Below are 55478 nucleotides of genomic sequence, written 5' to 3'. Positions count from 1 at the left end.
CGCTGATCGAATCTGCGGATGTCTTCATCGAGAACTTCCGCCCGGGCGCGCTTGTCCGGGCCGGGCTCGGCTATGAGCAACTCCAGGCGCGCAACCCGCGCTTGGTCTACTGTTCCATCACCGGCTACGGCCAGTCCGGTCCCTATGCCCAGAAAGGGGCGTTCGACGTCACCGTGCAGGCCATGAGCGGGGTAATGAGCGTGACCGGCGAGCCGGACGGCCCGCCCGTGAAGTGCGGGGTTCCGGTGGGAGATTTCTCCACCGGCCTCTACGCCGCCTTCGTCACGCTCGCCGCGGTGATGCGGGCGCGCGAGACGGGGCGGGGCGCCTATGTGGACTGCTCCATCCTGGGGGCGCTGCTGGGCATATCCGCGCTGCAGACGAGCGAATATTTCGGCACGGGCGTGCCGCCGCGCCGGCTCGGCTCGGCCCACCCGCGCAATGCGCCCTATGCCGGGTTCGACGCGGCGGACAAGCCGTTCACCATCGCCGCCGGCAATGACAAGCTCTGGCGCGACACCTGCGACATCGTCGGGCGGCCCGATCTCGCCGATGATCCGCGCTTTGCCACCCAGTCCCTGCGGGCGCGCAACCAGCAGGAGCTGGCGGCGATCCTCCAGCCCATCTTCGCCACTCGGACGGCGGCGGAATGGCTGGCGGCGTTCGATGCGTTGGGCGTGCCCTGTGCGCCCATCAACGACTTCGCTGAGATCCTGTCTGATCCGCATGTGCAGGACAGGGGATGGGTGCTGCCCATCACCATGCCCAATGGTGCGGTGGCGGACACCGTAGGCTTTCCGGTGGGACTGTCGGACTTTGCGTTCGAGATCAGCCGGCGGCCGCCTTTGCTTGGCGAGCACAATGACGAGGTGTTCGAGGAATGGACCGCGCGACCCCTGAAAGCAGCGCAGTGATCGACCTCAGCGAGGCCGGAGTGCTCAGGATCGCCACGCTGGCGCGTCCCGAGCAGGCCAATGCCCTCGATCCGTCGCTGGTGGCCGGCCTGAGCGCGTTCGTCCAGCAGGCTACGGAGGACGGGCGGCCGTTCGCGCTGGCGGGCGGCCGTGTGTTCTGCGGCGGCTTCGATCTCGCCGGCGTCGAGCAGCAAAGCGAAGGCGACTTGCTGCTGCGCTTCGTGCGGCTCGAACTGCTGCTGCAGTCCGTGAGCCGGGCGCCGGTGCCATCCTTCGCCCTCATCGGGGGGGCGGCCATCGGGGCGGGTGCGGACCTGGCTGTGGCCTGCACCTACAGGATCGGCACCCGCCGGGCGCGCTTCCGCTTTCCCGGCTTCCGCTTCGGCGTGGCGCTGGGCACGCGGCGACTTGCGGCCATCGTCGGAACGGATCGCGCCCGCGCCATCCTGCTGGCAGACGCGACCGTCGGCGCCGAGGAGGCGCTGGCGATCGGCCTGCTCACGCACCTCGTGGAAGAGGACGACCTGCTGCCGAGCGCGGAACGCCTCGTCGCAGCGCAGAGCGGCCTGACGCCACCGGCCACCGCCCGCATCCTCGGCCTGACCGGACCTGACACCGGCGATGCCGACCTCGCCGACCTCGTCCGCTCGTTGGCGGTGCCGGGGCTGCGGGGGCGCATTGCGTCCTATCTCGCGGGCAAGACGCGCTGAGTGCACCTGCGCCGTAGCACAGGCCTGACGCCCGATCTGTCTTGCGGGGACGGCTCAGTCTGCCGCGACCGCGCGCGGATTGAGGCGGATGCGACGGCTGGTCGAGGCGCGGCTCTGCTGCTTCTGCTGGGCTTTCAGCCGCGCGACGAACACGTCCGCCGCACGCAGGATGTGTTCGCGGCCCAGGCGCTCGGCCTTTTCCCCGTCGCCCGCGACGACCGCGGCCATGATGGCGGAGTGCTCATCCCAGATGTTGCTGGGCATGCCCACGTCCTCTCTCAGCACTTCGCCCATCACGCGGCGCAGCGCCGGCCAGTGGGGTGACGTCGTCTCGTTGAGGAGCGGATTGCCGGATATCTCGCCGAGAAAGGCGTGGAAGGCGATGTCCGCCTCGATCTGCTTGTCGAGCGAGCCGCTCTTCACCGCCTCGAGTCCCATCTCGATGAAGCGCGTGCCTTCCGCTTTCGCCCGGGCGCTGCCGTTGCGTGCGGCGAGGCTTGCGGCGAGCCCTTCGATGGCGGCGCGGATCTGGTAGAGGTTGCGGATGAAGTCCACGTCGAGCGGCGCGACGATCAGGCCCCTGCCTTCCGCCTCCTTCACCAGCCCACGACTGCGCAGCAGAAGCAGCGCCTGCTGGACCGGCTGGCGCGACACGCCATAGGCGCGGGCCAGCTCGTCCTGGATCAGGCGCGAATTCGACGGGAGATCACCGCGGACGATCTCCGCGGTGATGGCCTCGACAACCTGGTCGACAAGGCTGGGCTGGCTGGCAAGCGCGCGCATCTGTCCCCTCTCTAAGCCCCAAATATACCCCCTGCCGGCCGCGTCTGGATAGGGCTTGCATTTGATTTTCGAATTCGTATTCTGAATTCGAATTCAGACTGGACATTCAGTCCGGCACGCCTGCCCCGGGAGAAACGCCAGATGACCACCTTCAATCGACGCTCGTTCCTTCAGTTCACTGCCGCCTGCGGTGCTGCCGTGGGCGGCGTTTCGCTCGCGGCGCCGGCCGTGTTCGCCAAGCCCGAGCCGCTGAAGCTGAAGTTCGGCAACGACCTGCCGGACAGCCATTCCGTGAACGTGCGCCTGCGCGAGGCCATCGCCGCCATCTCGGCGGAAACCGGCGGGGCGCTCGACATCTCGCTGTTCCCCAACAATCAGCTGGGCAGCGATCCGGACATGATGAGCCAGCTGCGCTCCGGCGCCCTTGAGCTCGCGACCATGCCGGGCACGGTGCTCTCCACCATCCTGCCCATCACGGCCCTCACCGGCGTCGGCTTCGCCTTCACCAGCTATGACAAGGTGTGGGCGGCCATGGACGGGGCGGTGGGCGACCTCATCCGCTCCAACCTCGTGAAGGCCAACCTCGTCGGCTTCGACAAGGTGTGGGACAACGGCTTCCGCCAGATCACCAGTTCCACCCGGCCGATCCGGGAGCCGGGCGACCTCGCCGGCTTCAAGATCCGCGTGCCGCTGGTTCCGCTGTGGGTCTCCATGTTCTCGGCCTTCGGCGCATCGCCGGTATCGATCCCGCTCGCCGAAGCCTATTCGGCGCTCCAGACGAAGATCGCCGATGGGCAGGAAAACCCGCTGGCGCTCATCTACACCGCCAAGTTCTTCGAGGTGCAGAAGTATTGCTCGCTCACCAACCATGCGTGGGACGGCTTCTGGCTGCTGGCTAGCGGCAAGGTCTGGAAGAGTGTGCCGGATGACCTGAAGCAGGTGATGGCAAAGCACTTCAACGCCGCTGCCATCAAGCAGCGGTCGGATATCGTGAAGGCCAACCAGACCCTGCAGGCCGATCTGGAGGCGAAGGGCCTCGTCTTCAACACCACCAATGCGGAAGTCTTCCAGCAGGCGCTCGCCAAGACGTCCTTCTACAAGGATGCCCGCGCGAAGTTCGGCGACGAAGCCTGGAACCTGCTTCAGAAATTCGCCGGCCCCGTCGGCTGAACGGGAGGCCGACGTGCAGCTCGAGATGGGCATCGTCCCCGCACGGGCCGTTGCCGCGACCGGAATTCCGGCGCGCATCGGCACCTTGATCCGCAACGTGACGGGGGCCGCCGTGGCGGTCCTCGTCGTGGCCGAAATTCTCGTGCTGTTCGCCGGCGTTCTGGCGCGCTACGTGTTCCACGCGCCGCTGATCTGGTCGGACGAGCTGGCGAGCATCCTGTTCCTGTGGCTTGCCATGCTCGGGGCCGTCGTCGCGTTCGAGCGCGGCGAGCATATGAGGATGAGCGCCTTCGTGGGCGGCCTGCGCCAGCCGTTCCGCGGCTTCTTCGATGCGCTGGCCATCGCGGTTCCGCTGCTCTTCCTCTCGCTCGCCCTCGGCGCAGCCTACGAGTTCGCGGTGGACGAGATCATCGTCGCGACCCCCGCCCTCGACATCTCCGCCGGCTGGCGCGTGGCGGCGCTGCCCGTGGGCTTCGCGCTCATGCTCGTCCTCGCGGTGCTGCGGCTCATCGAACGGACGGATTGGCGGGTGACGCTCGCCGCCGTGGCGCTCGTGGTGGTGGCGGCGGCGGTCTTCGCCGCCTTGCGCCCGTCCTTCACCGGGCTCGGCAACCTCAATCTGCTCATCTTCTTCGTGGGGCTGGTGGGGGCGATGGTTCTGGCCGGCATTCCCATCGCGTTCGCCTTCGCCACGGCCACCTTCGGCTACATCGCGCTCACCACGCGCCTGCCGCATTCGGTGGTGATCGGACGGATGGACGAGGGCATGAGCCACTTCGTCCTGCTCTCGGTGCCGCTGTTCGTCTTCCTCGGCGTGCTCATCGAGATGACCGGGATGGCGCGGGCCATGCTGGCCTTCCTTGCCAGCCTGCTCGGCCATGTGCGCGGCGGCCTGCAATATGTGCTGGTCGGGGCGATGTATCTCGTCTCCGGCATCTCCGGCTCCAAGGCCGCGGACATGGCCGCCATCGCCCCCGTGCTGCTGCCGGAGATGGAGAAGCGCGGGGCGGATCGCGGCGAGCTGCTCGCCCTGCTCGCCGCCACCGGTGCGCAGACCGAGACCATTCCGCCCTCCCTCGTGCTGATCACCATCGGCTCGGTCACCGGCGTTTCCATCGCCGCGCTGTTCGCGGGCGGCCTCATGCCGGCTTTGGTGGTGGGCGCGCTGCTGTGCTGCGTGGTGTGGCTGCGCAGCCGCAAGGATGACCTCTCCGGCGTGCGCCGGGCGAGCTTCGGTGAGATCGCCAAGGCCCTTGTGGTGGCGCTGCCGGCTATTGCGCTGCCGTTCATCATTCGGGCGGCGGTGATCGAGGGCGTCGCAACCGCCACCGAGGTGTCCACCATCGGCATCGCCTACGCGGTGCTGGCCGGGCTCCTCATCTATCGCCGGTTCGACTGGCGGCGGCTCTATCCCATGCTGGTGGATACGGCGGCGCTGTCCGGCGCCATCCTCCTCATCATCGGCGCCGCCACGGGCATGGCCTGGGCGCTCACCCAGTCCGGCTTCTCCGCAGCGCTGGCTCACATGATGACGAGCCTGCCGGGCGGTGCCGTGGGCTTCATGCTGGTGTCCCTCGTCGCCTTCATCGTGCTCGGCAGCCTGCTGGAAGGCATCCCGGCCATCGTGCTCTTCGGGCCGCTCCTGTTTCCCATCGCCCGGCAGGTGGGGGTGAACGAGGTGCACTATTCCATGGTGGTGATCCTCGCCATGGGCATCGGCCTCTTCGCCCCTCCGTTCGGCGTCGGATACTACGCGGCCTCCGCCATCAGCCGCATCCGGCCGGACGAGGGCATGCGGCCCATGATCGGGTACATCGCGGCGCTCTTCATCGGCACGCTCATCGTCGCCGCCGTGCCGTGGATCTCGACCGGCTTCATCCGTTGATCGCGCGGCCCCGAGCGCCGCATTCGGAGATCGCATCATGACTGACGTGCTGAATTTCGGGCAGATGCTCGCCGCCCACGCGCGCCTATCTCCCGAGCGGATCGGGGCCCGCGACCTGGAGCGGGAGATGAGCTTCGCGCTGTGGAATGCGCGAGCCTGCCGCCTCGCCAATGCGCTGCTCGGGCTTGGCCTCGTCAAGGGCGACCGGGTCGCGGTGCTCGCCTACAACTGCATCGAATGGGTGGAAATCTACGCCGCCACCGCCAAGGCCGGCCTGGTGGCGGTGCCCATCAACTTCCGCCTCACCGGACGGGAAGTGCGCTTCATCGCCGAGAACGCCGATGTCGCCGCCCTCATCGTGCAGGATGCGCTGGCGGGCGTGGTGGAAGAGGTGCGCGCCGACCTGCCCATCGGCGACGAACGCATCATTCATTTCGGCTCTCGCCCGGCGCCTGCGGGCTTTCGCGATTACGAGGCGCTGCTCGCCGCCGCCTCCGCGCGCGAACCCGGGCAGGTAGTGCTGGAGCATGATCCCTGGACGCTCATGTACACGTCCGGCACCACCGGCAACCCGAAGGGGGCCATCCGCAGCCATCGCGGCAGCGCGCTGCTCGCGCTCACCACCGAGATCGAGCTCGGCATCCACCGCAAGGACGGCGCCCTGCTGGTGATGCCCATGTGCCATGCCAATTCGCTCTACTTCTTCGGTGCCTTCGCCTATTGCGGCGGCACAATCAACATCTACTCGCGGGCGAACTTCGATCCCGAGCATTGCGTGCGCACTTTGGCGGAAAGCGGGGCGAGCTTCACTTCGCTGGTGCCCACCCATTACGTGCTGATGCTCGGCCTGTCCGGTGCCGAGCGGGCGCGCTACGACCTCGGCTCGGTGACCAAGCTCATGGTCTCGTCCGCCCCCGCGCGGCCGGACACCAAGCGCGCGGTGATGGAGATGTTCCCCAATTCCGGCCTGTTCGAGCTCTACGGCGCAACAGAGACCGGCTGGGTGACTTTCCTGCATCCCCATGAGCAGTTCTCCAAGCTCGGCTCGGTGGGGCGCGAATGCATCGGCTCGGCACCGATCCGCCTGCTGGATGAGGACGGCAACGAGGTGCCGGACGGCGGCGTCGGCGAACTCTTCTCGCGCACGCCCTACACCTTCGACGGCTACTGGCGGCTACCGGAAAAGACCCGCGAGGCCTTCCGCGGCGATTATTGCTCGGTGGGCGACATGGCCCGGCGGGATGCGGACGGATACATCCATCTCGTCGACCGCAAGAGCAACATGATCATCTCCGGCGGGGAGAACGTCTATCCCTCCGAGGTGGAGCAGGTGCTCGCGGCCCATCCGCAGGTACGCGACGTGGCGGTCATCGGCGTGCCGGACGGCAAATGGGGCGAGCGCGTCCACGCCGTCATCGTCACCGAGAACGGTGCCTCGCTCTCCGAAGCGGCGCTCGCGGAATGGGTGAAGGATGGCCTCGCCGGCTACAAGCGCCCGCGCTCCTTCGATTTCGTCCGCCACGAGGACATCCCGCGCAACGCCACCGGCAAGATCCTCTATCGCGAGCTGAAGACCCGCTTCGCCCGCGAGAAGGTCTGACCCCCAAGGTTCGCCGCATCAGAACAGCGCCGCGCGGCTGCGCAGGCGCCAGGGAGAACGTCCATGAAGGTCTCTGCCGACAGCGTCGCCGCCATGGTGGCGAAGGTGTTGAAGCAACGCGGCGTGAAGCGCGTGTTCGCCTTGTGCGGCGGGCACATCATGCCGCTGTGGATGCACCTCGACGCCGAGGGCATCGCCATCATCGATGTCCGCGACGAGCGCGCGGCGGTGCACATGGCGCAGGCGCATGCGGAACTGACGGGCGACCTCGGCGTCGCCCTCGTGACGGCCGGGCCGGGCGTGACCAATGCCATCACCGGCATCGCCAATGCCAATGTCTCGCGCGCGCCGGTCCTGATCCTGTCCGGCGCCTCGCCCCGTCCGCAGGAGAACCGCGGCGGCCTTCAGGACATGGACCAGAGCCAGCTGCTGCGGCCCATCACCCGCTATGCCCGCACCGTGCGCGAGCCCTCGCTGGCGCTTGCCGAGCTGGACGAGGCGATCTCCTGCGCGCTGGGGGAGGGTGGCGTGCCCGGCCCGGCCTTCATCGATTTTCCGGTGGATACCCTGCGCGCTCCTGTCCCCGAGGCGCTCCGGATGGCGGAGCACATGACCGCCAAGCCGCGCGTACGCGCGCTGCCTGACCCGGACCGTGTCGCCGCGGCGGTCGATCTCCTGTGGAGCGCGCGGCGCGTTCTCGTCATTTCCGGCCGCGGCGCGCGGCAGGCGGGGCCCGAACTCTCCGCATTCCTCGATCGGCTCGGCGCCGTCTATCTCGACACCGGCGAGAGCCGCGGCGTGATCCCCGATGACCACCCCGCCGTCGTCGGCGCCATGCGCGGCGCGGCCATGGGCGATGCGGACGTGGTGCTGACCGTGGGGCGCAAGCTTGATTTCCAGCTCGGCTTCGGTTCGCCCGCCGTGTTCGGTGCCGCGCAGTTCGTGCGCATCAGCGATGCCGCCGCTGAGGTGCGCGACAACCGGCGCGGGGCGGTGGAGATCGTCGCGGACGTGGCGGCGACCCTTAACGCCATGGTCGAGGCCGCCGGCAATCGCGCGTCCGCCATCGATCCGGACTGGGCGGGCAAGCTGCGCGACGGGCACCGGGCACGCGCGGCAAAGCTGCGCCAGTCCATGGCTGCCGCTCCCGCCGGCGCCGATGGACGGCTCCACCCCAATCGCCTGCTCGCCGCCTTGCAGGATGCGGTCGGCCGGGACGCGGTGGTCATCAATGACGGCGGCGATTTCCTCGCCTTCGGGCGCGTCGGCCTCAGCGCCGATGCCATGCTCGATCCCGGACCGTTCGGCTGCATCGGCGTCGGGGTGCCCTACGGCATCGCCGCCAGCCTCGAATATCCCGACAAGCCGGTGCTGGTGGCCACCGGCGATGGCGCCTTCGGCTTCAATGCCATCGAGATCGACACGGCGGTGCGCCACAATGCGCCGGTGCTCATTGTCGTCGCCAATAACGGGGCGTGGCAGATCGAGGTTCGTGACCAGGAGGAGACCCACGGCAAGGTGGTGGGCACGCGCCTCCAGCATTCCGATCATGCCATGATGGCGCGGGCCTTCGGCATGCATGCCGAGCGCGTGGAGCGCGAGGAGGACCTTGCCCCCGCCATCGCCCGCGCGCTGGCCAACCGGCCGGCGCTGCTGGATGTGGTCGTCACGTCGGACGCGGTGTCCTCCGATGGCAAGTCGGGCCTCGCCTGGGTGCCCGATCTCCAGCCGCTCGCGGCATGGGATGAGGCCGAGCGGGCGTGGCGGCAGGGCTGAACCCCGCGCACGTCTCGCCGCTCACCGCAGGGCGGCGGCATCGCCAGTATGGCTCTCTGTCGTCAGAGTAGGCCGGCTTCCAATTCGCTGATATTTCGATTCCGCATCGAATGACCGCACACCGAAGGACGTTCCCATGAGTGGCGCCGAAGTCTTTTTCGTTTCAGCAGCGCGTACGGCCATCGGCGATTTTGGGGGAAGTCTGAAGGACGTGCCGGCAACGACGCTCGGCGCGCACGCGGCCCGCGCCGCCATCTCCCGGTCCGGCCTTGCGGCCGAGGAGATCGGTCAGAGCGTGGTCGGCAATGTCATCCATGGCGAGCCGCGCGACATGTACATCTCCCGCGTCGTCGCCATGGAGGCGGGCGTGCCGAAGGAGGCGCCGGCGCTCACGGTGAACCGCCTGTGCGGCTCCGGCCTCCAGGCGATCCTTACCGCCGCCCATGGGATCATGCTGGGCGATGCGGAGACCGCGCTCGCGGGCGGTGCCGAGAGCATGAGCCGTGCCGGCTACCTGCTGCCCGGCGCCCGCTGGGGCCAGCGCATGGGCAATGCGCAGGCAGCGGACATGATGGTGGGTGTGCTGACCGATCCGTTCGGCCACGGCCACATGGGCGTGACCGCAGAAACCGTCTCGCAGCGCTACGATGTCAGCCGGGAAGCCCAGGACGCCGCCGCGCTCGAAAGCCATCGGCGGGCCGCGCACGCCATCTCGGCGGGATACTTCAAGGACGAGATCGCCCCGTTCGAACTCTCCGGCCGGAAGGGCACCGTCATTTTCGACACCGATGAGCATGTCCGGCGGGAGGCGAGCCTTGAGGATTTCACGCGGTTGCGCCCGGTCTTCGCCAAGGGCGGAACCGTCACCGCCGGCAATTCATCGGGCATCAATGACGGCGCGGGCGCAGTCGTCCTCGCCTCGCGGGAGGCGGTCGCCAAGCGTGGCCTGACGCCGCTGGCGCGCCTCGTCTCTTGGGGGCTTGCGGGCGTCGATCCCGCCGAGATGGGGATGGGCCCGGTTCCGGCCGTGCGCACCGCGCTTGCCCGTGCCGGCATTGGCGTGGACGATCTCGACGTGATCGAGTCCAACGAGGCGTTCGCCGCTCAGTCCTGCGCGGTGGGCGCGGCGCTCGGTTTCGACCCGGCCAAGGTCAATCCCAATGGTGGGGCCATCGCCCTCGGCCATCCCGTCGGGGCAACGGGAGCGATCCTGACCGTCAAGATCCTCCATGAGCTCAAGCGCATCGGCGGCAAGTACGGGCTCGTCACCATGTGCATCGGCGGCGGGCAGGGCATCGCCATGGTCATCGAGGCGGTCTGAGGCACCCTCGTCACCCTTCGCGTGTGGGCGCTGGCTAGGCCGCGCGCCCATCCGCTCGTCCCTCAGGCGCCGGCCGCGATGGCGTCAAGCCGCTCCTTCAAGGCGGCCGGAATGCGCACCCCCGCTTCCGCCGTCAGCCGACGGGCCGCGGCGCGGCGGGTCCCGGGCAGGCGCGCACCCTCCTGTTCCACGATGGCCGCGAAAAGGTGGGCCAGCCGCGCCGCCGCGTCGGGCCCGGCCAGCGGGCTTGGATCCACCGCGATGAAGAATTGCCCGGTGCGCGGCGCGCCGCCGGCATTGTCGGCGAAGGAGGAAGCGTCGAGGGAAAGGTTCGCCCCCGTGATCCAGGCCGCGAACAGCTCCACGATCAGCGCCAGCCCCGCCCCCTTGTGACCGCCGGAGGGAACCATGGTGCCCCCGTCGAGAGCGGCGGCGGGGTCGTCCGTGGGCTGGCCGTTCCTGTCGAGCGCCCAGCCGAGCGGGATCTTCTCGCCCCGCTGCTGGTGCACCACGATCTCGCTCTTGGCGATGACGCTGGAGGACTGGTCGAGAACCAGCGGGTCTTCACCGGCGCGGGGCACAGCGAAAGCGACGGGATTGGTGCCGAACACCGGCCGCGTGCCGCCCACCGGGGCGATGGAGGCCGGGGCATTCACGAAGCCCAGCGCCATCAGGCCTGCCCTGGCGATGCGCTCCACATGGTAGCCCACGACGCCGCAATTGTAGGAATTGGTCACCGCCAGCGCCGCGATGCCCTGCGCCTTTGCAGCCCCGAGCAGGGCGGGAAGACCGAGATCGATGGCGGGATGGGCGAAGCCGTCTTGTGCGTCCACACGCACGAGGCCGGGCCGCGGGCGGCTCAGGTCCGGCGCGGCATGGCCGTCGATCTTCCCCACCTTGGCGTGGGCGCAATAGGTGGGCAGGCGGGCGAGGCCGTGGCTGTGCACGCCCTCGGCCTCTGCGGCCACCACCGACGCGGTGACCGAGAGGGCGTTGGCCGGGCTGACACGGCAGGCGATCAGCGCGCGGAAGGTCAGATCCTCAACCTGCTTGAGGCTGAGGGAGACCATGGGCACGGAAGGTTTGGCGCTCACGCCGCCTCTCCCTTTTCCGCCTCGCTGGCGTAGCCATACAAGGTGCGCGCGGCCTCCTCCGTCACGAGGCCCTCGGCGATGTCCTCGGCGAGCCGTGCCGGGTCACGGTCCGCGGGGTTGCCGAAGCCGCCGCCGCCGGAGGTCTTGATGGTCACCGTGTCGCCGGCCTGCAGCGGAATGCCCGAGACCTTGGAATTGAGGCTCACGGCTGAGCCATCTGCCCGCGTGACGGTGGTGGAGGAGAGGGAGCCGGGCTTTCCGCCCTTGATGCCGTAGGGCGGAAAGCGGAAGCGCTCGAAATTGGTGGAGAGGGAGCCCTCCGGCGCCTCAAGCCGGAACTCGCGCACGAGGCCGAGCCCGCCGCGGTTCTCGCCTGCGCCGCCGCTGTCCGGCAGGAGGCCGTAGCGGGTGAAGACCACGGGATATTTGGCCTCCACCATCTCGATGGGCGCGTTGGTGTTGTTGTGGAGCCCGCAGGACAGGGCGCTCGCCCCATCCCCGCCGGCATGGCCGCCCCAGCCGCCCACCTCGATGTCGAAATAGACCTGCCGCTTGGCATTCGGCCGCACCAGCGAGACCGCATAGACGTAGGAGATGGCGTAATAAGCCGCCGGAATCCGCTCCGGCGCGATCTGGGCGAGGGCCCCGAACACGGCGGTGGCGATGCGGTGGTTCACCACCATGCGCCCGGCCACGGGGGCGGGGAATTGCGCGTTCACTACGCTGCCTTCGGGCAGGACGACACTCACCGGCCGGTAGCAGCCGGAATTGGCGGGGATGTCCGAGCCGAGGGCGGCGAGCAGCGCGTAATAGACCGCCGAGCAGGTCATGGCCGGCGTGTTGTTCACCGGGCCGCGCACCTGCGGGCTGGAGCCGGCGAAGTCGAGTGTTATGGAATCCCCCGCCTTGGTGATCGTCACCTCAAGGCGGATGGGCTCCTCCGACTGGCCGTCATCGTCCACCGTCTCCACGAAGGAGGCGGTCCCGTCCGGCAGCGCGGCGATGGCCGCACGCATCATGCGCTCGGAGCCATCGAGGATGGCGGACATGGCGGCGGAGAGCGTATCGCTGCCATATTTGCGGGCGATGCGCGCCACCGCCTTGGCGCCGATGCCCAGCGCCGCGATCTGGGCGTTGAGGTCGCCGCGCGTCTCCTCCGCCTGGCGCACATTGTAGAGCAGCATCTCGAACACGCCGGTGTTGAGCGTGCCCTTCTCCACGAGGCGCAGCGGGGGAATGCGGATGCCTTCGTGGAAGATCTCGGTGGCCGCCGCGTAATACGAGCCGGCCGCGCCGCCGCCCACGTCCACATGGTGGCAGAGCGTGCCGACGATGGCGACGCGCTTGCCGTCCACGAACACCGGGCGGAAGGTCTGGATATCCGGCAGATGCTGTCCGCCGGCATAGGGATCGTTGGTGACGATGACGTCGCCCTCGGACCACGCCTCAAGCGGAATGTGGGCCTCCAGAATCCGCTTCAGGCAGTCGGACATGGAATTCAGATGCACCGGGATGCGGGCCGATTGGGCGATGTTGCGGCCCTCGGCATCGAACACGGCGGTGGAGAAATCGAGGATCTCGCGCACCACGGTGGAGCGGCTGGTGCGCCAGATGGTGAGGCTCATTTCCTCGGAGGCGGCGACCAGCGCATTGCGGATCACCTCGAGGCGGACGGGATCGATGGATGTCATGGCGTGAAGGTCCTCAAGGTGTCAGTGGCGCTGCGTGCGCTCGGCCACGAGCGCGCCGGTGGCATGGGAGCGGATGGTCCAGCCGGCCGGCAGGTAGGTGGCGGTGTAGACCTCCTCCACCACGGCGGGGCCGGCGACGCCCTCGGCGGTCACCGCCTCGCGGGCCACCACGCGGGTCTCCACGAACCCGCCCCGGCCATAGACGGAGCGGGACTTGTCTGCGGCGGCGACGCCCGCCACCGCCGGAGCCGGCGTGGGCTTGGCGAGTCGGCCGATGGCGGACAGGCGCAGCGCCACCACCTCCACCGGCACGGCGGGCTCGTCATAGGAGAAGCGCTGGCGGTGCAGCGCATGGAAGGCAGCGGTGGCGCGGGCGATGCCCTGCGCGGAGAAGTCGGCCTCATCGAGCGGCACGCGCAGGTCGAAGGCCTGGCCCTGGTAGCGCAGGTCCAGCGCCCATTCGAAGCCACGGTTCTCGGCCGCGACGCCATCTTCCGCCAAGAGCCGGTCGCCATCCTGCGCCAGCTGGACGGCGCGCTGGGCGAGGCTGTCGCCGAGGTCCGAAAGAAGCCCGATCTGGGTGGAGGAGAGATCGTGGGTGATGTCCGACCATAGGATGCCCCAGGCCGACAGGGTGGAGGCGTGGGCGGGGAAGATCACCTTGTTCATGCCCAGCTCCTCGGCCACCTCGCAGGCATGGACGCCGCCGGCGCCGCCGAAGGAGAGGAGGGCGAAATCCTCCGGGTCCATGCCCTTCTCGAACAAGGACAGGCGGATGGCGGTGGCGAGGCTGGAATTGGTGACGGCGATGACGCCCGCCGCCGTCTCCTCAGCCGAGAGCTTCAGCTTGCCGGACACCTCGTCCGCCGCCCGCGCGGCTGGGGCGCGATCAAGGCCCATGCCGCCGCCCATGAAGCTCGATCCGTCGAGCCGGCCGAGCAGCAGATTGGCATCGGTGACGGTGAGGCGGTTCCCGCCGCGCCCGTAGCATGCGGGGCCGGGCTCGGCGCCCGCGCTGTGGGGGCCGATGCGCAGGCGTCCGCCATCATCCACCCAGGCGATGGAGCCGCCACCGGCGCCGATGGTGCGCATCTCGATCATGGGCAGGCGCACGGGCAGGCCGTCCACCTCGCCTTCATTGACCATGGAGACATTGCCCTCGTGGACCACGGACACGTCGAAGCTGGTGCCGCCCATGTCCACGGCGACGAGGTTCGGTTCGTCGAGCGCCACCGACAGGCGCTTGGCCGCGGCCGCACCGCCGGAGGGGCCGGACAGCAGCAGCCGCGCCGGCTCGCGACCGGCCTTCGCAAGGCCCGCCACGCCGCCGTTGGACTGGACGAGATAGACCTGCGTCTGCGGCACCTCTTCCTTCAGCTTGCCGGCGAGGCGGTCGGTGTAGGTCTTCACCACCGGCACCAGCAGCGCGTTCAGGGTGGTGGTGGACATGCGCTCATATTCGCGCAGCTCGGGGGAGATGTCGGAGGAGAGCGAAATCTCGATGCCCGGCAGGAGATCGCGCAGGATCGCGCCGGCCTGCTGCTCGTGCGCGGGATTGGCATAGGCGTTGAGGAAGCAGACGGCGACGGACTTCACGCCGGCCTGCTTCAGATGGCCGGCCAGCGCCTTCACCTCGGCCGGGTCGAGGGCGGTGATGATGCGGCCGTCGGCGCCGATGCGTTCCTTGAGGCCGTAGCAGAAGCGGCGCTTCACCAGCGCCGGCTGGGGCGAGGCGGTGATGGCATAGACATCGGTGCGGCCGTGGCGGCCGATCTGCATCACGTCCTCGAAGCCGGCGGTGGTCACCACCGCGCCGAGGGGCAGCTTGCGCTCCAGCACCGCATTGGTGGCGATGGTGGTGCCGTGCAGCAGGTATTGCACCTCATCCAGGGCGAAGCCGAAGCGCTGGCTCGCCTGCTTGATGCCGGTGAGCAGGCCGATGGACGGATCGGATGGCGTGCTCGGCGTCTTCATCTGGTGGATCTCGCCGGTCCGCCCGTCGAGGATCTCGATGTCGGTGAAGGTGCCGCCGATGTCCACGGCGATGCGGATGGAAGGGGTGCTCATGGGGTCACTCGATGTCTGAATGAAGGGGCGGGTCAGATGAGGCCTTCGGCGGAAAGGCCATCCACCAGGGACGCGAAGGCGGCGCGCACCATGTAGAACTGCGCGCCCACCACGGTGACGGAGACGCCGTGCGCCTTGGCGAAGGCGCGCTCTGGCTGGGTCCAGCAGGGCATCACCCAGGGCTTGCCGGCCGCCTTCGCGGCGGCGGCGATGCGGGCGATGTCGGCCTTGTCGGCGTCGGAAAAGGTGTAGCGCTCGTTGCTCGCCGCCATGGCAAGGTCGGTGGGGCCGGCGAACAGGCCGTCCACCGTTGGCAGGGCCGCGATGGCCTCCACGTCGGCGAGGGATTCCCGGCTCTCGATCATCGGCCAGCACTTGACCCGGGCGTTCTCGTCCGAGGCGTAGGTGGGCGAGGCGGGGCCGTACATCACCGTGCGGCCACCGGCGTAGGAGCGCACACCGAGCGGGGGATATTTGGCGGCGCCGGTCACCTGCCGCGCATGGTCCACGCCGGCGATGTGGGGAATGATGACCGCATCGGCGCCGAAATCGAGCGCCTGCTGGATCGGCTCGGTGAGCGGGCCGAGCACCTTGGCATAGACCTTGATGCCCAGCGCCCGGCAGAAGGGGATCACCCGGTCGAGGTCGTCGAGGTTGAAGGTGCCGTGCTCGATGTCGAGCACCACGGCGGTGAAGCCGGCATCCCGCGCGATCTCGATGTGCGGGAACACCGGGGCGGTGAGCCAGAAGGCGAAGGAGGCGAGGGAGGAGGTCACGTCAGGGCTCCGAGCGTCAGGCAAGGCTCTCCCGTTCCCGCGCAAGGCGGGTCGGCGGCAAAGCGGTGGGAAGGGGCCGGCGTCAGCCGCCGGCCGATGTCATTTCACGAAGGTCCGGGTGAGGCCGGCGGTGCGGTCCACGACCAGCACGACGGCGAGGGTCAGCACCACGAGCAGCACCGAGATGGCGGCCGCCATGGGGTCCGCCTGCTGATCCACGTGGTTGTACATGGCCACCGGCAGCGTCTGCAGGCGCGGTCCGGTCATGAACAGGGAGAGCACCACCTCGTCGAAGGAAACGAGGAAGCACAAGGCGGTGGTGGAGACGAGCCCCGAGCGCATCATGGGCAGGGTAACGCGGAAGAAGACGGTGAGCGGCCGCGCGCCGAGCATCCCGGCCGCCTCCTCCACCGTGAGCGGCAGGTTGGCCAGCGCCGTCGAGAGCACCCGCACTGCATAGGGCAGCGTGACGATCAGATGGGCGGCCACCAGCCCCTGGAAGGAGCCGATGAGGCCCATGGGCGCGAACACCAGCAGCAGGGCGAGGCCGAGCACGATGGTGGGCAGCAGGAGCGGCGCCGAGAACAGGTTGGAGAGGGCTTCCGCGCCCGGCGGCTTGAGGCGCACCAGCGCATAGGCCGCCGGCAGGCCGATGCCGAGCGACAGCACGGTGACCACGAAGGCCAGCGCGAGGCTGATCCAGAAGGCGTTCATCATCACCGAATTGGCGAAGATGGCGCCATACCACTTCACGCTCCAGCTGGAGGGCGGGAAGGCCATGAAGTCGTCGCCGCTGAAGGAGATGGGCAGTACAACCAGCAGCGGCGCCAGCAGGAACAGGAACATCAGTCCGGCGGCGATCTTCAGGGCCGGGGAGACGGGGCGTTCGTCCATGTCTCTCCTCCTCAGGCGATGCGCCGCAGGGCGCGGGCGTAGAGAGTGAGGGAAATGCCGAACACCACGAGCACGATCATGGAGAGCGCGGCGGCGAGCGGCCAGTTGAGGGTCACGATGGCCTGGTCGTAGATCTCGGTGGCGAGCAGGAACACGCGCCCGCCGCCGAGCAGCTTCGGCGTGACGAAGGAGGAGATGGCGAGCACGAAGCACAGGAGCCCGCCCAGCGCCATGCCGGGCGCAGTGAGGGGCAGCACCACCCGCCAGAAGGTCTTGAGCGGCGAGGCGCCCAGCGTCAGCGCCGCTTCCTCCAGCCGCGGATCGAGCCGGCCGAAGCCGGAGAGCAGCGCGAGGATCATGTAGGGCATCAGGATCTCGGTGAGGCCGATGACGACGCCGGTGAGGTTGAACATCAGGCGCGGCGGCTCCGCCATGCCGAGGGCCATCAGCGCGTTGGCCACCAGTCCCCGGTCGGAGAGGATGGCGATCCAGCCATAGGTGCGCACCACGGCGGAGGTGAGCAGCGGCGCCACCACCAGAACCATCAGCACGGTCCGCCAGGTGCCGGTGGACCGGTGCAGGTAGAGCGCGATGGGGTAGGAGGCGATGAGCGTCAGCACCGTGATGAGGAGGCTGACCCCCACGCTGTTGGTGATGAGCTCCAGCGTGAAGCTGTCGGTGAGGGCGTTGGTCCAGGTGTCCAGATTGTAGCCCGCCCCGAGCGCGCCGGAGGCCTGCGCCTCGCGGAACGACATCTTCAGCAGGTTCACCACCGGCCACAGGAAGCCGATGGCATTCACCACGGCGATGGGCAGCAGCAAGGCGCTGGCCGTGCCGAGGGGGCCGAGCCGTCGCGGCTCCGCGTGGGAGAGAGCGAGGCTCGTCATGATGCGGCGTACACGAACGTGTCCTGGGGGCGCCAGGACAGGGTGACGGGCGTGCCGGGGGCGAGCAGGGCCTCGCCGCCGCGGGTGGAGGCCTCGGTCTTCAGAAGGGTGCCGGCAGCTTCCACCTCATATTCGAGGATGTCGCCGGCGAAGGTGGCGCGGGTCACGGTGCCGGAGAGCTGGTGCAGCCCCGCATCGGCCGGGGCCGTACCGGTAGACAGGACCATGCGGTGAGGCCGCACCATCACGTCCACGTCGCCTTCGAAGCCGGGGGCGGAAACCGTGATCCCCGCCACCTGCGCCACGCCGCCGGACGCCCGGCCGGATAGGCGGTTGATGCGGCCGACGAAGCCGGCCACGAAGGCGGTCTTCGGATGCTCGTAGATCTCATGGGGCGTGCCCACCTGCTCCAGCCGGCCGTGGTTCATCACCACCACCTTGTCGCAAATGGTGAGGGCTTCCATCTGGTCGTGGGTGACGAAGATGGCGGTGATGCCGAGCCGCTTCTGGATGTCACGGATCTCGGTGCGCATCTCGTCGCGCAATTTGGCGTCGAGGTTGGAGAGCGGCTCGTCCAGCAGCAGGATGGACGGCCGCACCACCAGCGCGCGGGCCAGCGCCACGCGCTGCTGCTGGCCGCCGGAAAGCTGGGCCGGGCGATGGTGCTCGCGGCCGGTGAGGCGGACCATGGCGATGGCCTCCTTCACCCTCTGCGCCGCTTCCGCCTTCGGCACCTTCCGCATCTCCAGCCCGAAGGCCACGTTGCGGGCGATGTCCATGTGCGGGAACAGGGCATAGGACTGGAACACCAGCCCCATGTCCCGCTTGTAGGGCGCCACGCCGGTGAGGTCGCGGCCGTCCACGACGATATGGCCGGAAGAGGCGGGGACCAGCCCGGCGATCATGCGCAGCGACGTGGTCTTGCCGCAGCCCGACGGGCCGAGGAAGGCGACGAGCTCGCCCTTGGCCACATCGAGATTGAGGTCGTCCACCGCGGTGAAATGGTCATAGCGGCGGGTGAGGCCCCGCAGGGACAGGAAGCCCTGTCCCTGCGCCAGGCGCGTCATCTCGGCGGGCTCGGCGTGGATCATGGCTGCCCTCACCGGCTGGCCGGCAGGACGCGGCGGCGCCACTGCTCCGCGATCTTGTCGCGCACCTGCGCGAGGGCGATCCAGTCCACCGCCATCACCTTGTCGAGGTTCTTCACCGCGGTGCGGTCGAGCGCGGCACCGGTGATCTCGGCCTTGGAATTGGTGGGGGCGTAGAACATGGTCTCGGTGAAGCTCTTCTGCGCCTCGGGGGAGAGCGCATAGTTCACGAAGGTCTTCGCCGCCTCGGCCGCGGGGGCGCCCGCCACCAGATTGATGGTGTTGATCTGGAAGATGGTGCCTTCCTGCGGGATGGTTGCCTTGATCTTCCCGCCGGACTGCTCGCTGTTCACCTGGGCGCGGGCGTTGTAGCCGACGCCGAGGGTCGCCTGCCCGGTGATGATGGGGGCGTAGACCTCGGGCTTGGGCTCCCACGTCTGCACGTTGGGGGCGATCTCGGCCACGGCGGCGAGGCCCTTGTCCACGTTGGCGAGATAGTCGGTGCCGCCATTGGCCTTGTTGAGGATCAGCACGAGGCCGAGGCCCTGGATGTCCGGCACGCCGGGGATCACCACCTTGCCCTTGTAGGGCGCCTTGGCCATCTCCATCCAGGACCTGGGAGCCTCCTTCACCTGCTCGGCATTGTAGAGCAGCACGAGGTTGTCGAAGGTCACGCCCACACCGGCCACGCTGGGGATGCGGGCATTGGGGTAGAGGTCCTTCACGTTGGGGATGTTGGTCTCGTCGATCTTGGTGAAGAGGCCTTCATCCGTGCCGGCCTTGGAGACCGACACGTCCATGATCACCACGTCCGCCTGCGGCGCGGCCTTCTGGGCGCGCAGGTTGCCCAGCATGGCGGCGGAGGAGGGTAGGGGGAAGAAGGTGACCTTGATGTCCGGATGCGCCTTCATGAAGGGCTCGATGACGGCCTTCGTATAGCGCTCCTGGAAAAGGCCGGAATAGGCCATCACCGTCAGGTTGGTTTCCGCCGCGGCCGGACCAGCCATGAGGCCGGCGGCGAGGAGGCACAGGGTTCCGAACTTGTGTGCTGCGTTCATCTCGTTGTCCCTCTGGAAAGGTGACCGGGCCGGTTGTGCGGCCTCTCGTGAAGTGTTGAATCAGCGGTTTGGCGGGCTCAGGCGGACAGGAGCTTCGCCTCCACCATGGCGCGGGCACCGGAGATGTCGGGAAGCTTCTCGCCGGCCGCGAGGCGCGACAGGAGGACGACCTCCGCCTCCTGCATGGCGATGGCGCGGGCCGCCACTGCCGGCGCCTCGGCCGGCTTCAGCACCACCACGCCGCTCTCGTCGCAGAGCACGGCGTCGCCGGGCGAAACGGTCTGGCCGCCCACGTTCACCGGCACGTTCAGCGCGCCTTCGAGGCCGAGTAGCTTGGTGGTGATGGGCGAGGGGCCACGGCACCACATGGGCATGTCCACGCGCACGATCTCAGAGAAGTCGGTCGCCGGGCCGTCGATGACGCCCGCCTTCACCCCGGCCATCTTCATGGCGTTGGTGATGACCCCGCCCCAGCAGGCGTGCCGCGCGTCGCCGCAGCGCTCGATCACCACAACGTCGCCGGGGCGCACATAGGCGGTGAGATAGTGCAGCAGGGTGGAGTCGGCGTGGGGAATGCGCAGGGTCACCGCGGTGCCGGCCACCCGCTTGCCCGGCAGAACGGCGCGGATGTCGGGGTCCACGAAGCCGGAATGCAGCACGTGGCCGATGGTCGCCACCTCGCACTTCTCCAGCTCGGCGACGAGGTCCGGCGCAATCTGCTCCGGCATGGGGTTGACGATGAACATGGGGCAGGCTCCGCTCAGGCGAGGACGTGGTGGCGGGCAACGGGAACGTTGGCGCGCACCTTGCCGGTGTAGGAAAAGTCGAGGCGCGCGGAGGTGAAGCCCACCCCGTCCGAGCACTGGGCGGCGATGTGGCCCCAGGGGTCGATGACCATGGAATGGCCCCAGCACCACTTCCTGCCACCGGCGTGGGAGCCGGTCTGGCCCACCGCGAGGAACCACGTCTGGGTCTCGATGGCGCGGGCGCGGGCCAGCACTTCCCAATGATCCTTGCCGGTCATCAGGGTGAAGGCGGCGGGTAGCACGATCACGTCGGCGCCCTTGTCGGCCAGCTTGCGGAACAGCTCGGGGAAGCGGATGTCGTAGCAGATGGCGCAGCCGACCGTGGTGTCGCCGACCCTGTACGTTACCACCTCGTCGCCGCGGCTGACCGTGTCGGATTCGCGGTAGACAGTGCCGCCGGTGATCTCCACGTCGAACAGGTGGATCTTGCGGTAGCGGGCGATCTCGCTGCCATCCGGGCCGAACACCAGGGTGGTGTTGTAGAAGGCGTTGCCGTCTTTTTCGGCGACGCTGCCGGCATGGATCGCCACCTTCAGGCGCCGCGCGAGGCCGGACATGAGCTGGTAGGCCTCCCCTTCCGGGAAGGTCTCGGCGGAGGCCTGAGTCTCCTCGGGCGTGTCGCCGAGGCAGGCGTAATATTCCGGCAGGACCACGAGGTCGGGATGTTCGAGAGCGACCGCGTCCTCGATCAGTGCTTTGGCGGCGCTGAGGTTCGCCGCCTTGTCGCCTTGGCTGTTCATCTGGATGAGCGAAACCTTCACGCCCCTGCCTCCTTGCTGGTGAGGCAAGCAGAGCAGAGGCGCCAAGGCCCGACAAACGCGAAATAATTGTCCGCCGTGACAAGCAATGCTTATGAGAACGGCATAGGCGGGTGCTGCTTATTCCGTGTGCAGCGCAGCATGCCCATCGAGAGGGTCGCCGGCGGCGATCGCGGCGGCCATGTGGGCGATCAGGCCGGGCAGGGGGCTGCCGGGTTCGTCGCGGAAAATGGCGTGCAGGTTCAGGGGCGGAATACGCGCATCCACATCCAGCAGCACGAGTTCTTCCCGCTCCAGCATCTCGGCAACGACCACGTCCGGCAGAACCGCGACGCCCATGCCGTCGCGGACGAGGCGGGTGATGGTGGCCAGCGAGTTCGAGTTGAGGATGCGGACGAGGTGCGGGTCGAGTCCGGAGGATTCGATGAGCTTCTGCACGTTCTGGTGCGGCTGCGAGCCGCGCGAGAAGGCGAAGATGGGCTGGGTGGCGATGTCCTCCAGCATCAGGCGGCGGCCGTGGAGCCCGAGGCGCGGGGAGGCGACCCACACGCAGCCATAGCTGCACAGCTCGATGTTGCGGCAGCCCGGCGCCAGCACCGGGCCGGCGATGAGCGCAAGGTCCACTTGGCCCTCGAGCAGCATGCGCGCCACCGTGAGGCTGTTGTCCACGGTGAGGTCCAGGTCCACCTCGGGATAGATGGACTTCACATGCTCCACGAGACGCGGCAGCCACGCATAGACGATGGTGTCGATGGTGCCGATGGCCACGCGCCCGCGCAGCCGGTGCGGATCGCCCACGCCGAGCCTGAGATCGGCCGCGAGCCGCACGATGGTCTCGGCCTGGGCCAGCGCCCGCTCGCCGGCCGGCGTGAGGCTGACATTGCGCAGGTCCCGGTCGAACAGGCGCACGCCGAGGTCTTTCTCCAGCGTCGCGATGCGGTTGGAGACGGCCGCCTGCGTCGTGCAGAGCCGGTCCGCCGCACTGGAGAAGCTGCGCAGCCGGGCAACCCAAAGGAAGGTTTCAAGGAACCTTATGTTCATGCGCCCTGAAGGCTCCCGCCACGACCGAGGGGCGCGATCATGCCCCTTGCGACCAGAACTGCAACCTCCGCCGGGGAGCGAAACGTGGGAGCCGTGGGAAGGCGGCTGTTATGGCTGGCGCAGTCGGCTAGAGCGCGTACGCTCACGGACCAATCAGGGGATTATGGGCTGGAATGGTGCTGCGAGAGAGGATTGAACTCTCGACCTCTCCCTTACCAAGGGAGTGCTCTACCACTGAGCTACCGCAGCGTGCCGGCGGGCCGCACGGAAGCGGGAACCGCGGCGACGGGTGTGCCGTCGTCAGGAGCGCTCCTCTAGTACATGCGGCGCTGCGGTGCAAGGGGCTCGGCATCGATGGCAGTGGATGACGTAGCCGGCCGGCGCGGTTGGGCGCTCGGCAGGCGGCGGTCGCTGAAAAAATGCGCCTGCTTGCGGCTTGAGCGTTTCCTTCCGCACGGCTAGCCTTCGTTCCACGAGGCCTGGATGGGGGAAGTCATGGCAGCGGACAAGGCGCGCAAGGAAACCATCGGCGCCGTCCGGCGCACATTCGCCCCCTGGAAGGATCCAACCCAGACGCCGCTCATCCGCTTCGAGAACGTCGTCAAGCGGTTCGGCGATTTCACCGCGGTCAATAACGTCAGCCTCGATATCTATGAGCGAGAGTTCTTCGCCCTGCTCGGTCCCTCGGGCTGCGGCAAGACCACCCTCATGCGGATGCTCGCCGGCTTCGAGGAGCCGAGCTCCGGCCGCCTGACGCTCGCGGGAGAAGATCTCGCGGGGGTGCCGCCCTACCGGCGGCCGGTGAACATGATGTTCCAGTCCTACGCGCTGTTCCCGCACATGAACGTGGCGGACAACATCGCTTTCGGCCTGAAGCAGGACAAGATGCCGAAAGCCGACATCGACGCCCGCGTCGAGGAGATGCTGACGCTGGTGAAGCTGGAGAAGTTCGCCAAGCGCAAGCCGCACCAGCTCTCCGGCGGCCAGCGCCAGCGCGTCGCGCTCGCCCGCTCCCTCGCGAAGCGCCCGAAAGTGCTTCTGCTGGACGAGCCCCTCGGCGCCCTCGACAAGAAGCTGCGCGAGGAGACCCAGTTCGAGCTGATGGACCTGCAGATGGACCTCGGCATGACCTTCCTGATCGTGACCCACGACCAGGAGGAGGCCATGACGGTGGCCGACCGCATCGCCGTCATGAACCATGGCGTGCTGGTGCAGGTGGACCCTCCGGCGGAGATCTACGAGCAGCCCGCCACGCGCTACATCGCCGACTTCATCGGCGAGGTGAACCTGATCGAATCAACCGTCACCGCCTGCGAAGGCGAGATCACGCGCCTCACCTCCGATGTGACCACCTCACCCCTCACCGTGGCGCATCCCTGCGAGGTGGCGGCGGGCGGCAATGCCTGCATCGCCATCCGGCCCGAGAAGCTGCGCATCTCCCTCGATCCGCCGCCGGAGGGGAGCGAGAATGTCTTTGCCGGGGAAATCTGGGACATCGGCTATCTGGGCGATCTCAACATCTACCATGTGGAGCTCGCCTGCGGTCAGCGCCTCAAGGTGTCCCAGCCGAACCTGTCGCGCCGCGTGGCGCGGCCCATCTCATGGGACGACAAGGTGTGGGTCACGTTTGATCCCGACGCCGGCGTCCTCCTGACCCGTTAGGAGGCAGTCATGGCCATGGCGGGCGAGAAGGGCAGGGGCCGCTGGGTGGTGATCGCGGTCCCGTATCTGTGGCTTCTGGCGCTGTTCCTGGCGCCCTTCCTCATCGTGTTCAAGATCTCGCTGTCGCAGGATGTGGTGGCCCAGCCACCCTATGCGCCCCAGCTCGATCTCTCCAACGGCCTTTCGGGCATCACCGAGTTCCTGTCCGGCCTCTCCTTCGCCAATTATGGCTATGTGCTGGATTTCTCGAACGAGTTCCTGGAGGCCTACGGCTCCAGCCTCGTCATCGCCTCCATCTCCACACTGCTGCTGCTGCTGGTCGGCTATCCCATCGCCTACGGCATGGCGCGGGCGCCGCGCTCCATCCAGCCGACGCTGCTGATGCTCGTGATCCTGCCCTTCTGGACCTCGTTCCTGATCCGCGTCTACGCTTGGATCGGCATCCTCTCACCGGAGGGCCTGCTCAATCAGGGCCTGATGGCGCTGGGAGTGATCGATACGCCGCTGGAGATCCTGAACACCAATCTCGCGGTCTATATCGGCATCGTCTACTCGTACCTGCCATTCATGGTGCTGCCGCTCTATTCGGCGCTGGAGAAGCTGGACCTCACGCTTCTTGAGGCCGCGGCCGATCTCGGCTGTCCGCCGGTGAAGGCGTTCTGGAAGATCACCTTTCCCCTCTCCATCCCCGGCGTCGCGGCCGGTGCGCTCTTGTGCTTCATCCCCGCGGTGGGCGAGTTCGTGATCCCCGATCTGCTCGGCGGCTCCGACACGCTCATGATCGGCAAGTCGCTGTGGACGGAGTTCACCGTGAACCGCTCCTGGACGGTGTCTTCGGCGGTGGCGGTGCTGCTGCTGCTCGTGCTGGTGATCCCCATCGTGATCTACCAGAACATCCAGCAGCGCGAACTGGAGGCGGGCAAATGAGAAAAGGCCTCACCTGGTTCAACGTCACGTCCATCGTGCTGGGCTTCGCCTTCCTCTATATCCCGATCATTCTTCTGGTGATCTACTCCTTCAACGCCTCGCGGCTCGTCACCGTGTGGGCGGGGTTCTCCACCCAGTGGTACTGGTCGCTGCTGGAAAACGAGCAGCTCATCGATGCCGCGTGGGTGACGCTGCGCATCGCCTTCTTCTCCTCGCTGGTGGCCACCGTGCTCGGCACCATGGCGGCGCTCGCCCTCACCCGGTACGGGCGGTTTGGCGGGCGCACGCTGTTCTCGGGCATGATCTATGCGCCCCTCGTCATGCCCGAGGTCATCACCGGCCTGTCGCTGCTGCTGCTGTTCGTGGCGGTGAACTTCGACCGCGGCTTCTGGACGGTGCTGCTCGCCCACATCACCTTCACCATGTGCTTCGTGGCGGTGGTGGTGCAGTCGCGCCTCGTCACCTTCGATCGCACGCTGGAGGAGGCGGCGCTGGATCTCGGCTGCCCGCCCTTCCAGACCTTCTTCAAGATCACCCTGCCGCTCATCCTGCCGGCGGTGGTGTCCGGCTTCATGCTGGCCTTCACCCTGTCGCTGGATGATCTGGTGATCGCCAGCTTCACCACCGGCCCGGGCGCCACCACGCTGCCCATGCGCATCTATTCGCAGGTGCGCCTCGGCGTGACGCCGGAGATCAACGCGGTCTGCACCATCCTCATCGCCATCGTGACGGTGGTGGTGATCGTCGCCTCCATCGTCACCAAGCGCGCGGAGAACCAGCGGCAGGCGGAGGAGCGGGCGGCCCTGCAATAGGCGCCGTGGAACGGGCGCGTCGCGCGCCCTAGATCGCGGCGAACCGCACGATGACGCCGCCGTGGATGACGCTGCCATCGGCGACGGCTTCCGCCGACCATGCTCCGGAGGGCCGGCTGCCCGCGGGAGATGCGGGGGTGGCGAAGGCGCTGAAGGCGGTCACGATCTGGATCATGAGCAGCAGGGCGCCGGCCAGCATCGCCCCGCCCATCAGCAGCGCGAGCCCACGGTTGCGGTCGGCGGATACGGTGGCGGCGGTGGCCATGCAAACTGCTCCCGGTGTTCGAGTGACCGGGAGCGTGGCAGCAAATCGTTAACCATAACCTTAAGTTTCGGCATCCCGGGTCCGCCCCGGAAGGCCGCCTCAGCGGCCCTCGCGCACCCAGGCGGCGGTAATGACACCGAGCAGCAGGAGCAGGCCGGAGAGGCCCGCGAACATCGGGAAAAGGCCGATGCCGCGCACCACCGAGACGTCTCGCGTCTTCAGGCCCATCCAGTCCTCGCCGGCCAGCCGGTCGGAGGCGGAAACCTGAACGAGGCGCGGCACCTGCCCGTTGAGGTCGGCGAGCCGCCACACGCCGCCGCCCGTCGCCGTCGCGATGGGGGCGAGCACGTCGCGGGTGCTGGTCACCTCGGCGAATTCCTTGGGGTTCAGGGGGCCGATATTGGCGAGGGCGTTCAGCGTGCCGTTCTGCGCCCGCCACAGGCCCAGCTCGTCCGCCGGCGTCTTGGCCTGCCACAGGCCGGGCTCGACCTGCGCGAGGGTGAGGGTGCGCAGCGCACCGGAGGGTGTGGTGACGGTGGCGGGCGGCACCTGATCCGCCATGGTCTGGCGCTCCACCACCAGATCGCGGCCGGACACGGTGAGCTTGAGGCGCTCCTCCTCCAGGTCCGGTTCCTTCATCAGCCAGTGTGAGAGGCGGCGCAGCAGGTCTATGTGCGGTCCGCCGCCCTCATAGCCGCGCGCCCACAGCCAGATATGGTCCGAAAGGAGGAGGGCGACGCGGCCCTCGCCCACCCGGTCCACCAGAAGCACCGGCTTGTCGCCGGGCGCGGACATGAGGCTGGTGCCGGAGCGCGCCTGCGCATCGATGACGCGGAAGAAGCGGCTCCAGTGGGGCGGGTCGCTCTCCGAGCCCGGCAGGTTGCGGGTGACGGGATGACGCTTGCCGGGGTCCGTGAGCTTGGCGTGATACGGAGCGTCCGTGGCCTCGCCGCGCGGCACGCCGGGAAGGATCTCCTCCAGCGGCGTGTTGTAGAGCGAGCCGGTGTCGAGGAAGTCCGTGCCCGCTGCCACCAGCACCGCGCCACCGGCCCGCACATAGCGCACGATATTGTCGAAATAGATCTGCGGCAGCACGCCCTGCTGGGCGTAGCGGTCGAAGATGATGAGGTCAAAATCCTTGATCTTGGTCTGGAACAGCTCGCGGGTCGGGAAGGCGATCAGAGAGAGTTCATTGATGGGCGTGCCGTCCTGCTTCTCCGGCGGGCGCAGGATGGTGAAGTGGACGAGGTCCACATTGGCGTCGCTCTTCAAGAGGTTGCGCCAGGTGCGCTCGCCCACGTTCGGCTCGCCGGAGACGAGGAGCACGCGCAGCTTGTCGCGCACGCCGTCGATGGCCACGGCGGTGCGGTTGTTCACCTGCGTCAGCTCGCCCTCGAGCGGGGGCACCTCGAACTCGACGATGTTGGGGCCGGCGTGGGTGATGTCCACGTCGATGCTGGCGCTACGGCCGGTGGTGACGGTGGGCCGGCCGATCACCTCGCCGTCGCGGCGGATGGTGACGGGCACGCGGGCGCCGGCGGGGACGCCTTCGTCCGTCACCTTGAAGGTCACGGTCTGCTTCTGGCCGACGATGCCGAAGCGCGGCGTCTTCTCCAGCGCCACGCGACGGTCCCGCTCGCCGGCGCGGCCGGTGATGAGGGCGTGGACGGGGGCGGAAAAGCCCAGCGCGCCGGCATTTTCCGGCGTGTCGTGGACGCGGCCGTCGGTGATCATGATGGCGCCGGCCACCCGCTCCGGCGGCACATCGGCGAGGCCGGCCGAGAGGGCGGAGAACAGGCGCGTGCCGTCCACCGAGCCGTCGCCCGCATCGGCCTCGATGGTGCGCACCTCGACGCCGGAAAGCTTGCCCAGCCGCTCGGCGAGCTGGGCACGGGCAGCCTCGGTCTGCTGGGTGCGTTCGCCGAAGGATTGCGACTGGCTCTTGTCCACCACCAGCGCCACCACGGAGGACAGCGGCTCGCGCTCCTCACGGGTGAAGGAGGGGTTGGCAAGCGCGAGCAGGCCCACGGCCAGCGCCAGCGCGCGGAACACCGAGCCACGGGTGCGGGAATAGACCAGCAGCCCCGCGAGCAGCGCGGCCGCGACCGCGACCGCGATCAGCGCCGGCAGCGGCAGGAAGGGGGAAAAGGTGAGGCCGTAGCTCATAAGGTCCGTGTCTTCCTCACTGCCCCAGCCGTTCCAGAAGCGCCGGCACGTGCACCTGGTCCGCCTTGTAGTTGCCGGTCAGCACGTACATCACCATGTTGGCGCCGGCCCGGAAGGCGATCTCGCGCTGGCGCGGCTCACCGGGCGTGAGCGGCAGCATCGGCTCGCCCGAGCGCGAGACGGCCCAGGCGCCGGCCAGATCGTTGGAGGTGATGATGACGGGGGACACGCCGTCGCCGGCGCGGGCGGGGCGGTCGGCATCGTCGCGGGCGGCGGGGAGCGCCTCCACCCAGGTGGTGCCGCCGGTGAAGCGGCCGGGGAAATCCTTCAGGAGATAGAAGGCCTTGGTGAGCACGTGGTCGCGCGGCACCGGCTCCAGCTCGGGGATGTCGAGGCGGGAGAGAATCTCCTTCAGCCGCGCCTGCGCCGGGGTGAGCGGCGCGCCGGGTCCGCCGGGGGATTCGATGGCGTCGCGGGTGTCGAAGATCACCGTGCCGCCCTGCTTCATATAGGCGTCGATGCGCGCCAGAACCGGCTGCGCGGGCACCGGTGTGTTGGCGAGGATGGGCCAGTAGAGCACGGGGAAGAAGGCGAGTTCGTCCTTCCCGATATCCACCCCCATGGCCTCGCCGGCCTGCAGCGCGGTGCGCTGGGCGAGGAATGTGGCGAGGCCGTCGAGGCCGGCGCGGGAGATGTCGTCCACCTCGCTGTCGCCCGTCACCACATAGGCGAAGCGGGTCTGCGTGGTGGCCTTCAGCGCGAAGCTGTCGTCGGCCCGCACCGGAGTGGGCAGGAAGGCGCCGGCAGAGGCGCCCAGTATAACGGCCGCGAGCAGGATGGCGGCGGCTCCTGGGCGCGGCCGCGTCCCGCCCATGCGGGAGAGCCCGCCGGCGAGGAACAGCACGGCTAGCGCATCCAGCAGCAGCAGCACCATGGCGCCGATGAGGATCGGCCCGCGCATGTCGCGCGGCGCGCTCTCCTGCAACGGCTCCGTGCGCCCGCCCAGCGCTGACAGATCAAGCGCCTTGGGGCGGTCGGCCGGGAGCAGGGTGTTCACCGCCACGAGGCCATCCGGCGGACCGTAGAAGCCGGGCGGATGGTCGGCGGTGGAGCGGCCGCGATAATCGGCGGGCAAAGCGCGTGCGGTGGGGCCGGCGGGGCGGAAGGCGCCGAAGCCATCGAGCACGCGGGCGGGTGGCAGCGCCGCCACATCCGGCCGTCCGGCGGGCTGGACCGCAGCGCCGGCAGGCGCCGTCTCGGGCGGGGGCGGGGCGTCGGACAGGGCAACCACGTGGCGCAGCATCTCAACAAATGTGCCGGAAAGGGGAAGGTTCGACCAGGACGTGTCGCCGGTGACGTGGAACAGCACCAGCGCGCCCTTGCCCCGGCGGGTGCCGGTGACGAGGGGCGTGCCGTCCGCCAGCGTCGCCCAGGTGCGGTCGCCAAGGGTTCCATCAGGCTCGGCGAGCACCTGCCGGTTCACCGTCACGTCGTCGGCGGGCTTGATGTCGCGGAAGGGGCCTTCCGGCGTCAGGGAGCCGAGCTTCTGCGGCGTCTCCCACGAGAGGGAGCCGCCCAGAACACGGCCGCCCCGGCGCAGGCGCACCGGCAGGAGGTCGTCCTGCGCATTGGCGAGGCGCGGCCCGGCAAAGCGGATGAGCACGCCGCCGTCTTCCACGAACTTGGCGAGGCGGTTGCGGGTGGCGGGCGGGATGGTGCCCACGTCGGTCAGCGCCAGCACGGGCAGGCGCTGGTCGAGGAAGCGGTTGATGTTCTCGGTGGCCGATCCCGTCTCAGCCACGCGCAGGTCGGCAAACGGGCCGAGGGCGCGGGAGAGGTAATAGGTCGGCGCCAGAAGCGGCTGCCCGGTGTCGGTGGAGGTGCCGGAAACGACGCCCACCGAGCGCCGCCGCCAGCGCTTGTCGAGGAGCTGGACGGCGCCGGCCGAGTGCTCGCCGGCAATCTCCAGCCGCGCCACTTCGTTGCGCAGCTCCACCGGCAGGTCGAAGCGGGCATCCACCTCGCTCGTGCCCTCCGGCAGGGTGAACGGGGCTTCGGCGAGCACAAGGCCGCGCATGTCGCGGGCCGTCACCCGGCCGGCGCGCGGGGCGCCGGCGGTGGGGCGCAGCACCTTTACCGTGAGCGCCTCAGCGGCATTCTCTGCGCCGGCCAAGGCCAGCGGCTCGGCAACACCGCCGCCCACCACCAGCAGACGCGCCCCGGCGCCGAGGTCGGCGAAGGCGCGTGCGGTGTCGGGATCGGCGCCGAGGTCCACGCCGTCGGAAATATAGACCACGCCGGCATTGGGCTCGGTGCCGAGGAGGCGCCCGGCCAGAGCCAGCGCCTCCTTGCGGGCCGGCGCATAGGGCACCGGCTCCAGCGAACGCAAGCGGTCGCGGGCGGCGGCGGGAGTGGAAAGGGTCGCCTCACGCGGCACGTCGCCGGTGGGGATGAGCGCGACGCCGCGCCCGTTGGTCTCGGCTTCGTCGATGAGGGCTGCGGCGGCGCTGCGGCGCGCCTCCCAGCTCGCGGCGGCGGGCCAGCCCTGATCGATGACGAGGAGAAGCGGCCCCGAGCCGGAGGGCGCGGCTGCGGGCGGATTCCACATGGGGCCGGCGGCAGCGAGGATCACGAGGGCGGCGAGCAGCATCCGCAAGGCGGTGAGCCACCAGGGCGTGCGCGCCGCGCTCTCCTCCTTGGGGGTGATGCCAAACAGCAGGCGCAGCGGGGGAAAGCTGACCTCGCGCGGCTTCGGCGGCACCACGCGCAGCAGGAACCACAGCAGCGGCAACGCCAGGAAGGCGGTCAGCAGCAGCGGCGCGGAAAAGGCGAGGGGAAGACCGAACATCAGGCCGGCCCTCCGGACACATAGGCATGTCCGCCGCCCTTGGGCATGGCGGACGGGCCACCGCCCACGCTCATGCGCTGGTGCAAAGCGAGCAGCATTTCGCTGGCCGGCCGGTCGGTGCGGTGGATGGCGAAGCTCCAGCCCAGGCGTTCGGCGGCAGCCCGGATGCGGGTGCGGTGCTCCACCAGCTTCAGGTCATAGTCGGCCCGCCAGCTCTCCGCCCGGCCCACGGTGAGGCGCGCGCCGCCCTCCGGCTCGCGGAATTCGATGCGCCCGGAGAAGGGGAATGTCTCTTCGGTCGGGTCCACGATTTGCACCAGATGGCCGTGAGCGCCCGAGGCGGCCAACATGTGAAGCCGCTCCGAAATCTCCTCGGCGGGGCTCCAGAAATCGCTCAGCAGCACGATCTCGGAGAGCGGGGAGGGGCCGAATTCGGGCGGCAGGCTCGTCGGCAGGCGGGGCGCCAGCACCACGGCCTCAGCCATGCGCTCGACGATGCGGCGGTTGGCGGAGGGGCGCATCAGTTCGGGAATGCCCACGCGCTCGCCGCCCTTCACCAGGAGCTCGGCGAGGGCGAAGGCGACCACCAGTGCCCGCTCGCGCTTCGGCGCCTGTCCGCGGGAGGCGTAATCCATCGAGGCGGAGAGATCGGGCCAGATCCACACCGTGTGGCTCGCCTCCCACTCGCGTTCGCGGACATAAAGATGATCGTCGCGGGCGGAGCGGCGCCAGTCCACGCGGTTGGCCGGCTCGCCGTCCACGAAACGGCGATACTGCCAGAAATTCTCACCCGTGCCCGCGCGGCGCCGCCCGTGCAGGCCGTGCTGCACGCTCATGGCGATGCGGCGCGCCTCCAGCACGAGGCGCGGCATGGCCGCCGCGAGGTCTGCGGCGGCGAGGGCGGACGTCTCTACGGCGTGACGCTGCGCGTCCTCGGGCGAGCCTTTTTGCGGGGCGTTGGCCATGGAAGCGGCCATGGGCGCGGGCCGGTCCGCGCTCACCCGAGCCGCTCGGTGAGGCGGCGGATGATGTCGGTGACGCTCTGGCGCTCGGCGCGGGCGGCGAAGGTCAGCGCCATGCGGTGCTTCAGCACCGGCTCGGCGAGGGCCACCACGTCGTCGAGGGACGGAGCATAACGCCCGTCCAGCAGAGCGCGGGCGCGCACCGCCAGCATCAGCGCCTGGCTGGCGCGCGGGCCGGGGCCCCAGGCGATGTAAGCCTGCTCCGGCCCTTCGGCGCCGGGACGGGCCGAGCGGACGAGGGTAAGGATGGCTTCCACCACCGATTCGCCCACCGGAAGGCGGCGGACGAGGCGCTGGGCGGCGATGAGATCGTCCACCGTCATGGCGGCGCGGGGCTTCTGCTCCTCCGCCGAGGTGGTCTCGAACAGGATGCGCCGCTCGGCGTCGCGATCCGGATAATCGACGTCGATCTCCATCAGGAAGCGGTCGAGCTGCGCCTCGGGGAGGGGATACGTGCCTTCCTGCTCCAGCGGGTTCTGGGTGGCGAGCACGTGGAAGGGCTTGGGCAGGTCATGCCGCTCGCCGGCGACGGTGACGTGATATTCCTGCATGGCCTGCAGCAGGGCCGACTGGGTGCGCGGGGAGGCGCGGTTGATCTCGTCCGCCATTAGGAGCTGGGCGAAGATCGGCCCCTTGATGAAGCGGAAGGCCCGGCGGCCGCCGGGCGATTCCTCCAGCACCTCAGCTCCGAGGATATCGGAGGGCATGAGGTCCGGCGTGAACTGCACGCGTCGGGCATCAAGCCCGAGCACGGTGCCCATGGTGTCCACGAGTTTGGTCTTGGCGAGGCCTGGCACGCCCACCAGCAGCGCGTGGCCGCCGGCGAGGATGGTGATGAGCGCGCGCTCCACCACCGTTTCCTGGCCGAAGATGACGTTGGAGATGGCCGCGCGGGCGGCCTTCACATGGGCGGCGGCGGCTTCCGCGTTGCGGATGATCATCTGGTCGAGGTCGAAGGTCTCGCCGGCAGCCGACATATGCTCATCTCCTACACGCCAAATACGAACCGCACGCCAGAATCGCCTGCACGCCCAAATTGCCTGCATGCCGAACACGCACCGCAAGCTTGCTGCCAAAAGCGGCAACAAAACGCCTCCGGCCTTCATCCGCCGGACCGTTTCGCCCTTTGCCTGTTTAAGGGGCAACGGGCGGGCCGGTCCATGCGCCGGCCTGGGACGGATGCCGCACCGCGGGGCCCCTATGCGGTCTCCTCGCGAAAAGGCCCGTCTCGCGAAGTCTTGCAAACGTCGCGCCACCCGGACAGAGAGCTTACGATATGATGCGCGCCCGTCGAGCCCCCGCGGAGACGACGCGGGTGCGCCGCACTCACGTCATCGCGAGCCAGCCCCCTTTCGCAGCGTGACATGGCCAAGGAGACCAGATGCCTGCCCCCGCGCCAGACACGCCAGCGATCCCGCCCCCCACTTCCGATGTGCCGTCGGCCTCGGGCCGGCTGGAGGCGCTGATGGCGGCCGCGCGTGCCGGCGGCGGCAAGGGGCCGGCGCCGGTGGAGCTGTGGAACCCGCCCGATTGCGGCGACATGGACATGGTGATCCGTGCCGACGGCAGCTGGACCTATATGGGCACACCCATCACCCGCCCGGCTCTGGTGAAGCTGTTCGCCTCCGTGCTCGCGCGCGAGGGCGAGCGCTTCGTCCTGAAGACGCCGGTGGAGAAGGTGGGCATCCGGGTCGAGGATGCCCCGTTCCTCGCGGTGGATCTGGCCGTGGAATCGGCGGCGGAGCCGGATGCGGCCGTGGGCCGCACCGCGAATCGCATGCTCGTCTTCCGCACGAATCTGGACGACGTGGTGCGCTGCGGCCCCGGCCACGAACTCCGCTTCGCTCCTGGCTCCGGGGAGGGCGAGGTGGTGCCTTACCTGCATGTCCGGCGGGGGCTTGAGGCGCGGTTGTCGCGCGCCGTCCATCTGGACCTCATGGATCTCGGGGAGGTGCGGGAGGAGGGCGGCGTCCCCATGTTCGGCGTGGCGTCGGGCGGCCTATTCTTCCCCATCCTGCCGGCGGCCGAACTGGGACTGGACTGATGCGGGCGTCCGATGATGCGTTCTCCGAGGCCAACAGCGCAGGCGGCAGCCTCGACGATTTCATGCGCCGCGCGACGGAGCGCCTGTCGCGGGAGCCGCCTCCCTTCTATTCGGAAAGCGCCTTTCTCACCCTGAACGGCGACCACGCCTTGCAGCCGGAGAAGGTCAGCCTCATTCCGCAGGACCGTCCGCGACACGCGGCGGTGCTCGTGCCGGTGATCGCGCGGCCGGAGCCGACCATCCTTCTCACCCTGAGATCGTCCCACCTTTCGCAGCATGCGGGACAGGTGGCCTTTCCCGGCGGGCGCATCGATCCCGGCGACAAGGACGAGGTCGACGCCGCCTTGCGCGAGGCGCGCGAGGAGGTGGGGCTCGATTCGGCGCTGGTGCGTCCCCTCGGCTTTCTCGACGGCTACCTCTCCGGCACCGGCTTCTGGATCGTCCCGGTGGTTGGGCTGGTCGATCCCGCCTATACGCTCACGCTCAATCCCGCCGAGGTGGAGGAGGCGTTCGAGGTTCCGCTCGGCTTTCTCATGAGCCCGCGCAACCACGAGCGCCAGTCTCGGGAGTGGAAAGGCACGCTGCGGCATTTCTACGTGATGCCGTTCGAGGGCCACAACATCTGGGGCGCCACGGCTGGAATGCTGCGCAACCTTTACGAGAAGGTCTATGCCTGATGGCGCGCAGCCTGCTCATCGAACTGGCGCTGTTCCTCACGCCGTTCCTGCTCTACGGCGCCCTGCTGATCGCAACCAAGGGATCGGCTGTGCCGGCCAATTGGTCGCCACGTGCTCTCGCAATCACCGCCGCGGCGGCGGTGGCGTTGGTGGCGCTGGGGCTGTTCTTTTTCGAGCACGGCCGCGTGGCCCCGCCCGGCGCCCATTACGTCCCCGCGCAGACCAAGGACGGCGTGTTCGTGCCGGGACATTTCGAATGACCGCCAGCGTTGCCGGGGCCCCCTTCTGGGCGACGCCGGGCCTCGCGCCGCTCCTTGCCGTGCTGAATGGCAACGGGGAGGAGGCGCGGGTGGTCGGCGGGGCGGTGCGCAACGCTCTCCTCGGCCTGCCTGTGATCGACGTGGACATCGCCACCACGGCCTTGCCGCAAGAGGTCGTCGCCCGTGCCGCCCGCGCTGGCCTCAAGGCGGTGCCGACCGGCATCGAGCATGGGACGGTGACGGTGGTGTCCGGCCATCACGGCTACGAGGTCACCACCCTGCGGGAAGATGTGGAGACCGATGGCCGCCGCGCCGTGGTCCGCTTCGGCCGGAGCTGGCAACACGATGCGGAGCGGCGGGACTTCACCCTGAACGCGCTCTATGCGGCACCGGACGGCGCGGTGTTGGACCTCGTGGGCGGCCTCGCGGACCTTGAGGCGCGGAAAATCCGCTTCATCGGCTCTCCGGAAGCGCGCATCCGCGAGGACTATCTGCGCATCCTGCGCCTGTTCCGCTTCCATGCGGCCTATGGGGCCGGCGCGGTGGACCAAGCGGCCTTTTCCGGTGCCGTGCGCTTGCGGCAGGGCCTGCTGGCCCTCTCCCACGAACGGGTGCGCGCCGAATTGCTGAAGCTGCTCCTCGCCCCCGGGGCGGCGGCGACACTTGCCGTCATGAGCGACGCGGGTCTGATCCAGCCGCTGATCGGCGGCATCGCCGATGCCAACGCGTTCGCACGGCTGGTGGAAATCGAGGCGCTGTGGCGCGCAGAGGGCTGGAAGGTGCCGCCGGACGCCATAAGACGGCTCGCCGTCCTTGCCCTGCGCGTGCCCGACGATGCCGAGCGGCTGCGCGAAAAGCTGCGCCTGTCCAATGCCGAGGCGCGGCGCCTCGCCCTCATGGCCGGCCCTGTGCCGGACATTGCCGACGATGCGGCGGCACAGGCCTTCATCTACCGCACTGGGGCTGAAGCTGCGCGCGACCGCGCCCTTCTGGCGGCGGCTCACGGACGGATGGGCATGGAACGGATCGGCCGGCTCACCGCTCAATGGGCGGTGCCGCGCCCGCCATTCGGCTCAGCGGACCTGATGGCGCTGGGCCTCAAGCCGGGACGGGCGCTCGGAGCCGCCCTGCGACGGGCAGAGGCGGACTGGATCGACGCCGGCTTTCCCGAGGAGCCCGGTCGCATCGCCGCCCTGCTGCGGGCGGCGATCGCCGCGGATGATGGGTCGTCGTAGACCCTAGTCCTCGTCGTCTTCTTCCTCGTCCTCTTCCTCGAAATCGGCGATCTCGAGCTTCTCCACCGCGACGGCGGGCAGGGTCTCCCTGCGGAACTCGCTCACGTCCTCGGCGAACCACACCACCGAAATCTCCGTCTCGGAGGCGGTGACGACGGTGAGGGCGGGGCTGCCGGACTTGAGCTGAACGATGTCTCCGGGGGCGAACGCCATGGCTGTGTCTCCCGCTGTCTTGCACGACCGGCAGCGGATTTTTCCCTGCCGAAGCAATGTGGGAGGCTTAGCCGGGCTGTGTGACGATGCGATCACGGTTACGCAGATAGTAATCAAAGAAAGAGGGGAGCGCGTTGAGCCGGCGGATTTGTTCTATCCGGGTCATGACGAGCATGGACAGACCGTTGATTCGTATGACCTGGTTGTCCATCGCCGCTTCCACCGGCCCTGCGAGCGCCGTCGCGGCGGTCTTGGACGGCTGCCCTGTGCCGGGCGTCGCAGGATCGGTCGCTGCCCAGATGCGTGCGGGCAGGATCGCCTGGTGCAGTTCATCGAAGCAGTGATAGAAGATCACGAGCTGGTGCTTGGCGCTGCGCCAGTCCACGATGATAGGTCCCATCGGAACGGGCTTCAGGTCAGTAAATACCACATAGTCCGGCACTGCTTTCTTGTCGGTGCATTTGAAGCCGGCGCCGTCCAGCTTGGCGTCGCTGAGGGTGTCGGCCTTGGCGCCACTCGGGGCGACGTTTGAGCCCACGGGGGCAAAGCTGTACCGCGTGGATGCCAGTGTCCGGTTGTCATCGAGGTCGCTCGCCCAGTCGATATAAAGCTGGGCCTTGTAGAACAGGCGGTCGATGCCGGTTCGCAGTTCCATGCGTATTTTGGCATATTCGATGGCAACGTTTTGCGCCTGCTTGTGGAAATAGACCGCTTGATCTTGTGGAGCGTTCGCTGCGGCCTTGTACAGGAAGTACACTATCTGCTGAAGGTTCTGCGCCTTGGCCAACGTCCCAATAAGCTCATCGAATGTTTGCGTCGCGAGAGCGTAATCGCTTTTCGCCCGGTCGAGGGTCTTGTCGATCGACCACTGATTGAACTGAAAGAATGCGGTTGCAATCACCGCGACGAGGCTGAACAGGCTCAAATTCTTGATGAATGTCAGCGGTCCATCGAGCTCCGACAGGGCTTTCCGCCAGCCAGTGATCGGCGGCTGTGCATCTTTCGGATCCCTTTTGTCGGTGGATTTCTCGTCGCCAGAACGATGCGCATCGTCCCTTTCACCCTGTGTCATTGCCTGCCCCCTAAAGTTGAGGAAGCATGGTGAAATAGCCCAGGGATTGCATCCCCTAAACTGGGGACCCGATCACGGCCACTTCACCAGCGGGGGCATGGAGGAGAGGATGGAATCCACATTGCCACCCGTCTTGAGGCCGAAGATCGTGCCGCGGTCATACAGCAGGTTGAATTCCACGTAGCGCCCGCGGCGGATGAGCTGCTCCTCCCGGTCCTCCGGCGTCCACGGCGTCGCCATGTTGGCGCGCACGAGGCGGGGATAGACATCGAGGAAGGCGAGGCCCACGTCGCGGGTGAAGGCGAGATCGTCTTCCCAGTGGCCGGTGCCGGCGGCGGCGGAATCGAGATAATCGTAGAAGATGCCGCCGATGCCGCGCATCTCGTTGCGGTGCTTGAGGAAGAAATAGTCGTCGCACCACGCCTTGTAGCGGGTGTAGTCCGCCACCTTGTGGGCGGTGCAGGCGGCTTCCAGGGCCTTGTGGAAGGCGATGGTGTCTGAATCCTCCTGCGTGCGCCGCCGGGCGAGCACGGGGGTGAGGTCCGCCCCGCCGCCGAACCACGCCTTGGTGGTGACGACGAAGCGCGTGTTCATGTGCACGGCCGGCACATGCGGGTTCGCCATGTGGGCGATGAGCGAGATGCCGGAGGCCCAGAAGCGGGGATCCTCGGCTGCCCCGGGGATCTGGGCGCGGAACTCGGGGGCGAACTCGCCGAACACGGTGGAGGTATGCACGCCCACCTTCTCGAACAGCCGACCGCGCATGAGGGCCATGGTGCCGCCGCCGCCCGGCGCACCCGTGTGGTCGGTGCGCGACCAGGGCGTGCGCACGAAGCGGGCGGGGGAGGGGCCGTAAAGCGCGGGATCGGCTGCTTCCTCCAAAGCCTCGAAGGCGGCGATGATGCGGCCCTGGAGTTCCTCGAACCAGGCGCGGGCCTCGGCGCGGCGGGCATCAAGCAGCGCATTGCCGGGCTCGGCGGGGGCGGCAGGCTCTGTGGCGGCAGGCTTGGGGTTTTCCATGGGCGTTCCGCCTTTGGTGTTCTTCTGGCTGGCGGCGCTTCTATCGCCTCCCTGCGGCGGAAGAAAGCTCAGGCCGGCAGCCCGCCGGTCTGCCGCAGCGCCTCGGCGAGGACGATGCCGGCGCTGACAGCGACATTGAGCGAGCGCACACCCGGCCGCATGGGAATGCGTACGCGCGCATCCGCCGCGTCATGCACCTCCGGCGGCACGCCGGCGGACTCCCGGCCGAACAGGATCACGTCTTGGGGCTCGAAGGAGAAGCCGAACAACGGCTCGGCGCCGGCGGTGGTGAGGAGGACAAGGCGCCGGCCCTCGGCGCGCCGCTCCGCATCGAAGGAGGCAAAGGAGGCGTGCCGCCGCCAGACCACCTGGTCGATATAGTCCATCCCCGCGCGGCGGAAACCGGCATCTCCCACCGGGAAGCCTGCCGGCTCGATGATGTGCACTTCCGCCCCCAGGCAGGCGCCGGTGCGCAGAATGGCACCGGCATTCTGCGCGATGTCCGGGCAATAGAGGGCGATGCGCAGGGTCAAGAGAGGGCTCCGGCGGGGACGCCGCCGGAGCGGGTCGTCAGGTCAGTTGCTGCAGGTCATCTTGTTCCAGGTCGAGCTGAGCGGGAACAAGGTGAGCGTCAGCTTGGTCGGCGCGGGGACCGAGTTGTAGCTGCTCTGCTCGCACACGTCGTCATACGGGAAGGTGTAGGCCTTGCCGTTCAGGGACGCCGAGTGGATGTACTGGGAGTAGAGGTTCTGCGGCAGGCCCTGGTACGGCTTCACCGAGCAGTTCGAGATGCTGTTGGTGCTGTTGATGAAGGTCGAGCGGAGGAACGCGGCCTGCATCCACCTCTGCAGGCTGGCGACGGGCCCCGAATCGCCGCTGGCGAACGTGGGGCCATTCTGCCAGAGATCCTTGGACGACGGCTTGTTGAAGACCGTGGCGGCGCCGCCCGTCGTCGGCTTCAGCGTGATCTGGGTGCTAGAGGTCGTTCCGGTATACGGGGTCGTGACGCTCCCGACCTGGTTGTTCAGGGTGAAGCTCTTGCCCGCCTTGGAATAGGTGCTCAGAACCAGAGCGATGTAGCTGTCCCAGTAATTGGTCGGAAATTTATAGCCGGCCTCCATCCCGTGGTTGGGGCTGAGGACCTGGGTCGGACGCCCCTTTTTGTCGGTGATGAGCAGAGTGCTCCACGGAGGCGTCGCGACGAGGGCCTTGACGACAGTCTGGGCCGAGTTGGAGTCGGTAAAGCCTGCCGTCACCGTCTTGGACGCGTTCTGCAGCACCATCTTCATGGGGATGCCGAGTGAATCCACCTGCGTCGTGTTGACGTTGAAGTTGTTGTCCGGCCCCCACGTATATTCAGCGAAGTCGATCACCGAGGTGTGGTTCTTGCTCGACGTGTTCCAGGGCGCCGGTGAATTGGGCGCAAGAGGCCCGCTGCCGTTGCCCGTCGGAGTGACCGTGAGATAGGAAGGCTGGCAGAAGGAAATATAGATCCGCCCGGAATTCAGGCGCGGAACATTAAAAGTATACGTGCTTGTAGAGTCGGTATTGAATCCGTAGTCGGACGGCGTGTTATTCAATGTGTTCAGCGGTTTTGTTTGTCCTGCCGCATTGCTCACCAGATAAGATGTGGGATTAGATGGGTCCTGGCCATAGACGGTGACATACATCTTACCGGTAATGCCGGTGTTGTTGACGATCGTCACTGGAACCGTCTGGGCATGGGCGGCTCCTGCCGCGCCGATGCTGGCCACTGCCGCCAGGCAGGCCAAAGTGCGTTTTGCCATTCGTTTCTCCCCGTTCTGATTGGGCGCGCGGCACACCCGCCCTCGCGGTCCGGGACGGGCGGGGCCGACACCGGCAGGACGGGGCAGACTGCGCCAAAGGAAAGCACGGCCACGCTACCGCTCGACTGGCGGTAGTGCAATGCTTGATCTTAACCATAGGTCGGAGGCGCGGGCCTCGGAGATCCTTGGCGGCTGCCGTTTGGCGGTATCCGTGGGGCACCCCGTCCCGACCTTTCGCTGCGACATGGAATTGTCGCAGTGCAGGACCGCGTGCCGCATCGCCATGATCTGGACAAGATGGGGCTAGGGTGCAATTAGAGGCGCTTGAAATTGGCGGCTCGCATGTCCATGCGGCTGCCCTGTTGCGTGCGGCCTGTTGCCGGCGGTTTCAGAGGCCGGCGGCTGCGGGACGTGCATCGGGACGACAACATTATCGGGGACTGCGCCGTGGCACATACGGAGACGTCGGACACGACGACGCGTCGGGACTTCCTCTACATCGCAACCGGCGCCGTGGGCGCCGTCGGTGCCGCCGCCATGGCGTGGCCCTTCATCTCCCAGCTTCAGCCCGACGCGTCCGTGCTCGCGCTCTCCACCACCGAGGTGGACCTGTCCCCCATCGCCGAGGGGCAGATCGTCACGGTGCAGTGGCGCGGCAAGCCCATCTTCATCTCCCACCGCACCCCGGCGGAGATCAAGTCGGCGGTGGACACCCCCCTCTCCGACCTCAAGGACCCGCAGCCCGACTCGGCGCGTGTGAAAACGGGCAAGGAGCAGTGGCTGGTGGTGATCGGCATCTGCACCCATCTCGGCTGCGTGCCGCTCGGCCATCAGGGCCAGTACAACGGCTGGTTCTGCCCCTGCCACGGCTCGGTGTACGACACCTCCGGCCGCATCCGGCAGGGACCGGCACCGCTCAATCTCGAATTGCCGCCCTACGCCTTCACCACCGACACCAAGATCGTGATCGGCTGACGCGCGCATCGTCGCCGCTTTCAAAAAGGTTGGACTCATGGAAGGACATTCCACCTACCAGCCCAAGGGGAAGGTCGCGCAGTGGTTCGAGAGCCGCTTGCCGATCGTCGGGCTGATCCATTCCTCGGCCATCGCCTATCCGGTGCCGAAGAATCTCAACTACATGTGGACCTTCGGCGCGATCCTGAGCTTCATGCTCGTCTGCCAGATCGTCTCCGGCGTCGTGCTGGCCATGCACTATGTGGCCTATGCCCCGGTGTCGTTCGCCCGCGTCGAGCACATCATGCGCGACGTGAACTACGGCTGGCTGATCCGCTACATCCACGCCAACGGCGCCTCGATGTTCTTCATCGCGGTCTACATCCACATCTTCCGCGGCATGTACTACGGGTCCTACAAGGCCCCGCGCGAGGTGCTGTGGATCCTCGGCGTCATCATCTACCTCCTCATGATGGCCACCGCCTTCATGGGCTACGTGCTCCCCTGGGGCCAGATGTCGTTCTGGGGCGCCACGGTCATCACCAACCTCTTCTCGGCCATTCCCTGGGTCGGCACCACCATCGTGGAGTGGCTTTGGGGCGGTTACTCGGTCGGTGATCCCACGCTCAACCGCTTCTTCTCGCTGCACTATTTGCTGCCCTTCATGATCGCCGGCGTGGTCGGCCTCCACATCTGGGCGCTTCACCATGTGGGTCAGAACAACCCGGACGGCGTGGACATTAAGAACGTGGCGAAGGACTCGGTGCCCTTCACCCCCTACGCGACGATCAAGGACATCTTCGCGATGGTGGTGTTCCTGATCTTCTTCTCCTGGTTCATCTTCTACATCCCGAACTATCTCGGCCACTCGGACAACTACATCCCGGCCAACCCGCTCTCGACGCCGGCGCACATCGTGCCTGAATGGTACTTCCTGCCGTTCTACGCGATCTTGCGCTCCATCCCGGACAAGCTCGGCGGCGTGCTCGCCATGTTCGCGGCGATCGCGGTGCTGGCCTTCCTGCCCTGGCTCGACACCTCCAAGGTGCGCTCGGCCAAGTACCGTCCGCTGTTTCGCCAGTTCTTCTGGGTGTTCGCGGTGGTTGCCGTCCTCCTCGGCTACATGGGCTCCCAGCCCGCCGAGGGCGGCGCGCTCATCATCTCGCGCATCCTGACGGCCTACTACTTCATCCACTTCCTCGTCATCCTGCCGCTGCTCGGCCTGTTCGAGCGCCCCAAGCCCGTGCCGGCCTCCATCGCGGATGCCGTGCTCGCCAAGGCGAAGGGCGGAGCGGTGGTGGTCGCCGGGGCGGCCGGTCCCGAGACCAAGTGATCGGCGCGGAGAGAACAGCAATGACCATTCGTAGCTCTCTCTTCGGTGCCGTCGCGGCGGCACTGCTCCTGACAGCGGGCGCCGCCGGCGCCCGTGCCGAGGACGCCCACGCCCAGCCGCGTCCGCATCGCATGTCGTGGTCCTTCGCGGGTCCCTTCGGCATGTACGATCCGGCGCAGCTGCAGCGCGGCTTCAAGGTGTTCAAGGAAGTCTGCGCCGCCTGCCACTCGGCCAATTACCTGTACTTCCGCAACCTCGCCCAAGAGGGTGGCCCGCACTTCACCGAGGCGCAGGCCAAGCAGGTGGCGAGCGAGTACCAGATCACCGACGGTCCGAACGATGCTGGCGACATGTTCCAGCGTCCGGGCCGCCTGTCCGATCACTGGCCGGCGCCGTTCCCGAACGACAACGCCGCCCGCGCCGCCAACGGCGGTGCCCTGCCGCCGGACTTCTCGGTGCTGGCCAAGGCCCGCTCCTACCATGTCGGCTTCCCCGGCTTCATCACCGACGCCTTCATCCAGTACCAGGAGCATGGCGTGGACTACATCCACGCTCTGCTTACGGGCTATGAGGATGCTCCGGCCGGCGTCCATCTGCAGCCGGGCCTGAACTACAACGTCTATTTCCCCGGTCACCAGATCGCCATGCCGAAGCCCCTCAGCGACGGCCAGGTGGACTACACGGACGGCTCGCCCCAGACGGTCGACCAGTATTCCCAAGACGTGGCGGCCTTCATGATGTGGGTGGCCGAGCCGCACCTCGACCAGCGCAAGCGCATCGGTTTCCAGGTCATGATCTTCCTGATCGTGCTCGGCGGCCTGCTCTACTTCACCAAGAAGAAGGTGTGGTCGAACGTCGCTCACTGATCGGGCGCGCCCGCGCGACGTCCGACCGAACGATCAAGGGCCCCGCGAGGGGCCCTTTTTCGTTTCTGCTCCTCACCGATCACGACTGCGCGGCATGGGCGCTTTTGGCGGCTGCGCTGCTTTCCCCCGTGCCGTCGCCGCCTTAGCTTCTCCGCCAAACCGGAGCCTGTCATGACCCCAGCCGACTTCGCCGCGTCCATCCGCACCATCGAGAATTATCCCAAGCCCGGCATCCTGTTCCGCGACATCACCACCCTGCTCGGCGACGCCCGCGCCTTCCGCCGGGCGGTGGACGAACTGGTCCAGCCCTGGGCGGGCGCGAAGATCGACAAGGTGGCCGGCATCGAGGCCCGTGGTTTCATCCTCGGCGGCGCGGTGGCGCATCAGCTCTCGGCCGGCTTCGTGCCCATCCGCAAGAAGGGCAAGCTGCCCCACCAGACGGTGCGCATGGCCTACGCCCTCGAATATGGCGAGGACGAAATCGAGATGCATGTGGACGCCATCACGCCCGGCCAGAGGGTGCTGCTGGTGGATGACCTGATCGCCACCGGCGGCACCGCCACCGGCGCGGTGAAGCTGCTTCAGACCTGCGGGGCGGTGGTGGAGGCGGCCTGCTTCATCGTCGACCTGCCGGGCCTCGGGGGCGCCGAGAAGCTGCGCGGGATGGGTGTGTCGGTCCGCACACTGGTGGCCTTCGAAGGCCATTGATCCGGCAGCGGCCCCGGGAGCCTCAGATCAGCCGGAGGCCCTTCAGGCTCGCGTGCCCGTCCTTGCCGACGATGATGTGGTCGTGAACCTCGATGCCCAGTGGCTTCGCCACGTCGATGATGCGGCGGGTCATGTCGATGTCGGCCCGCGAGGGCGTGGGGTCGCCCGAGGGGTGGTTGTGGCAGAGGATGAGCGCGGAGGCGGACACTTCCAGTGCCCGCTTCACCACCTCGCGAGGATAGACCGGCGCGTGATCGACGGTGCCGGTCTGTAGCACCTCGTCGGCGATCAGCTGGTTGCGCTTGTCGAGGAAGAGCACCCGCACCTGCTCGCGATCGGCATAGGCCATGGCGGTGCGGCAATAGTCGATCACCGCGCTCCAAGATGACAGCGCCGGCCGCCGCTTCACCTGCCCCTTGGCGAGCCGCTGGGCCGCCGCCTCCACCACCTTCAGCTCGGTGATGATGGCGTCCTTCACGCCGGGCACCTCTGCCAGCAACTGCACGGGTGCAGCCACCACCTCGGCGAAGGAGCCGAAGCGGTCCACGAGCGCCTTGGCGAGGGGCTTCACGTCCCGTCGCGGGACGGCGCGGAACAGCACCAGCTCCAGCAGCTCGTAGTCGGCAAGGGCCTGCGACCCAGCCGAGCGGAAGCGCGCGCGAAGCCGGTCGCGATGCCCGTGGAAGTGGGGCGCCTCGTTCAGGCCGTCTTCCGGAGCTTCGGCCATCCGGCTCCCTCAGGCGGTGATGTAAGGCGGCTTGTGATAGCCCTTGGGGCTCAAGGTGAAGATCTCGACGCCGGTCTCCGTCACGCCAACGGCATGCTCGAACTGGGCGGAGAGCGAGCGGTCCCGCGTCACCGCGGTCCAGCCGTCGGAGAGCACCTTCACATGCGGGCGGCCGAGATTGATCATCGGCTCCACGGTGAAGATCATGCCGGGCACCAGCTTCGGCCCCTCGCCGCGACGGCCCACATGCACGATGTTGGGCTCGTCGTGGAAGACCTGCCCGACGCCGTGGCCGCAGAAGTCGCGCACCACGCTCATGTGCTGCGGCTCCACGAACTCCTGGATGGCCGCGCCGATGTCGCCCACATGCGCGCCCGGACGGATGGCGCGGATGCCCCGCATCATCGACTCATAGGTCACGTCCAGCAGCCGCTCCGCCCGGCGGGGGATGGCGCCCACCGGAAACATGCGGCTCGAATCGCCGTACCAGCCGTCAACCACCAGTGTGACATCCACGTTGACGATGTCGCCGTCGCGCAGCGGGCGGGCGTTGGGCATGCCGTGGCAAACCACGTGGTTCACCGAGGTGCAGACCGAATAACGGTAGCCGCGGTACATCAGGGTGGCAGGGTAGGCGCCATGGTCCATGGCGAAGTCGAAGATGAGCTCGTCGATGGCGGTGGTGGTCACCCCCGGCCCGATCATTTCCGCAACGGCATCGAGCGCCTTGGCGGTCAGCGCGCCGGCCCGCCGCATGCCCTCGAAGCCTTCCGGCCCGTAGAGCTTGATATGGCCGGTCTTGCGCAGCGGCGCATTTGCCGCCTCAACATAGTTCATGGCGCTGCCTTCACGGACGACGCGCGAAGCCGTCCTCAATCTCGGAATTCAGTCTACACAATTAGTCCTTGCCCGCGTCAAAGCAAGCTTGGTCGTCATCTTGGCCTTGCAGAATCTCGGGCCCGGGCGGGTTTCCGGCGATTTCGTGCGGCTGGCGCGACCCGGTAAGATCGCCCGATCCGAATCGTGATGAGCTCCATGTCCATTCGCCGCCTACCCCCCGTCCTCATCGACCGCATCGCCGCCGGCGAGGTGGTGGAGCGGCCGGCTGCGGTGGTGAAGGAGCTGGTGGAGAACGCGCTCGATGCCGGGGCGCGCAGCATCGAGGTGGTGATCCAGGCTGGCGGGCGGCGGCTCGTGCGCGTCACCGACGACGGCTCGGGCATGGGGCCGGACGATCTCGCCTTGTGCGTGGAGCGCCACGCCACCTCCAAGCTCTCCGGCGAGGACCTGCTGGCCATCGCCACCCTCGGCTTCCGCGGAGAGGCGCTGCCCTCCATCGGCGCCGTGGCGCATCTTGCCATCGCCAGCCGCCCGCCGGTTGCCGCCCATGCCTTCGAGGTGCGCGTGGATGGCGGGGTGGTGACGCCGCCCCGTCCGGCGGCCCTGGGCGGCGGCACGCGGGTGGAGGTGCGCGACCTCTTCTATGCGACGCCCGCCCGGCTCAAGTTTCTCAAGTCCGACCGGGCGGAAGGCGTGGCAGCGGCGGACGTGGTGCGGCGCCTGGCGCTGGCTCGGCCCGACGTGGCCTTCACCCTCGCCACCGACGAGCGCGCTCCGGTGACGTTCCCCTCGCGCCCGGACGACGAGGCCGGCCGCGCTCAGCGGCTCGCCGATGTGCTGGGTGCCGATGCGGGGCGCAATGTCATCGCCGTCTCCGGCGTCCGGGAAGGCGTGCGGCTGGACGGCCTTGCCGGCCTGCCCACCTTCTCCAAGGCCAATTCGCTGAGCCAGTATCTGTTCGTCAACGGTCGCCCGGTGCGCGACAAGCTGCTGATGGGCGCGGTGCGCGCGGCCTATGCCGACCTGTTGCCGTCCGATCGCTATCCCGTGCTGGCGTTGTTCTTCACGCTCGATCCGCGTGACGTGGACGTGAACGTCCATCCCGCCAAGACCGAGGTGCGCTTCCGCGACGGGGGCAACGTCCGGGCGCTCATCGTGCGCACGCTTTCCGATGCGCTGGCCGCCCGCATCCCGTCCACCGCCGCCAGCATGGCGGATCGCCTCGTGGCGCTGGCGCAGACGCCCAGCCTTCCGTCCCGTGCCGCTCCGGGCCTTGCGGAGCCGGAGCGCGGCGGCGCCTTCGCGGGCTTCCGGGCGGCACCACGGCTTGATTACGACTGGCGACAGTCGCCGGCGCGTCCCGAGCCCTTCCGGTCCGGCGAGGAGCAGGTGCGCCTCGAGATCGCCGAGCCTTCGGCCGATGCTCGCGCCGATGCCGCGCCGGTCTCGGCCGTCGATCTCGACCGGCCTCTGGGGGCAGCCCGCGCACAGCTGCACGAGACCTATATCGTCGCCCAGACCCGCGAGGGCCTCGTCCTCATCGACCAGCACGCGGCCCACGAGCGTCTCGTCTACGAGAAGCTGAAGGCGGCTATGGAGCGGGACGGAGTGGCGCGGCAGGGGCTGCTGATCCCGGCCGTGGTGGATCTCGACCCGGCTGATGCCGACCGCCTCACCGAGCGCGCCGCCGACCTCGCTGCTTTGGGGCTGGTGCTGGAGTCGTTCGGCCCCGGCGCGGTGCTGGTGCGGGAAGTGCCGGCTTTGCTGAAGGATGCGGACGTCACCCGTCTCGTCACCGACCTCGCCGAGCATGCCGCCGAGTGGGACGATGCGCTGCCGCTGGAGCGGCGCCTGCTGCATGTGGCCGCCACCATGGCCTGCCACGGCTCGGTGCGGGCGGGGCGGCGGCTGAGGGTCGAGGAGATGAACGCGCTGCTGCGCGAGATGGAGCAGACGCCCAATGCCGGCGAGTGCAACCACGGCCGGCCGACCTTCGTCACGCTCTCCCTGAAGGATGTGGAGAAGCTGTTCGCCCGGCGGTAGGTGAGGCTGTTCACACGCGTGGCGCCGTCATCCCCCGGCTGGTCCGGGGGATCCACTCATCCGCTGGTCCTGCTCGGAGAGGATGGACACCGCCCCGGCCCAAAAGGGAATCGCCCGCACAAGGCGGGCGATGACGGCCACGGGATGTTGGACGAGCGCGGGAGCCCGCCCGTCTCAGGCCTTCTTGAGCAGCTTCTGCAGGTCGCGGCGGATCAGTTCGTTGCCGGCGATGATGTGGCCGTTGTCCAGCATCTTGTCGCCGTCATCCATGTCGGAGACATAGCCGCCCGCTTCGCGCACCAGGACGATGCCGGCCGCCATGTCCCACGGCGACAGGTTGCGCTCCCAGAAGGCGTCGAAGCGGCCGGCCGCGGTCCAGGCGAGGTCGATGGCGGCGGAGCCGGTGCGGCGCAGGCCCGAGACCTGCGGCTGCACCAGTTCGAGCTCGCGGTTGAACTGGGCATGGTCGCCCCGGCCCATGTGGGGCACGCCGCAGCACACCACGCAATCGGCCAGCTTGCGCCGCGCGGCGACGCGGATGCGCCGCTCGTTGAGATAGGCGCCCTGGCCGCTCTCGGCCACGTAGAGCTCGTCGCTCACCGGATTGTAGATGACGCCCGCCACCGGCACACCGTTGCGCACCAGCGCCAGCGAGATGGAGAAGATCGGGATGCCGTGCAGGAAGTTGGTGGTGCCGTCGAGGGGGTCCACCACCCAGGTGTTGGCTGGGTCGGTGCCTTCCACTGCGCCGCGCTCTTCCATCAGGAAGCCGTAGTTGGGACGGGCGCGGGAGAGTTCGGCGAAGATGGTGTCCTCGGCCTTGCGGTCGGCGGCGGAAACGAAATCGCCGGGGCCCTTCATGGAGACCTGAAGCTGCTCCACCTCGCCGAAGTCGCGGGCGAGCGTGCGCCCGGCCTTGCGGACGGCCTGGACCATGACAGTGATGAGGGGCGAGCGGATCATGAAAAACCTGACGTGAGGCCGAAAGCCGGCGCGCCCGGCGCCGGGGCAGCGGGCAGGGAAAGCGATTGAACCAGCGTTTGCCCGCCTTAGCTGCCCCCGTCAAGGCGCGTTCGGCCGCGCCCCGGGATCGTTTGGAGGTAGCCGTCTAAGCTCAGGAGCGCAGCGGCGACCAGGCCGGGTCCGAGCCATAGCTCGGGGTGGGCAGGCGCTGCTCGTTATAGCCGGTCACGTCCACGGTATAGAGGGACGGGCCGGAGGCGCCGCCGGGATCGCGGAAGAACATCAGCACGCGGCCGTTGGGGCAGAAGGTCGGACCTTCATTGTGGTAGCCCTCGGTGAGCACGCGCTCGCCGGAGCCGTCGGTGCGCATCACGCCGATGGCGAAGCGGCCTTCCGCCTGCCGCGTATAGGCGATCCAGTCGCCCTTGGGCGACCACACCGGCGTCGAGTAGCGGGCATTGCCGAAGGAAATGCGCTTGGCGCCGGAGCCATCCGCATTCATCACATAGATCTGCGAGGTACCGCCGCGGTCGCTCTCGAAGCAGATTTGCCGGCCGTCCGGCGAATAGCAGGGGGCGGTATCGATGGCCGCCGTATCGGTGAGGCGGGTGGTGGCGCGCGAGCGCAGGTCCATGACGAAGATGTTCGAGTTGCCGCCCTGCTGGAGGCTCATGATCACCTTCTGCCCGTCCGGCGCGAAGCGGGGTGAGAAGCTCATGCCGGGGAAGTTGCCGACGATCTCCCGCTGGCCGGTCTCGATATTGAGCAGGAACACCTTGGGATCACCCTGCCCGTAGGACATGTAGGTGATTTCCTGGCTGGTGGGCGAGAAACGGGGCGTCAGCACCAGGCTGTCGCCTCGGGTGAGATAGCTCACATTGGCGCCGTCCTGGTCCATGATGGCGAGGCGCTTGATGCGGCGCTCCTTCGGCCCGCTCTCGTCCACGAAGACGATGCGCGTGTCGAAATAGCCCTTCTCGCCGGTCATCTTCTCATAAATGGCGTCGGCGACGATGTGGGCGATGCGGCGCCAGTTCTCCGGCTGCGCCACGAACTGCTGGGCGGCGAGCTGCTGGCCGGCGAACACATCCCACAGGCGGAACACCACCTGCACCCGCCCGTCCGCCTGCCGCGTGACGCGGCCGGTGAGCAGGGCCTGGGCGTTGATGACGCGCCAATCCTGGAAGCGGGGCGTATCGGGGTTGGTGATCTGCTCGACGAAGGCCTTCGGATCGATGGGCGCGAACAGGCCGCAGCGGCGCAGGTCCGAGGTGATGACGCCGGAGATGTTGCGCCCCAGCTCCGGCTCGCCCAGCAGGTCGGTGATGGCGATAGGGATCGGCTTGAAGGCGCCGGGCGTGATCTCGATGCGCGCGGCCTGGGCATGGGCCGCGCCGAAGCCGCCATGGAGTATCCCCGCGGCGCAGGCAGCCATGCCCGTCATCAGGAAGGCGCGGCGGCCGAGCCCACGCGCCAGCGTCCCGCCGAGGGGCGAGGCGCCAGCGTGAATATCATCGAGTGGGCGCTGGGAGTTTTCCGGGCGTCCGGACCGCGTCATTTTATCCTCGTTCTCTTCGGGGCCGGGCGGCGCCGCGTGCCGGCGAACCGGGGGCGCCGGCCTCTCTATTGGCTGAACATCTTGTCGCTGAGGGTGATGCCGAGGGTCTTCCACTGGGCATACTTCTCAGGCCGGAACATCTTGTAGGGCTGGCACTGGGTGATGGCGCGCACACCGATGCTCGCCACCGCCTGGAACGTGGGGTTGGACGCGCCCGACTGGCCGGGCACCACGCGGGGCGTCGCCGAAAGCGTGCCGTCCTGGTTGAAGGAAATGTCCACGTCCACCAGCGTCGGTGCGTTGAGGTTGCCGGGAATCTCGGTCCAGCAATCGCGCAACCGGCGCTTGAAGGCGTCGATCTCGCTCACGCTGAGCGTCGCCGCCTGTCCGTTCGGCACGCCGATGGAGGAGGTGTTGGAAATCTCGTTCGCGCTCGCCACCTGGCGGGTGGGCGTGCGCTTGTCGATCAGCTGCTTGATCTGGTCGGTGTTGAACTCGCGCGGCTGGGCGTTGGCCTCGATGGGCTTCGGCGTCTCGCGCGGCGGCGCGGGCTTCTTCGGCGGCAGCGGCGGGGCAGCATCGGCCTTCGCCTGATCTTGCGGCTGCTCCTGCTTCTTCGGCTCGTTCTTCAGCGCCACCTCTGCCGTTTCCTTGGGCGGGGGCGCCTGCTCGGCCTTCTGCTGGGTCTGCTGCTCGGCCTTTTGGGGCGGCGGGGGCGGCGGCGGGGGAGGAGGGGTGGTCGCCTCCACCGGCGGCTTGTCGCTGACCTTCAGCTTGGGGTCTTCCACCGGGGTCGGCGGGGCGACCTTTTCGGCCACCTGCTTGGGCTTTTCGGTCTTCTGTCCGCTGGTGAGGCCGCGGGTGAGCTTGGTGTAGTCGGAGGCCGAGATCACATCCACGGGCACAGTCTCGGTCATCGGCTCAAGCGTCTTCACCCCGGAGAAAGACACCAGGGTCAGAGCGAGCACGCCCACATGGAGCGCCGTCGATGCCGCGAGGCTGCTGCGCATGGGATTGATGGTTCAGCCCCCCTGCTCGACTTCGGTGACCAGGGCCACCTTCTTGAAACCCGCCCCCGAAAGGCGGCCCATGACACGCATGATCTGTCCGTAATTGGCGTTCTTGTCGCCGCGGACGAAGATGCGCTCCTCGAAGCCGCCGCGTGCCTGCGTCACCGCTTGCAACTTCGAGACCAGATCCTCGTACTTGATCTCGCTGTCGCCGAGATAGATCTGCCCGTTGGGCCGCACCGAGAGGGTGATCGGCTCCTTGTTGTCCTGGTTCACCGCGCTCGCCTGCGTCTGCGGCAGGTCGATGGGCACGCCCACCGTGAGCAGCGGCGCCGCCACCATGAAGATGATGAGCAGCACCAGCATGACGTCCACCATGGGCGTCACGTTGATCTCGGCCATGACAGGGGCGGCGCGCCGGCGCGAGCGCCGGCTCTGCCAACCTGCTGCCCCTCCGCCCGACATGCCCATGGTTCAGCCCCGCTCGTCGATCTGGCGCGAGAGGATGGCGGAGAACTCGTCCGCGAAACCCTCTAGCCGCTGGGCCTGGCGCCCGACCTGGGAAATGAACTTGTTGTAGAAAATCGTCGCGGGGATGGCGGCAATGAGGCCCATCGCGGTCGCGAACAGCGCCTCCGCAATGCCCGGCGCCACCACGGCGAGCGAAGTATTCTTGGATGCGGCGATGGACTGGAACGAGGTCATGATGCCCCAGACCGTGCCGAACAGGCCGACGAACGGGCCGGCCGAGCCAACGGTCGCGAGCACCAGCAGGCTGTTCTCCAGCCGCTCCACCTCGCGGGCGATGGTGACGTTCATCACCTTGTCGAGCCGCTGGTTCAGGCCGGCGAGGGAGCGCGCGCCGCCCTCATAGGTGCGCTTCCACTCGCGCATGGCGGCGACGAAGATGGCGGCCATGCCGTGGTTGGAGCGCCCCGCGAGGGTGCGGTAGAGGTCTTCGAGGCTCTGGCCGGACCAGAACACCTGCTCGAAGCGGTCCATCTCCCGCTTGTTGCGCGAGAACAGCATCCACTTGTTGATGATGATGGCCCAGACCCAGATCGAGGAGACGATCAGGCCGATCATCACCAGCTTGACCACGATGTGGGCTTGCAGGAACAGGCCGAGGAAGGAGAAGTCGGCGGCCGGCGGCGGCACGGCGCTGCCGATCGGATCCTGGGCGAGCGCGGGCAGGGTACCGAGAAGGAGGAGGCCCACCGCCGTGGCGATCGCCGGCGTCAGGCGGGAAACGGTGCCGGTGCGGCTCGTCACATCAATCATCCTCGGCTCCGCGGCGCACTCCTCAAGGAGGGGCCGCTTCTGCGCTCGGGAGGGGGCGTACCCGCCCGGAGCATCCGGCTCCCGCCTCGGCTTGAGGCCGCGCGGGTTTCGAGCGCCGGACGTCACATTCAAAGTTCGCGGGCCCTTTGAACGGGCGAAACTGTCCAAACTTTGACGGGCGTGCCGGTCTGCGCTGCGGTGCGAAGGCGCCGCAGCCCGGTGAAGCTGTGCATGAACGCGCTTAATGCGGCGTTAGCGCAGCGCCGTGGCGGTAACGAAAGTCGCGATTTCCCAAGCGTCAGCGGCGGATTTCGCCGAGCGCCTCGGCCTCGCGGGCATCCGCGAGGGTCGCCTGACGCAGGGAATCAGGGATGCGCTTGGCGCGGCCCTCGGAGACGAAGGCCACCCGCACCGTGGCGGAGACCAAGAGTTCCTCCCCGCGCTTCACCTGCTGAAGCAGGGTGATGGAGGCACCCGCGACATCCTTGGAGAGAGTGACGATCTGCAGCACGTCGTCGATGCGCGCGGGCTTCAGGAAGTCGATCTGCATGGCGCGCACGACGAAATGGAAGCCGGGGGCTTCTTCCGCCGCCTGCGCGAAGAGTTCGCCCTGCACCACGCCCAGAAGCCGCATGTAGTCGGAACGGCCGCGCTCCATGAAGCGCAGATAGTTGGCGTGATAGACGATGCCGGAGAAATCCGTGTCCTCGTAATAGACGCGCACGTCCAGCGCATGGCCGCCGGGAATGAGGCGGCCGGCGAGGTGGAGGCTCGTATCGGACGGTGAGGGAGTCGGACGCTCGATCATGGCGCCTCCCATAAACGAGACCGCGCCCCTTGTGAACAAAGGGCGCGGTTCGGCCGGTACGGAACCTGGGGGGCGTTGGCGACCATACCGACGTTCTTGACCGGCAGTCCTGCCGGTATTTCGGTCAGCCGTTGCTGGAGGCGTCCGGCTGCGGCTCGTTGGCGCGGCGGCGGCGCTCGGCCATGAACTGGTCGAACTCGGCCTTGTCCTTGGCCTGACGCAGGCGATCGAGGAAGTCGCGGAACTCCTTCTGCTCCTCTTCGAGGCGGCGCAGCGTGTCCTGGCGATATTCATCGAAGGCGCGGTTGCCGCTGGAGGGAGCCGAACGGGTCCAGCATCCAAAGCCCTTCATCGTCTCTCCTCCCCGTTCCTGCCAGCGGGCGAAGCTGCGTTTGCCGCATCCGAACCGTCCGCTGCCGATGGCAAAGGCGAGGATGGCGAGGCCCAGCGGCCACCAGGCCATGAAGCCCAGCACCGTGAGCGCGATCCACGCCGGTTTACCGTAGCTGTCGAGCTTGTAAGCGAGCTCCATGGCTGTCGTTCCCGGTTAATGTAAATAACATTCACATAGATAGGTCGCAGGGTGCTTCTTGTCAATGGGCGCCTGCCGCGACCTCACTCGGAGGGGGCGCCGAGGCCCTTCAGATAGACGAGGAATCCGGCCTCAAGAAGGTCGTCCGGGTCCATGGGCAGCTTCCGCCGTCCGCCATCGGCGCGACCGAAAAGCGAGGCGATGCCATGAGCGAGGGACCAGGTGTGCAGCGCCACCATCAGCGCCGGCGGACGGCCGGGGCCGGGAATGTGAGAGACCAGAACTTCGGCGGCCTCGCGCAATGCGCCGAAGGCCTTGTCCCCCGCCTGCTTCAAACCCTCGTGACGATCGGGGGAGAGGCCGGATTCAAACATGGCCACATATTCCGCCGGCCGGCTTCGGGCGAAGGCCAGATAGGCGCGGCCGACCCGCTCGAACGCTTCGGAGGCCTTGGGGCGACCGCCTTGCCAGGCCGCCTGCAAGGTCTCGGTCAGCCGCTCGAACCCTGCGGTGGCAACGGCTGCGAGCAGTTCGTCCCGGTCGCGGAAATGGCGGTAGGGGGCGGCGGGGCTCACGCCCGCGCGGCGGGCCGCCTCGGCGAAGGTGAAGCCGGCAACGCCCTTTTCGGCCACGAGGTCGAGCGCGGCCTGCATCAGGGCTTCCCGCAGGTTGCCGTGATGGTAGGAGCGCGTTTCGCCGTTCCGGGTCCAGCTCATGTCAATGTGCTTTACATTCCGCGCGGGCTGCCGTCGACTCGTCCGTCACTCGCCTTCGTCGAACAGCGGCATCTGCTTGACGGACGGCGGCTCCGAAAGCCCGAGGTGCCGGAAGGCGGCGCCGGTGAGCATCCGCCCGCGCGGCGTGCGCTGGATGAAGCCCTGCTGCACGAGGAAGGGCTCGACAATCTCCTCGATGGCGTCGCGCGGCTCCGACAGGGCGGCGGCGAGCGTGTCCACGCCCACCGGGCCGCCGCCGTAGAATTCGGCGATCACCGTGAGATAGCGCCGGTCCATGGCATCGAGGCCGGCGGCGTCCACCTCCAGCGCGAGAAGGGCGCGGTCGGCGATCTTGCGGTCGATGCGCTCCGCTTCCGCCACCAGCGCGAAATCGCGCACGCGCCGGAGCAGCCGGCCGGCGATGCGCGGGGTTCCGCGCGCCCGGCGGGCGATTTCGGTGGCGCCGTCCGGGGCGATGGCGATGCCCATCACCCGCGCCCCGCGCACCACGATCTTCTCCAGTTCCTCCACCGTGTAGAACTGGAGGCGCACGGGAATGCCGAAGCGGTCGCGCAGCGGCGTGGTCAGCAGGCCGGAGCGGGTGGTGGCGCCCACCAGCGTGAATTTCGGCAGCGAGATCTTCACCGAGCGGGCGGCGGGGCCTTCTCCGATCACGAGATCCAGCTCGTAGTCCTCCATGGCCGGATAGAGGATTTCCTCCACGGCGGGGGAGAGGCGGTGAATCTCGTCGATGAAGAGCACGTCGCGCTCTTCGAGATTGGTGAGGATGGCGGCAAGGTCGCCCGCTTT

At 68.2% G+C, this 55478-nt stretch carries 52 protein-coding genes and 1 tRNA gene (2 of these 53 cut by a window edge); 19 read left to right on the top strand and 34 right to left on the bottom strand.

Annotated features, from left to right (window positions below):
• Positions 1 to 914, top strand: partial view of a CaiB/BaiF CoA-transferase family protein gene (locus FHT36_RS05315; RefSeq protein WP_169121403.1) — the 3' portion only. Its footprint begins 289 nt before the window's first position; 914 of the gene's 1203 nt are visible here — the last part of the coding sequence; its start codon lies off the left edge, out of view; its stop codon occupies positions 912 to 914.
• Complete coding sequence (locus FHT36_RS05310; RefSeq protein WP_169121402.1) at positions 881 to 1624, top strand: enoyl-CoA hydratase/isomerase family protein; 744 nt, start codon at positions 881 to 883, stop codon at positions 1622 to 1624. Before FHT36_RS05315 ends, FHT36_RS05310 begins: the two co-directional genes overlap by 34 nt.
• 54 nt (positions 1625 to 1678) lie before the next feature.
• Here FHT36_RS05310 and FHT36_RS05305 read toward each other — a convergent pair whose 3' ends face one another.
• Positions 1679 to 2407 (bottom strand): GntR family transcriptional regulator, encoded by a 729-nt coding sequence (locus FHT36_RS05305; protein ID WP_169121401.1) that lies wholly within the window; start codon positions 2405 to 2407, stop codon positions 1679 to 1681.
• Between the two features lie 141 nt (positions 2408 to 2548).
• On the opposite strand from FHT36_RS05305, the gene FHT36_RS05300 reads away from it, so the two are divergent.
• From FHT36_RS05300 to bktB, 5 genes are all read left to right on the top strand, one after another.
• The gene (locus FHT36_RS05300) at positions 2549 to 3577 is read left to right on the top strand and encodes a TRAP transporter substrate-binding protein (protein WP_169121400.1); all 1029 of its coding nucleotides are present in this window, start codon (positions 2549 to 2551) and stop codon (positions 3575 to 3577) included.
• A 25-nt stretch (positions 3578 to 3602) separates the two neighbouring features.
• Complete coding sequence (locus tag FHT36_RS05295; protein ID WP_169121523.1) at positions 3603 to 5462, top strand: TRAP transporter large permease subunit; 1860 nt, start codon at positions 3603 to 3605, stop codon at positions 5460 to 5462.
• Positions 5463 to 5499: 37 nt separating this feature from the next.
• The gene (locus tag FHT36_RS05290) at positions 5500 to 7062 is read left to right on the top strand and encodes a class I adenylate-forming enzyme family protein (protein WP_169121399.1); all 1563 of its coding nucleotides are present in this window, start codon (positions 5500 to 5502) and stop codon (positions 7060 to 7062) included.
• 63 nt (positions 7063 to 7125) lie between these two features.
• On the top strand, positions 7126 to 8838 hold the full coding sequence (locus FHT36_RS05285; protein WP_169121398.1) for a thiamine pyrophosphate-binding protein: 1713 nt from the start codon (positions 7126 to 7128) through the stop codon (positions 8836 to 8838).
• A 136-nt stretch (positions 8839 to 8974) separates the two neighbouring features.
• Entirely contained in the window at positions 8975 to 10159 is a 1185-nt protein-coding gene (bktB, locus tag FHT36_RS05280; RefSeq protein ID WP_169121397.1) for a beta-ketothiolase BktB, read from the top strand.
• Between the two features lie 62 nt (positions 10160 to 10221).
• Here bktB and FHT36_RS05275 read toward each other — a convergent pair whose 3' ends face one another.
• The 12 genes from FHT36_RS05275 to FHT36_RS05220 form a co-directional block, all read right to left on the bottom strand.
• A complete protein-coding gene (locus FHT36_RS05275) occupies positions 10222 to 11253 on the bottom strand; it encodes an Ldh family oxidoreductase (protein ID WP_348644377.1) in 1032 nt (343 codons plus the stop codon).
• Positions 11250 to 12944, bottom strand: a complete 1695-nt coding sequence (locus FHT36_RS05270) for a hydantoinase B/oxoprolinase family protein (protein ID WP_169121396.1) — start codon at positions 12942 to 12944, stop codon at positions 11250 to 11252. Before FHT36_RS05270 ends, FHT36_RS05275 begins: the two co-directional genes overlap by 4 nt.
• Before the next feature lie 21 nt (positions 12945 to 12965).
• Positions 12966 to 15011: a hydantoinase/oxoprolinase family protein gene (locus FHT36_RS05265; protein ID WP_169121395.1), complete on the bottom strand. Its 2046-nt coding sequence runs from the start codon at positions 15009 to 15011 to the stop codon at positions 12966 to 12968.
• 32 nt (positions 15012 to 15043) lie between these two features.
• Positions 15044 to 15787 carry an aldolase/citrate lyase family protein gene (locus tag FHT36_RS05260; protein ID WP_169121394.1) on the bottom strand — a complete coding sequence of 248 codons (744 nt, stop codon included), beginning with the start codon at positions 15785 to 15787 and terminating at the stop codon, positions 15044 to 15046.
• Positions 15788 to 15886: 99 nt separating this feature from the next.
• A complete protein-coding gene (locus FHT36_RS05255; protein ID WP_169121393.1) occupies positions 15887 to 16681 on the bottom strand; it encodes an ABC transporter permease in 795 nt (264 codons plus the stop codon).
• An 11-nt stretch (positions 16682 to 16692) separates the two neighbouring features.
• A complete protein-coding gene (locus tag FHT36_RS05250) occupies positions 16693 to 17568 on the bottom strand; it encodes an ABC transporter permease (protein WP_169121392.1) in 876 nt (291 codons plus the stop codon).
• Positions 17565 to 18659, bottom strand: coding sequence for an ABC transporter ATP-binding protein (locus FHT36_RS05245; protein ID WP_246702007.1), 1095 nt, complete (start codon positions 18657 to 18659; stop codon positions 17565 to 17567). Before FHT36_RS05245 ends, FHT36_RS05250 begins: the two co-directional genes overlap by 4 nt.
• An 8-nt stretch (positions 18660 to 18667) precedes the next feature.
• Positions 18668 to 19714: an ABC transporter substrate-binding protein gene (locus FHT36_RS05240; RefSeq protein WP_169121391.1), complete on the bottom strand. Its 1047-nt coding sequence runs from the start codon at positions 19712 to 19714 to the stop codon at positions 18668 to 18670.
• A 77-nt stretch (positions 19715 to 19791) separates the two neighbouring features.
• Complete coding sequence (locus FHT36_RS05235; protein WP_169121390.1) at positions 19792 to 20460, bottom strand: RraA family protein; 669 nt, start codon at positions 20458 to 20460, stop codon at positions 19792 to 19794.
• A gap of 14 nt (positions 20461 to 20474) precedes the next feature.
• Positions 20475 to 21281, bottom strand: coding sequence for a carbon-nitrogen hydrolase family protein (locus tag FHT36_RS05230; RefSeq protein ID WP_169121389.1), 807 nt, complete (start codon positions 21279 to 21281; stop codon positions 20475 to 20477).
• 117 nt (positions 21282 to 21398) lie between these two features.
• The gene (locus FHT36_RS05225) at positions 21399 to 22319 is read right to left on the bottom strand and encodes a LysR family transcriptional regulator (protein WP_169121388.1); all 921 of its coding nucleotides are present in this window, start codon (positions 22317 to 22319) and stop codon (positions 21399 to 21401) included.
• Positions 22320 to 22493: 174 nt separating this feature from the next.
• Positions 22494 to 22568 (bottom strand) — tRNA-Thr (locus FHT36_RS05220).
• Positions 22569 to 22802: 234 nt separating this feature from the next.
• Here FHT36_RS05220 and FHT36_RS05215 point away from each other — a divergent pair.
• Genes FHT36_RS05215 through FHT36_RS05205 form a run of 3 tightly spaced genes read left to right on the top strand, consistent with a single transcriptional unit; the run spans position 22803 to position 25720 of the window.
• Positions 22803 to 23981, top strand: coding sequence for an ABC transporter ATP-binding protein (locus FHT36_RS05215; protein WP_393975437.1), 1179 nt, complete (start codon positions 22803 to 22805; stop codon positions 23979 to 23981).
• Positions 23982 to 23990: 9 nt separating this feature from the next.
• The gene (locus FHT36_RS05210) at positions 23991 to 24908 is read left to right on the top strand and encodes an ABC transporter permease subunit (protein ID WP_210257557.1); all 918 of its coding nucleotides are present in this window, start codon (positions 23991 to 23993) and stop codon (positions 24906 to 24908) included.
• A complete protein-coding gene (locus tag FHT36_RS05205; protein WP_169121387.1) occupies positions 24905 to 25720 on the top strand; it encodes an ABC transporter permease in 816 nt (271 codons plus the stop codon). Before FHT36_RS05210 ends, FHT36_RS05205 begins: the two co-directional genes overlap by 4 nt.
• A gap of 28 nt (positions 25721 to 25748) precedes the next feature.
• Here the strand turns inward: FHT36_RS05205 and FHT36_RS05200 are convergent, their stop codons facing one another.
• The 5 genes from FHT36_RS05200 to FHT36_RS05180 form a co-directional block, all read right to left on the bottom strand.
• Complete coding sequence (locus FHT36_RS05200; RefSeq protein ID WP_169121386.1) at positions 25749 to 25985, bottom strand: hypothetical protein; 237 nt, start codon at positions 25983 to 25985, stop codon at positions 25749 to 25751.
• 99 nt (positions 25986 to 26084) lie between these two features.
• Positions 26085 to 28151 carry a hypothetical protein gene (locus tag FHT36_RS05195; RefSeq protein ID WP_169121385.1) on the bottom strand — a complete coding sequence of 689 codons (2067 nt, stop codon included), beginning with the start codon at positions 28149 to 28151 and terminating at the stop codon, positions 26085 to 26087.
• A 16-nt stretch (positions 28152 to 28167) separates the two neighbouring features.
• The gene (locus FHT36_RS05190; RefSeq protein WP_169121384.1) at positions 28168 to 30999 is read right to left on the bottom strand and encodes a DUF4159 domain-containing protein; all 2832 of its coding nucleotides are present in this window, start codon (positions 30997 to 30999) and stop codon (positions 28168 to 28170) included.
• On the bottom strand, positions 30999 to 31964 hold the full coding sequence (locus tag FHT36_RS05185; protein WP_169121518.1) for a DUF58 domain-containing protein: 966 nt from the start codon (positions 31962 to 31964) through the stop codon (positions 30999 to 31001). Before FHT36_RS05185 ends, FHT36_RS05190 begins: the two co-directional genes overlap by 1 nt.
• Positions 31965 to 31996: 32 nt before the next feature.
• Positions 31997 to 32962: an AAA family ATPase gene (locus tag FHT36_RS05180; protein WP_407077058.1), complete on the bottom strand. Its 966-nt coding sequence runs from the start codon at positions 32960 to 32962 to the stop codon at positions 31997 to 31999.
• 440 nt (positions 32963 to 33402) lie between these two features.
• On the opposite strand from FHT36_RS05180, the gene FHT36_RS05175 reads away from it, so the two are divergent.
• From FHT36_RS05175 to FHT36_RS05160, 4 genes are read left to right on the top strand one after another with little or no spacing between them, the layout of a single operon-like run.
• Positions 33403 to 34065, top strand: coding sequence for a DUF1285 domain-containing protein (locus FHT36_RS05175; protein ID WP_169121382.1), 663 nt, complete (start codon positions 33403 to 33405; stop codon positions 34063 to 34065).
• Positions 34065 to 34742, top strand: a complete 678-nt coding sequence (locus FHT36_RS05170) for a CoA pyrophosphatase (RefSeq protein ID WP_169121381.1) — start codon at positions 34065 to 34067, stop codon at positions 34740 to 34742. Before FHT36_RS05175 ends, FHT36_RS05170 begins: the two co-directional genes overlap by 1 nt.
• Complete coding sequence (locus tag FHT36_RS05165; protein WP_169121380.1) at positions 34742 to 35002, top strand: DUF6111 family protein; 261 nt, start codon at positions 34742 to 34744, stop codon at positions 35000 to 35002. The genes FHT36_RS05170 and FHT36_RS05165 overlap by 1 nt, the downstream gene beginning before the upstream one ends.
• Positions 34999 to 36237 (top strand): CCA tRNA nucleotidyltransferase, encoded by a 1239-nt coding sequence (locus FHT36_RS05160; RefSeq protein ID WP_169121379.1) that lies wholly within the window; start codon positions 34999 to 35001, stop codon positions 36235 to 36237. Before FHT36_RS05165 ends, FHT36_RS05160 begins: the two co-directional genes overlap by 4 nt.
• A 3-nt stretch (positions 36238 to 36240) precedes the next feature.
• Here the strand turns inward: FHT36_RS05160 and FHT36_RS05155 are convergent, their stop codons facing one another.
• From FHT36_RS05155 to FHT36_RS05135, 5 genes are all read right to left on the bottom strand, one after another.
• A complete protein-coding gene (locus tag FHT36_RS05155; RefSeq protein WP_169121378.1) occupies positions 36241 to 36450 on the bottom strand; it encodes a YodC family protein in 210 nt (69 codons plus the stop codon).
• Positions 36451 to 36517: 67 nt separating this feature from the next.
• Positions 36518 to 37522 carry a hypothetical protein gene (locus tag FHT36_RS05150; RefSeq protein WP_169121377.1) on the bottom strand — a complete coding sequence of 335 codons (1005 nt, stop codon included), beginning with the start codon at positions 37520 to 37522 and terminating at the stop codon, positions 36518 to 36520.
• A 72-nt stretch (positions 37523 to 37594) separates the two neighbouring features.
• Entirely contained in the window at positions 37595 to 38542 is a 948-nt protein-coding gene (hemF, locus tag FHT36_RS05145) for an oxygen-dependent coproporphyrinogen oxidase (protein ID WP_169121376.1), read from the bottom strand.
• A 68-nt stretch (positions 38543 to 38610) separates the two neighbouring features.
• Complete coding sequence (locus tag FHT36_RS05140) at positions 38611 to 39075, bottom strand: tRNA (cytidine(34)-2'-O)-methyltransferase (RefSeq protein ID WP_246702005.1); 465 nt, start codon at positions 39073 to 39075, stop codon at positions 38611 to 38613.
• A 42-nt stretch (positions 39076 to 39117) separates the two neighbouring features.
• Positions 39118 to 40329 (bottom strand): beta-1,3-glucanase family protein, encoded by a 1212-nt coding sequence (locus tag FHT36_RS05135; protein ID WP_169121375.1) that lies wholly within the window; start codon positions 40327 to 40329, stop codon positions 39118 to 39120.
• 447 nt (positions 40330 to 40776) lie between these two features.
• On the opposite strand from FHT36_RS05135, the gene petA reads away from it, so the two are divergent.
• The 4 genes from petA to FHT36_RS05115 all read left to right on the top strand — a co-directional run bounded on the left by petA (position 40777) and on the right by FHT36_RS05115 (position 44190).
• Positions 40777 to 41304, top strand: a complete 528-nt coding sequence (petA, locus tag FHT36_RS05130; RefSeq protein WP_169121374.1) for a ubiquinol-cytochrome c reductase iron-sulfur subunit — start codon at positions 40777 to 40779, stop codon at positions 41302 to 41304.
• A gap of 37 nt (positions 41305 to 41341) precedes the next feature.
• A complete protein-coding gene (locus FHT36_RS05125) occupies positions 41342 to 42616 on the top strand; it encodes a cytochrome b/b6 (protein WP_169121373.1) in 1275 nt (424 codons plus the stop codon).
• Positions 42617 to 42636: 20 nt separating this feature from the next.
• Complete coding sequence (locus FHT36_RS05120) at positions 42637 to 43482, top strand: cytochrome c1 (RefSeq protein WP_169121372.1); 846 nt, start codon at positions 42637 to 42639, stop codon at positions 43480 to 43482.
• A 171-nt stretch (positions 43483 to 43653) separates the two neighbouring features.
• Positions 43654 to 44190, top strand: a complete 537-nt coding sequence (locus FHT36_RS05115) for an adenine phosphoribosyltransferase (RefSeq protein WP_169121371.1) — start codon at positions 43654 to 43656, stop codon at positions 44188 to 44190.
• A 22-nt stretch (positions 44191 to 44212) separates the two neighbouring features.
• Here the strand turns inward: FHT36_RS05115 and radC are convergent, their stop codons facing one another.
• The gene (gene radC, locus FHT36_RS05110; RefSeq protein ID WP_024279755.1) at positions 44213 to 44917 is read right to left on the bottom strand and encodes a DNA repair protein RadC; all 705 of its coding nucleotides are present in this window, start codon (positions 44915 to 44917) and stop codon (positions 44213 to 44215) included.
• Positions 44918 to 44926: 9 nt separating this feature from the next.
• On the bottom strand, positions 44927 to 45754 hold the full coding sequence (gene map / locus FHT36_RS05105) for a type I methionyl aminopeptidase (protein ID WP_169121370.1): 828 nt from the start codon (positions 45752 to 45754) through the stop codon (positions 44927 to 44929).
• 198 nt (positions 45755 to 45952) lie between these two features.
• Here map and mutL point away from each other — a divergent pair, with 198 nt between their 5' ends.
• Complete coding sequence (gene mutL, locus FHT36_RS05100; RefSeq protein ID WP_169121369.1) at positions 45953 to 47800, top strand: DNA mismatch repair endonuclease MutL; 1848 nt, start codon at positions 45953 to 45955, stop codon at positions 47798 to 47800.
• 174 nt (positions 47801 to 47974) lie between these two features.
• Here the strand turns inward: mutL and FHT36_RS05095 are convergent, their stop codons facing one another.
• The 9 genes from FHT36_RS05095 to ruvB form a co-directional block, all read right to left on the bottom strand.
• Complete coding sequence (locus tag FHT36_RS05095; RefSeq protein ID WP_210257556.1) at positions 47975 to 48763, bottom strand: inositol monophosphatase family protein; 789 nt, start codon at positions 48761 to 48763, stop codon at positions 47975 to 47977.
• Positions 48764 to 48914: 151 nt separating this feature from the next.
• Entirely contained in the window at positions 48915 to 50207 is a 1293-nt protein-coding gene (gene tolB / locus FHT36_RS05090; RefSeq protein WP_169121515.1) for a Tol-Pal system beta propeller repeat protein TolB, read from the bottom strand.
• Positions 50208 to 50386: 179 nt separating this feature from the next.
• Complete coding sequence (locus FHT36_RS05085; protein WP_169121368.1) at positions 50387 to 51331, bottom strand: cell envelope biogenesis protein TolA; 945 nt, start codon at positions 51329 to 51331, stop codon at positions 50387 to 50389.
• Between the two features lie 12 nt (positions 51332 to 51343).
• Positions 51344 to 51802: a protein TolR gene (tolR, locus tag FHT36_RS05080; RefSeq protein ID WP_029557868.1), complete on the bottom strand. Its 459-nt coding sequence runs from the start codon at positions 51800 to 51802 to the stop codon at positions 51344 to 51346.
• 3 nt (positions 51803 to 51805) lie between these two features.
• The gene (gene tolQ / locus FHT36_RS05075; protein ID WP_169121367.1) at positions 51806 to 52612 is read right to left on the bottom strand and encodes a protein TolQ; all 807 of its coding nucleotides are present in this window, start codon (positions 52610 to 52612) and stop codon (positions 51806 to 51808) included.
• Between the two features lie 298 nt (positions 52613 to 52910).
• Positions 52911 to 53420 (bottom strand): tol-pal system-associated acyl-CoA thioesterase, encoded by a 510-nt coding sequence (gene ybgC / locus FHT36_RS05070; protein ID WP_169121366.1) that lies wholly within the window; start codon positions 53418 to 53420, stop codon positions 52911 to 52913.
• Positions 53421 to 53544: 124 nt separating this feature from the next.
• Positions 53545 to 53952, bottom strand: a complete 408-nt coding sequence (locus FHT36_RS05065) for a DUF2852 domain-containing protein (protein WP_169121365.1) — start codon at positions 53950 to 53952, stop codon at positions 53545 to 53547.
• 83 nt (positions 53953 to 54035) lie between these two features.
• Complete coding sequence (locus FHT36_RS05060) at positions 54036 to 54668, bottom strand: TetR/AcrR family transcriptional regulator (RefSeq protein WP_169121364.1); 633 nt, start codon at positions 54666 to 54668, stop codon at positions 54036 to 54038.
• Positions 54669 to 54713: 45 nt separating this feature from the next.
• On the bottom strand, positions 54714 to 55478 hold the 3' portion of the coding sequence (ruvB, locus tag FHT36_RS05055) for a Holliday junction branch migration DNA helicase RuvB (RefSeq protein ID WP_169121363.1). It continues 267 nt past the right edge of the window; 765 of the gene's 1032 nt are visible here — the last part of the coding sequence; its start codon lies off the right edge, out of view — the gene reads right to left on this strand; its stop codon occupies positions 54714 to 54716.

Source organism: Xanthobacter sp. SG618 (genome assembly GCF_012932745.1).
In the GTDB taxonomy this organism is placed as follows: Bacteria; Pseudomonadota; Alphaproteobacteria; order Rhizobiales; family Xanthobacteraceae; genus Xanthobacter; species Xanthobacter flavus.
This window is presented reverse-complemented; position numbering and strand designations above follow the sequence as displayed.

Excerpts from the sequence above, each read along its gene's own strand:
- tolR (WP_029557868.1), bottom strand. The coding sequence starts at position 51,802 with ATGGGCATGTCGGGCGGAGGGGCAGCAGGTTGGCAGAGCCGGCGCTCG.
- FHT36_RS05200 (WP_169121386.1), bottom strand. The coding sequence starts at position 25,985 with ATGGCCACCGCCGCCACCGTATCCGCCGACCGCAACCGTGGGCTCGCG.
- FHT36_RS05215 (WP_393975437.1), top strand. The coding sequence starts at position 22,803 with ATGGGGGAAGTCATGGCAGCGGACAAGGCGCGCAAGGAAACCATCGGC.
- FHT36_RS05310 (WP_169121402.1), top strand. The coding sequence starts at position 881 with ATGGACCGCGCGACCCCTGAAAGCAGCGCAGTGATCGACCTCAGCGAG.
- FHT36_RS05235 (WP_169121390.1), bottom strand. The coding sequence starts at position 20,460 with ATGTTCATCGTCAACCCCATGCCGGAGCAGATTGCGCCGGACCTCGTC.
- FHT36_RS05095 (WP_210257556.1), bottom strand. The coding sequence starts at position 48,763 with ATGATCCGCTCGCCCCTCATCACTGTCATGGTCCAGGCCGTCCGCAAG.
- FHT36_RS05205 (WP_169121387.1), top strand. The coding sequence starts at position 24,905 with ATGAGAAAAGGCCTCACCTGGTTCAACGTCACGTCCATCGTGCTGGGC.
- FHT36_RS05190 (WP_169121384.1), bottom strand. The coding sequence starts at position 30,999 with ATGTTCGGTCTTCCCCTCGCCTTTTCCGCGCCGCTGCTGCTGACCGCC.
- FHT36_RS05285 (WP_169121398.1), top strand. The coding sequence starts at position 7,126 with ATGAAGGTCTCTGCCGACAGCGTCGCCGCCATGGTGGCGAAGGTGTTG.
- tolQ (WP_169121367.1), bottom strand. The coding sequence starts at position 52,612 with ATGATTGATGTGACGAGCCGCACCGGCACCGTTTCCCGCCTGACGCCG.
- FHT36_RS05185 (WP_169121518.1), bottom strand. The coding sequence starts at position 31,964 with ATGGCCAACGCCCCGCAAAAAGGCTCGCCCGAGGACGCGCAGCGTCAC.
- FHT36_RS05295 (WP_169121523.1), top strand. The coding sequence starts at position 3,603 with ATGGGCATCGTCCCCGCACGGGCCGTTGCCGCGACCGGAATTCCGGCG.
- radC (WP_024279755.1), bottom strand. The coding sequence starts at position 44,917 with ATGGCCGAAGCTCCGGAAGACGGCCTGAACGAGGCGCCCCACTTCCAC.
- FHT36_RS05180 (WP_407077058.1), bottom strand. The coding sequence starts at position 32,962 with ATGATCATCCGCAACGCGGAAGCCGCCGCCGCCCATGTGAAGGCCGCC.
- FHT36_RS05160 (WP_169121379.1), top strand. The coding sequence starts at position 34,999 with ATGACCGCCAGCGTTGCCGGGGCCCCCTTCTGGGCGACGCCGGGCCTC.
- FHT36_RS05155 (WP_169121378.1), bottom strand. The coding sequence starts at position 36,450 with ATGGCGTTCGCCCCCGGAGACATCGTTCAGCTCAAGTCCGGCAGCCCC.
- FHT36_RS05150 (WP_169121377.1), bottom strand. The coding sequence starts at position 37,522 with ATGACACAGGGTGAAAGGGACGATGCGCATCGTTCTGGCGACGAGAAA.
- FHT36_RS05240 (WP_169121391.1), bottom strand. The coding sequence starts at position 19,714 with ATGAACGCAGCACACAAGTTCGGAACCCTGTGCCTCCTCGCCGCCGGC.
- FHT36_RS05250 (WP_169121392.1), bottom strand. The coding sequence starts at position 17,568 with ATGACGAGCCTCGCTCTCTCCCACGCGGAGCCGCGACGGCTCGGCCCC.
- map (WP_169121370.1), bottom strand. The coding sequence starts at position 45,754 with ATGAACTATGTTGAGGCGGCAAATGCGCCGCTGCGCAAGACCGGCCAT.
- FHT36_RS05265 (WP_169121395.1), bottom strand. The coding sequence starts at position 15,011 with ATGAGCACCCCTTCCATCCGCATCGCCGTGGACATCGGCGGCACCTTC.
- FHT36_RS05060 (WP_169121364.1), bottom strand. The coding sequence starts at position 54,668 with ATGAGCTGGACCCGGAACGGCGAAACGCGCTCCTACCATCACGGCAAC.
- ybgC (WP_169121366.1), bottom strand. The coding sequence starts at position 53,420 with ATGATCGAGCGTCCGACTCCCTCACCGTCCGATACGAGCCTCCACCTC.
- FHT36_RS05225 (WP_169121388.1), bottom strand. The coding sequence starts at position 22,319 with ATGAACATAAGGTTCCTTGAAACCTTCCTTTGGGTTGCCCGGCTGCGC.
- FHT36_RS05175 (WP_169121382.1), top strand. The coding sequence starts at position 33,403 with ATGCCTGCCCCCGCGCCAGACACGCCAGCGATCCCGCCCCCCACTTCC.
- FHT36_RS05210 (WP_210257557.1), top strand. The coding sequence starts at position 23,991 with ATGGCCATGGCGGGCGAGAAGGGCAGGGGCCGCTGGGTGGTGATCGCG.
- FHT36_RS05255 (WP_169121393.1), bottom strand. The coding sequence starts at position 16,681 with ATGGACGAACGCCCCGTCTCCCCGGCCCTGAAGATCGCCGCCGGACTG.
- FHT36_RS05165 (WP_169121380.1), top strand. The coding sequence starts at position 34,742 with ATGGCGCGCAGCCTGCTCATCGAACTGGCGCTGTTCCTCACGCCGTTC.
- FHT36_RS05290 (WP_169121399.1), top strand. The coding sequence starts at position 5,500 with ATGACTGACGTGCTGAATTTCGGGCAGATGCTCGCCGCCCACGCGCGC.
- FHT36_RS05085 (WP_169121368.1), bottom strand. The coding sequence starts at position 51,331 with ATGCGCAGCAGCCTCGCGGCATCGACGGCGCTCCATGTGGGCGTGCTC.
- FHT36_RS05065 (WP_169121365.1), bottom strand. The coding sequence starts at position 53,952 with ATGGAGCTCGCTTACAAGCTCGACAGCTACGGTAAACCGGCGTGGATC.
- FHT36_RS05120 (WP_169121372.1), top strand. The coding sequence starts at position 42,637 with ATGACCATTCGTAGCTCTCTCTTCGGTGCCGTCGCGGCGGCACTGCTC.
- mutL (WP_169121369.1), top strand. The coding sequence starts at position 45,953 with ATGTCCATTCGCCGCCTACCCCCCGTCCTCATCGACCGCATCGCCGCC.
- FHT36_RS05305 (WP_169121401.1), bottom strand. The coding sequence starts at position 2,407 with ATGCGCGCGCTTGCCAGCCAGCCCAGCCTTGTCGACCAGGTTGTCGAG.
- hemF (WP_169121376.1), bottom strand. The coding sequence starts at position 38,542 with ATGGAAAACCCCAAGCCTGCCGCCACAGAGCCTGCCGCCCCCGCCGAG.
- FHT36_RS05300 (WP_169121400.1), top strand. The coding sequence starts at position 2,549 with ATGACCACCTTCAATCGACGCTCGTTCCTTCAGTTCACTGCCGCCTGC.
- FHT36_RS05245 (WP_246702007.1), bottom strand. The coding sequence starts at position 18,659 with ATGATCCACGCCGAGCCCGCCGAGATGACGCGCCTGGCGCAGGGACAG.
- tolB (WP_169121515.1), bottom strand. The coding sequence starts at position 50,207 with ATGACGGGCATGGCTGCCTGCGCCGCGGGGATACTCCATGGCGGCTTC.
- FHT36_RS05115 (WP_169121371.1), top strand. The coding sequence starts at position 43,654 with ATGACCCCAGCCGACTTCGCCGCGTCCATCCGCACCATCGAGAATTAT.
- FHT36_RS05125 (WP_169121373.1), top strand. The coding sequence starts at position 41,342 with ATGGAAGGACATTCCACCTACCAGCCCAAGGGGAAGGTCGCGCAGTGG.
- FHT36_RS05195 (WP_169121385.1), bottom strand. The coding sequence starts at position 28,151 with ATGAGCTACGGCCTCACCTTTTCCCCCTTCCTGCCGCTGCCGGCGCTG.
- FHT36_RS05135 (WP_169121375.1), bottom strand. The coding sequence starts at position 40,329 with ATGGCAAAACGCACTTTGGCCTGCCTGGCGGCAGTGGCCAGCATCGGC.
- FHT36_RS05270 (WP_169121396.1), bottom strand. The coding sequence starts at position 12,944 with ATGACATCCATCGATCCCGTCCGCCTCGAGGTGATCCGCAATGCGCTG.
- FHT36_RS05170 (WP_169121381.1), top strand. The coding sequence starts at position 34,065 with ATGCGGGCGTCCGATGATGCGTTCTCCGAGGCCAACAGCGCAGGCGGC.
- bktB (WP_169121397.1), top strand. The coding sequence starts at position 8,975 with ATGAGTGGCGCCGAAGTCTTTTTCGTTTCAGCAGCGCGTACGGCCATC.